The organism is Roseibium sp. AWQ4_254, assembly GCF_056161025.1.
On the sequence record NZ_JBSWYH010000036.1, the window covers coordinates 1 to 47,865 of the forward strand.

The 47,865-nt window shown below is 58.1% G+C and carries 43 protein-coding genes and 2 pseudogenes; 26 read left to right on the forward strand and 19 right to left on the reverse strand.

All coding sequences use genetic code 11. The features are described from left to right. Window positions 1-139: 139 nt before the first annotated feature. Window positions 140-301 (reverse strand): annotated as a pseudogene (locus tag ACXAIC_RS21595) (transposase domain-containing protein); the annotation flags it as partial. Between the two features lie 139 nt (window positions 302-440). Here ACXAIC_RS21595 and ACXAIC_RS21600 point away from each other — a divergent pair. Further along, on the forward strand, window positions 441-1,367 hold the full coding sequence (locus ACXAIC_RS21600; protein WP_475185423.1) for a type 2 periplasmic-binding domain-containing protein: 927 nt from the start codon (window positions 441-443) through the stop codon (window positions 1,365-1,367). Window positions 1,368-1,470: 103 nt separating this feature from the next. Here ACXAIC_RS21600 and recG read toward each other — a convergent pair whose 3' ends face one another. After that, a complete protein-coding gene (gene recG / locus ACXAIC_RS21605) occupies window positions 1,471-3,573 on the reverse strand; it encodes an ATP-dependent DNA helicase RecG (protein ID WP_475185427.1) in 2,103 nt (700 codons plus the stop codon). A gap of 249 nt (window positions 3,574-3,822) precedes the next feature. Here recG and ACXAIC_RS21610 point away from each other — a divergent pair, with 249 nt between their 5' ends. Next, window positions 3,823-4,140, forward strand: a complete 318-nt coding sequence (locus ACXAIC_RS21610) for an FAD assembly factor SdhE (protein WP_475185429.1) — start codon at window positions 3,823-3,825, stop codon at window positions 4,138-4,140. Between the two features lie 18 nt (window positions 4,141-4,158). After that, window positions 4,159-7,644 carry a transcription-repair coupling factor gene (mfd, locus tag ACXAIC_RS21615; protein WP_475185431.1) on the forward strand — a complete coding sequence of 1,162 codons (3,486 nt, stop codon included), beginning with the start codon at window positions 4,159-4,161 and terminating at the stop codon, window positions 7,642-7,644. 40 nt (window positions 7,645-7,684) lie between these two features. On the opposite strand, the gene ACXAIC_RS21620 is transcribed toward mfd, so the two are convergent. After that, a complete protein-coding gene (locus tag ACXAIC_RS21620) occupies window positions 7,685-8,365 on the reverse strand; it encodes a hypothetical protein (RefSeq protein WP_475185435.1) in 681 nt (226 codons plus the stop codon). 349 nt (window positions 8,366-8,714) lie between these two features. Between ACXAIC_RS21620 and ACXAIC_RS21625 the strand changes: the two genes are divergently transcribed. The 10 genes from ACXAIC_RS21625 to ACXAIC_RS21670 all read left to right on the forward strand — a co-directional run bounded on the left by ACXAIC_RS21625 (window position 8,715) and on the right by ACXAIC_RS21670 (window position 17,929). After that, window positions 8,715-9,062, forward strand: coding sequence for an FtsB family cell division protein (locus ACXAIC_RS21625; RefSeq protein ID WP_475185438.1), 348 nt, complete (start codon window positions 8,715-8,717; stop codon window positions 9,060-9,062). Between the two features lie 169 nt (window positions 9,063-9,231). Further along, entirely contained in the window at window positions 9,232-10,281 is a 1,050-nt protein-coding gene (gene pdhA / locus ACXAIC_RS21630; RefSeq protein WP_475185440.1) for a pyruvate dehydrogenase (acetyl-transferring) E1 component subunit alpha, read from the forward strand. 14 nt (window positions 10,282-10,295) lie between these two features. Further along, a complete protein-coding gene (locus ACXAIC_RS21635) occupies window positions 10,296-11,678 on the forward strand; it encodes a pyruvate dehydrogenase complex E1 component subunit beta (RefSeq protein WP_475185443.1) in 1,383 nt (460 codons plus the stop codon). A 16-nt stretch (window positions 11,679-11,694) separates the two neighbouring features. Next, window positions 11,695-13,029: a pyruvate dehydrogenase complex dihydrolipoamide acetyltransferase gene (locus ACXAIC_RS21640; RefSeq protein WP_475185446.1), complete on the forward strand. Its 1,335-nt coding sequence runs from the start codon at window positions 11,695-11,697 to the stop codon at window positions 13,027-13,029. Window positions 13,030-13,101: 72 nt separating this feature from the next. Then, window positions 13,102-14,550, forward strand: a complete 1,449-nt coding sequence (gene lpdA, locus ACXAIC_RS21645; RefSeq protein WP_475185448.1) for a dihydrolipoyl dehydrogenase — start codon at window positions 13,102-13,104, stop codon at window positions 14,548-14,550. 541 nt (window positions 14,551-15,091) lie between these two features. After that, entirely contained in the window at window positions 15,092-15,343 is a 252-nt protein-coding gene (locus tag ACXAIC_RS21650; protein ID WP_475185452.1) for a GlsB/YeaQ/YmgE family stress response membrane protein, read from the forward strand. A gap of 22 nt (window positions 15,344-15,365) precedes the next feature. After that, window positions 15,366-15,605 carry a GlsB/YeaQ/YmgE family stress response membrane protein gene (locus tag ACXAIC_RS21655; RefSeq protein ID WP_475185453.1) on the forward strand — a complete coding sequence of 80 codons (240 nt, stop codon included), beginning with the start codon at window positions 15,366-15,368 and terminating at the stop codon, window positions 15,603-15,605. Window positions 15,606-15,625: 20 nt separating this feature from the next. Continuing rightward, on the forward strand, window positions 15,626-16,414 hold the full coding sequence (locus ACXAIC_RS21660) for a thioesterase family protein (RefSeq protein WP_475185456.1): 789 nt from the start codon (window positions 15,626-15,628) through the stop codon (window positions 16,412-16,414). Between the two features lie 56 nt (window positions 16,415-16,470). After that, a complete protein-coding gene (gene lipA / locus ACXAIC_RS21665) occupies window positions 16,471-17,445 on the forward strand; it encodes a lipoyl synthase (protein WP_475185459.1) in 975 nt (324 codons plus the stop codon). A 31-nt stretch (window positions 17,446-17,476) separates the two neighbouring features. Next, window positions 17,477-17,929: a type II toxin-antitoxin system RatA family toxin gene (locus tag ACXAIC_RS21670; RefSeq protein ID WP_475185461.1), complete on the forward strand. Its 453-nt coding sequence runs from the start codon at window positions 17,477-17,479 to the stop codon at window positions 17,927-17,929. Between the two features lie 377 nt (window positions 17,930-18,306). Here ACXAIC_RS21670 and ACXAIC_RS21675 read toward each other — a convergent pair whose 3' ends face one another. The 5 genes from ACXAIC_RS21675 to ACXAIC_RS21695 form a co-directional block, all read right to left on the reverse strand. Next, a complete protein-coding gene (locus tag ACXAIC_RS21675; RefSeq protein ID WP_475185465.1) occupies window positions 18,307-18,741 on the reverse strand; it encodes a hypothetical protein in 435 nt (144 codons plus the stop codon). 110 nt (window positions 18,742-18,851) lie between these two features. Further along, window positions 18,852-19,337 carry a hypothetical protein gene (locus ACXAIC_RS21680; protein WP_475185470.1) on the reverse strand — a complete coding sequence of 162 codons (486 nt, stop codon included), beginning with the start codon at window positions 19,335-19,337 and terminating at the stop codon, window positions 18,852-18,854. Between the two features lie 183 nt (window positions 19,338-19,520). Further along, complete coding sequence (locus tag ACXAIC_RS21685; RefSeq protein WP_475185473.1) at window positions 19,521-19,994, reverse strand: hypothetical protein; 474 nt, start codon at window positions 19,992-19,994, stop codon at window positions 19,521-19,523. Window positions 19,995-20,081: 87 nt separating this feature from the next. Further along, the gene (locus ACXAIC_RS21690) at window positions 20,082-20,606 is read right to left on the reverse strand and encodes a CinA family protein (protein WP_475185476.1); all 525 of its coding nucleotides are present in this window, start codon (window positions 20,604-20,606) and stop codon (window positions 20,082-20,084) included. Beyond that, window positions 20,599-21,867 carry a bifunctional 2-C-methyl-D-erythritol 4-phosphate cytidylyltransferase/2-C-methyl-D-erythritol 2,4-cyclodiphosphate synthase gene (locus ACXAIC_RS21695; RefSeq protein WP_475185479.1) on the reverse strand — a complete coding sequence of 423 codons (1,269 nt, stop codon included), beginning with the start codon at window positions 21,865-21,867 and terminating at the stop codon, window positions 20,599-20,601. Before ACXAIC_RS21695 ends, ACXAIC_RS21690 begins: the two co-directional genes overlap by 8 nt. A gap of 136 nt (window positions 21,868-22,003) precedes the next feature. On the opposite strand from ACXAIC_RS21695, the gene dusB reads away from it, so the two are divergent. The 10 genes from dusB (at window position 22,004) to ACXAIC_RS21745 (ending at window position 35,299) form a co-directional block, all read left to right on the forward strand. Then, window positions 22,004-23,041 carry a tRNA dihydrouridine synthase DusB gene (gene dusB / locus ACXAIC_RS21700; protein WP_475185483.1) on the forward strand — a complete coding sequence of 346 codons (1,038 nt, stop codon included), beginning with the start codon at window positions 22,004-22,006 and terminating at the stop codon, window positions 23,039-23,041. An 8-nt stretch (window positions 23,042-23,049) separates the two neighbouring features. Then, window positions 23,050-24,189 carry a two-component system sensor histidine kinase NtrB gene (locus ACXAIC_RS21705; protein WP_475185533.1) on the forward strand — a complete coding sequence of 380 codons (1,140 nt, stop codon included), beginning with the start codon at window positions 23,050-23,052 and terminating at the stop codon, window positions 24,187-24,189. A 2-nt stretch (window positions 24,190-24,191) separates the two neighbouring features. Further along, window positions 24,192-25,631, forward strand: coding sequence for a nitrogen regulation protein NR(I) (ntrC, locus tag ACXAIC_RS21710; RefSeq protein ID WP_475185486.1), 1,440 nt, complete (start codon window positions 24,192-24,194; stop codon window positions 25,629-25,631). Window positions 25,632-25,981: 350 nt separating this feature from the next. Further along, entirely contained in the window at window positions 25,982-28,249 is a 2,268-nt protein-coding gene (locus tag ACXAIC_RS21715) for a sensor histidine kinase NtrY-like (protein ID WP_475185488.1), read from the forward strand. Further along, the gene (ntrX, locus tag ACXAIC_RS21720) at window positions 28,239-29,606 is read left to right on the forward strand and encodes a nitrogen assimilation response regulator NtrX (RefSeq protein ID WP_475185491.1); all 1,368 of its coding nucleotides are present in this window, start codon (window positions 28,239-28,241) and stop codon (window positions 29,604-29,606) included. Before ACXAIC_RS21715 ends, ntrX begins: the two co-directional genes overlap by 11 nt. A gap of 47 nt (window positions 29,607-29,653) precedes the next feature. Continuing rightward, window positions 29,654-31,030, forward strand: a complete 1,377-nt coding sequence (gene trkA, locus ACXAIC_RS21725; RefSeq protein WP_475185493.1) for a Trk system potassium transporter TrkA — start codon at window positions 29,654-29,656, stop codon at window positions 31,028-31,030. 103 nt (window positions 31,031-31,133) lie between these two features. After that, window positions 31,134-31,997: a D-amino-acid transaminase gene (locus ACXAIC_RS21730; RefSeq protein WP_475185495.1), complete on the forward strand. Its 864-nt coding sequence runs from the start codon at window positions 31,134-31,136 to the stop codon at window positions 31,995-31,997. A 190-nt stretch (window positions 31,998-32,187) separates the two neighbouring features. Then, window positions 32,188-32,442 carry an RNA chaperone Hfq gene (gene hfq / locus ACXAIC_RS21735; protein ID WP_006934516.1) on the forward strand — a complete coding sequence of 85 codons (255 nt, stop codon included), beginning with the start codon at window positions 32,188-32,190 and terminating at the stop codon, window positions 32,440-32,442. A 69-nt stretch (window positions 32,443-32,511) separates the two neighbouring features. Further along, on the forward strand, window positions 32,512-33,885 hold the full coding sequence (gene hflX, locus ACXAIC_RS21740; RefSeq protein WP_475185500.1) for a GTPase HflX: 1,374 nt from the start codon (window positions 32,512-32,514) through the stop codon (window positions 33,883-33,885). 256 nt (window positions 33,886-34,141) lie between these two features. Further along, window positions 34,142-35,299, forward strand: a complete 1,158-nt coding sequence (locus tag ACXAIC_RS21745) for an iron-containing alcohol dehydrogenase (RefSeq protein ID WP_475185502.1) — start codon at window positions 34,142-34,144, stop codon at window positions 35,297-35,299. A gap of 82 nt (window positions 35,300-35,381) precedes the next feature. On the opposite strand, the gene mazG is transcribed toward ACXAIC_RS21745, so the two are convergent. The 10 genes from mazG to aptA form a co-directional block, all read right to left on the reverse strand. Further along, on the reverse strand, window positions 35,382-36,206 hold the full coding sequence (mazG, locus tag ACXAIC_RS21750) for a nucleoside triphosphate pyrophosphohydrolase (RefSeq protein ID WP_475185505.1): 825 nt from the start codon (window positions 36,204-36,206) through the stop codon (window positions 35,382-35,384). 166 nt (window positions 36,207-36,372) lie between these two features. Then, window positions 36,373-37,518: an ABC transporter permease gene (locus tag ACXAIC_RS21755; RefSeq protein ID WP_475185509.1), complete on the reverse strand. Its 1,146-nt coding sequence runs from the start codon at window positions 37,516-37,518 to the stop codon at window positions 36,373-36,375. Beyond that, window positions 37,515-38,438, reverse strand: coding sequence for an ABC transporter permease (locus ACXAIC_RS21760; RefSeq protein WP_475185512.1), 924 nt, complete (start codon window positions 38,436-38,438; stop codon window positions 37,515-37,517). Before ACXAIC_RS21760 ends, ACXAIC_RS21755 begins: the two co-directional genes overlap by 4 nt. Then, on the reverse strand, window positions 38,435-38,914 hold the full coding sequence (locus tag ACXAIC_RS21765; protein ID WP_475185515.1) for a GNAT family N-acetyltransferase: 480 nt from the start codon (window positions 38,912-38,914) through the stop codon (window positions 38,435-38,437). The genes ACXAIC_RS21760 and ACXAIC_RS21765 overlap by 4 nt, the downstream gene beginning before the upstream one ends. Beyond that, window positions 38,904-39,695: an ABC transporter ATP-binding protein gene (locus ACXAIC_RS21770; protein ID WP_475185536.1), complete on the reverse strand. Its 792-nt coding sequence runs from the start codon at window positions 39,693-39,695 to the stop codon at window positions 38,904-38,906. Before ACXAIC_RS21770 ends, ACXAIC_RS21765 begins: the two co-directional genes overlap by 11 nt. Before the next feature lie 175 nt (window positions 39,696-39,870). Further along, window positions 39,871-41,328, reverse strand: a complete 1,458-nt coding sequence (hydA, locus tag ACXAIC_RS21775) for a dihydropyrimidinase (protein WP_475185517.1) — start codon at window positions 41,326-41,328, stop codon at window positions 39,871-39,873. A 186-nt stretch (window positions 41,329-41,514) separates the two neighbouring features. Next, window positions 41,515-41,751: a GIY-YIG nuclease family protein gene (locus tag ACXAIC_RS21780; RefSeq protein ID WP_475185539.1), complete on the reverse strand. Its 237-nt coding sequence runs from the start codon at window positions 41,749-41,751 to the stop codon at window positions 41,515-41,517. Window positions 41,752-41,946: 195 nt separating this feature from the next. Continuing rightward, entirely contained in the window at window positions 41,947-43,203 is a 1,257-nt protein-coding gene (locus tag ACXAIC_RS21785) for a Zn-dependent hydrolase (RefSeq protein ID WP_475185520.1), read from the reverse strand. A gap of 12 nt (window positions 43,204-43,215) precedes the next feature. Then, window positions 43,216-43,506, reverse strand: a complete 291-nt coding sequence (locus ACXAIC_RS21790) for a cupin domain-containing protein (protein ID WP_475185522.1) — start codon at window positions 43,504-43,506, stop codon at window positions 43,216-43,218. Between the two features lie 22 nt (window positions 43,507-43,528). Beyond that, window positions 43,529-44,857, reverse strand: a complete 1,329-nt coding sequence (aptA, locus tag ACXAIC_RS21795) for an omega-aminotransferase AptA (protein ID WP_475185523.1) — start codon at window positions 44,855-44,857, stop codon at window positions 43,529-43,531. Window positions 44,858-45,338: 481 nt separating this feature from the next. Between aptA and ACXAIC_RS21800 the strand changes: the two genes are divergently transcribed. From ACXAIC_RS21800 to ACXAIC_RS21810, 3 genes are all read left to right on the forward strand, one after another. Continuing rightward, window positions 45,339-46,022 carry a TetR family transcriptional regulator C-terminal domain-containing protein gene (locus tag ACXAIC_RS21800; RefSeq protein ID WP_475185525.1) on the forward strand — a complete coding sequence of 228 codons (684 nt, stop codon included), beginning with the start codon at window positions 45,339-45,341 and terminating at the stop codon, window positions 46,020-46,022. A 2-nt stretch (window positions 46,023-46,024) separates the two neighbouring features. Next, window positions 46,025-46,486: an alternative ribosome rescue aminoacyl-tRNA hydrolase ArfB gene (gene arfB, locus ACXAIC_RS21805; protein ID WP_475185528.1), complete on the forward strand. Its 462-nt coding sequence runs from the start codon at window positions 46,025-46,027 to the stop codon at window positions 46,484-46,486. Window positions 46,487-46,718: 232 nt separating this feature from the next. Then, a complete protein-coding gene (locus ACXAIC_RS21810; protein WP_475185530.1) occupies window positions 46,719-47,108 on the forward strand; it encodes a nuclear transport factor 2 family protein in 390 nt (129 codons plus the stop codon). Window positions 47,109-47,270: 162 nt separating this feature from the next. Here the strand turns inward: ACXAIC_RS21810 and ACXAIC_RS21815 are convergent. After that, a pseudogene (locus tag ACXAIC_RS21815) lies at window positions 47,271-47,414 on the reverse strand (chromate resistance protein ChrB domain-containing protein); the annotation flags it as partial. Window positions 47,415-47,865 lie beyond the last annotated feature (451 nt).

Here is a 47,865-nt window from a genome sequence, read left to right on the forward strand (position 1 = left end):
ACCGCTTGCGCGCAGATCTCCCGCTTCTCCTCATCAGACCAACTCCGCCGTTTCTTTCGTTTGCTCATCACGCGCCTTTAAGTGTCCATTTAATTAAGCGGACACTTAACGCACCAAATCGAAAAGCGGCAGGTCGGGTTCAACGGACGCTCACGCATGAGGCGTTGATGCGGTTGATCTTGTGGACGGCGATTTGCGCCAGAACCCAGGTCAGCCAGGCTTGCGGGTCGATGTTGTTAAGTTTTGCGGTTTCGATCAGGGTATAGGCGATAGCCGCAGATTTGCCGCCGCCTTCTGAGCCCATGATCATTGAATCACAACCTTTTGATTTCACTTAACCACTTTTAGATCCGGCTCAAAAGCGTTTTATAGTCTATTTACATCAATTGGAAGCAGCTTAGTCTTAATATGACGGACTTTCAGGGGGGGGAGGCCAGAAATTGTCAATTGAAGGTGTATCTGCCCTAGATTCCGGTCTTCAACATCCAAAGAATTTGGACTTTAAAATGAAATATTTGTTTTCATTTTTCATAACATTATCCTTCTTATTCTGTTTTTTTATAGATAATGAAGCCAATGCGTCTTCAGAACCGGACAACGGCTATATTGACGAATTGATAGACGTCATCTTGGCTAAGACTGATACTCCAGATGCCGCCAAACGCCGTGTCATTGAACGAACAGACGTGTCGCGTGGTAGAAAATTGGCGGCTTTGATTGAGGGCGAGCTTATTGAATACTCTGCGATGGCAACCAGCCCGAAATGGGAAGAAAATCTGATCACGATACGGATCCCACTAAGGAAGGGATTGCAGGGGTACCGTCTCTTTTTCATAAGGCAGCGTGATCAGGAGACCCTAAAAAAGATTAATTCAATTCAGGACTTTAAAAAACTTCCTACTGGGTCCGGGACACAATGGTCCACTCGATTGCCGATGGAGCAGGCGGAATTTATCGTCATAAATGGCGATAGCAAAGAAAATCTTTTCAAGATGCTTGAGGTGGGCCGGTTTACAACTTTTGGCCGCGGAATTGACGAGATTTTTTTCGAGCACGAACAGATTCGAAATGAATTCCCGGATGTCGTTATAGATACGCATATCGCCCTGTATATCCCAACACCGACCTACATATTCGTCTCGCCCAAACGTCCGGATCTGGCAAAAAGATTTGAAGATGGTCTGCGCAAAATGATGCAAGATGGTTCTTTTGACGAAATTTTCTACAAGTACTTTGCAGATGATCTGAAAAAAGCCGGTCTCCATAAACGGAAGATATTTCAAATACCAAATCCGGCTCTTACTCCAGATACGCCTTTGGAAACGCCAGAATACTGGCTAGACCCCGCAGCCCAGCCGCCGTCGTAAAGCGGAACCTTTATGCACTGAATCAAATGTGATGTGACATTGGATTTTGGGTTTGATTCAAGCTTTCCAGCAATGGAGGGTGATTTGTTGGGCCGGGCATTCGTCAGCCTGCCCGGAGCAATCGTATCGCGGCATCTCGCCCGAAGAGATAGAGCAGGCAGCGCAAGGCTTTACCCCGGTCTGTCTCAAGATCCGGGTCGGTTTCCAGGATCAGTCTGGCGTCGTCCCTGGCCACTTCCATAAGGTCGGCATGGTCCTCTGCCCGGGCGATGCGGAACCCGGGCGTTCCCGATTGGCGGGTGCCGAGGATTTCGCCGCCGCCGCGCAGTTTCAGATCTTCCTCGGCAATCAGAAAGCCGTCATTGGTTTCCCGCATGATGTTCAGCCGTGCGCCCGCCGTTTCTCCAAGCGGCCCCTTGTAAAGAAGGACACAGGAGGACGGTTTGTCCCCCCGGCCGACGCGGCCCCTGAGCTGGTGGAGCTGGGCGAGACCAAACCGTTCTGCATGTTCGATGACGATGATGGTAGCATCCGGAACGTCAACGCCCACTTCAATGACGGTGGTCGCGACCAGAACCTTCGTGTCTCCGCCTTTGAACGCGGCCATGGCCGCGTCTTTTTCCTCTGCGCTCATGCGTCCATGCACCAGGGAAATGCGCCGGCCCAGGGCATGTTCCAGAACCCGGTGCCGGTCTTCCACGGCGGCAAGGTCGATTTTTTCCGATTCCTCCACGAGTGGGCACACCCAATAGACTTTTTGCCCGTCCTGAATGGCGGCGCCCACCCGCGAGATGATTTCGTCCAGCCGGTCGAGGGACACGGAAACGGTTTTGACCGGTTTGCGTCCGGCCGGTTTTCCGGTCAGGCGCGAGACATCCATATCGCCGAAACAGGTGAGCACCAGTGTGCGCGGGATCGGGGTTGCCGTCATCACCAGCACGTCAACGCCTTCTCCCTTGCCGGACAAAGCGAGGCGCTGATGCACCCCGAATCTGTGCTGCTCGTCCACAACCACCAGCCCCAGGTCCTTGAAAGAGACAGAGCCTTGAAACAGGGCATGAGTGCCAACCACAAGATCGATCTCGCCCTGATCCAGTTTTTCCTGCAATAGCCGCCGCGTTTTCTGGCTGTCCTTGCCGGTCATGAGCGCCAGCCGGATCCCGGTCCGGCTGCAAATCGCTTCCATCGACGCAAAATGCTGGCGGGCCAGAATTTCAGTCGGGGCCATCAGAGCGCCTTGTGCGCCGGTTTCAATTACCTGGGCAAGGGCGGCGAGGGCGACCACGGTTTTCCCGGCGCCGACATCCCCCTGAAGCAGCCGCAACATGCGCGTCGGTTCGGCGAGATCCCCGTTGATCTCTTCAATCGCCTTGGATTGGCTGCCGGTGAGTTGAAAGGGCAGGGCGTTGATGACGGCCTGTTGCAGCTTGCCTTCGGGTGTGCGGGCGATGCCGCCGAGCGTGCGCATGTTGGCCCGCACAAGCGCAAGGGCAAGCTGACTGGCCAGCAATTCATCATAGGCAAGGCGCTGCAGATAGGGGGATTGCGGCTCGGTGTCCTGGCGGTCCTTGGGTTCGTGGAGCGTGCGCAGGGCGTCGTTGAAATCCGGCCAGCCGGTTTGGTGCAGATAGGCCTCGTTCAACCATTCGGGCAAAACGGGCACGCGGTCCAGCGCAGCGCGCATGGCCTTTTGCAGGGTTTTGGAGGCAAGGCCTGCCATCAGCGGATAGACCGGTTCGATGGCCGGCATGTCTGCCGCTTCTTCCGGTTTCAGGGAATAGTCCGGGTGGACCATCTGCGGCCGTTCATTGAACCACTCCACCTTGCCGGATACGATCCGCCGCTCCCCTTCCGGGAAGGTTTTTTCCAGCCAGTCCCGGCGTGGATGAAAGAAGACAAAAGTAATCTGGCCCGTATCGTCATGCGCGCTGATCCGGTAGGGCGCTTTTGAGTGGCGCGGCGGGGCATGATGCTGGCCGACTGTTACGTCCAGGGTGACGATGTCACCATTTTCCGAATAGGCGATACCCGGCCTGTGGCGCCGGTCGATCAGGCTGTGGGGCACATGAAACAAAAGATCGGCAACTGTTGCATCCCGGTCCGGCTGGCCGCCGACAAGGGCGGAGACCAGTTTGGCGATTTTCGGCCCGATGCCCGGAAGGGTCGAGACGGGGGCAAATAGCGGATCAAGAACGGGTGGGCGCATCTTGTATAACTGACAGGCTCTTTCAGGCGGCGCGGCTTCAGCGCCTCATCTCTGTTCTTGCATGAAGTGGAAGACGCACGCAATAAGGGGAACAATAAGTGAACAAATATCTGAACCAATTTTCGACAAGGCCCTGACAAGCCAGCTTGCTGGCGTTATATAACCGTCACGATTTTTCCGGACCGGTGGCCCTGTTAAGAGACTGTGCTCTCCAGATCCTTCCGGCGCATCTTTGAAAATAGGCTGACGATGTCCGATACGACCGGCAAACCAAGTGATGACCCGAGCAGCGCCCGGCCGCCCAGGGTAAAGAGGATCCTGTTCCGCTGCTGGCACCGGGGCATGAAAGAGATGGACCTTCTGCTGGGGGGCTTTGCAAACGCGCAGATCGATACTCTGACAGAAGAGGAGCTGCGCGAGCTGGAGCATCTGCTCACCGCCCATGACCAGGACCTTTATGCCTGGATGACAGGCCGCAAACCTTTGCCCGTGGAGTGGGACGGCCCGCTTTACCGCCGGATCATCGCTTATCACGAAACGGCCGGCCCCGCCGGGATAACGCAATAAGAATAAGGACTTATCTTGGTGTTTGACAGGCTGCTCAAGGACCTGGCCAATGTAACTGTGGCCGGGGTGCCCGATGGCGCTGAAAGCTATGCGCTGGCGCGGCTTCTGGCGGAAAGCAAGGCGGACGGGCTGGCGCTTGTTTTTGTGGCGCGCGATGCCACCCGCATGGCCATGATCAGCGAAGCGCTCGGTTTCTTTGAACCTGAGGCGAATATCCTTCAGCTGCCGGCCTGGGACTGTCTGCCCTATGACCGGGTGTCACCGAACCCGGCAATCAGCGCGCGGCGCCTGATGGCACTCGGCCAATTGGCACGCGGCGTGTCCGGCCCCGGCAAGACGGTTCTCTTGACCACGCTGAATGCTGCCGTGCAGCGCCTGCCGGAATGCAGTTTCATGGCCGAACAGACTTTCGCCATGGCGCCTGGCAATCAGATTGATATGACTGCGATTGCCAACTGGCTGGAAATGAACGGATTTTCCCGCACACCGACCGTGCGTGAGACCGGGGAGTTTGCGGTGCGCGGCGGCATTGTCGACCTGTTCGCGCCCGGAACTGAGGAGCCTGTCCGGCTGGATTTTTTTGGTGACACGCTGGAATCGATCCGCTCATTCAATGCCGAGACCCAGCGCACATCCAAACAGCTCAAGAGGCTGGATCTGGTGCCGATGAGCGAAGTGGTCCTCTCGGACGAGGCCATCTCGCGGTTCCGCCGGTCCTATCTGGCCGGTTTTGGCGCCGCCAGCCGGGAGGATGTGCTCTACCAGTCGATCAGCGACGGCCGCCGCTATGCGGGTATGGAACATTGGCTGCCCCTGTTTCATGACCGTCTGGAGACCCTGTTTGACTATATCGGGGACACTCCGATCGTGCTCGACACCAGCATGGCCGACGCGGTGCGCGAGCGGACCGAGCAGATCGGTGAACATTACAAGGCCCGTCAGGATGCCCGCGACATGGGCGCCAGTTCCGGAACGGTTCCCTATATGCCGATCGAACCGGATAGCCTCTATCTGACAGAGCGGGAATGGACCGGGATGATTGCCGATAGGGCAAGCGCTGCGCTCGATCCGTTTACGCCGCCACCAGGCTCGGGAAAGACAGTCGTCGAACTTGGCGGGCGCCAGGGACGGAGCTTTGCTGCGGAACGGGCCGCGGGAGACGTCAATATTTTCGATGCCTTGACCTCCCATGTGCGCGATCTGCAAGGGCAGGGCAAACGCACGGTCATCGCCTGCTGGTCAGAAGGCTCACGGGACCGGCTGGGACAGATACTGGGCGACCATGGACTTGGCTCCGTTCAGGAGGTTGCCACGCTCAAGGACGTGGAAGGCCTGTCTGCCAGAACCTCTGCGCTCTGTGTGCTCGGCATTGAGCACGGGTTCGAACTGAAGGATGTTGCGTTCATCGGCGAACAGGACATTCTGGGCGACCGGCTGGTGCGCAAGTCCCGGCGCAAGGCCAAGGGCGCGAATGTCATTACCGAGGCCACCGGTCTTTCTGAAGGCGATCTGGTTGTCCATGTGGATCACGGCATTGGCCGCTTTATCGGTCTGAAGACCATTGAGGCTGTGGGGGCACCGCATGATTGCCTTGAACTGCAATATGCGGGCAGCGACAAGCTGTATCTTCCTGTTGAAAACATTGAGCTTTTGTCGCGCTACGGCTCGGAAGACCAGGAGGCCCAGCTGGACAAGCTGGGCGGCGGTGCTTGGCAGGCGCGCAAGGCCAAACTCAAGAAGCGCATTCTGGAAATCGCCGACGGCCTTATCAAGACCGCAGCGGCCCGGGCGCTTAAAACCGCGCCGGTGGTGGAGACCCCGGACGGGGTCTATGACGAATTTGCAACCCGTTTTCCTTATGAGGAAACCGATGACCAGCTGACCGCGATTGATTCCGTCTTCGAGGATCTGTCTTCCGGGCGGCCCATGGACCGGCTGGTTTGCGGCGATGTTGGCTTTGGCAAGACGGAAGTGGCGCTGCGAGCGGCCTTCATTGCTGCCATGTCCGGACGGCAGGTGGCCGTTGTTGTGCCCACCACCTTGCTGGCCCGCCAGCATTTCAAGACCTTTTCGGAACGGTTTCACGGCCTGCCGATCAACGTGGCCCATGCGTCCCGGCTCGTGCCAGCAAAGCAGCTGACCCAGACCAAAAAAGGGGTTGCTGACGGGTCGGTCGACATTGTGGTCGGTACCCATGCGCTGCTGGGCAAATCGATCAGCTTCCGGGATCTGGGGCTTTTGATTATCGACGAGGAGCAGCATTTCGGGGTGAAACACAAGGAACGGCTGAAAGAGCTGAAGTCGGACGTTCATGTGCTGACCCTGTCGGCAACCCCCATTCCCCGCACGCTCCAGCTTGCCTTGACCGGCGTGCGGGAACTTTCGCTGATTGCCACGCCGCCGGTGGACCGGCTGGCGGTGCGCACATTCGTCTCGCCCTTTGATCCGCTGGTGGTGCGCGAAGCCTTGCTGCGGGAGCATTACCGGGGTGGGCAGAGCTTTTATGTCTGTCCGCGTCTGTCGGATCTGGCCGAGCGCCAGGCATTTCTGGAAGAGCAGGTGCCGGAACTCAAAGTGGCCGTTGCCCATGGTCAGATGCCTCCGGGTGAATTGGAGGACGTGATGAATGCCTTTTATGAGGGCAAGTACAACGTCCTTCTGTCCACCACCATTGTGGAATCCGGGCTGGACATTCCAACGGCCAACACGCTGATCGTGCACCGTGCAGATATGTTCGGCCTTGCACAGCTCTATCAGCTGCGCGGCCGGGTGGGCCGGTCCAAGACCCGTGCCTATGCACTCTTTACGGTTCCGGCCAACAAGACGCTGACCACCACGGCTGAACGGCGCTTGAAGGTGCTGCAATCCCTTGAAACACTCGGCGCCGGGTTCCAGCTGGCGAGTCATGATCTCGACATTCGCGGGGCCGGAAATCTGCTGGGCGAGGAACAGTCCGGCCATATCAAGGAGGTCGGATTCGAGCTTTATCAGCAGATGCTGGAAGAAGCGGTGGCCCAGTTGAAGGATGGCGGCGCCGAGACCGGCGAGGAGCAGTGGTCACCGCAAATCAATATCGGCACGCCGGTGCTGATCCCGGATGACTATGTCGCGGACCTGCAATTGCGGCTCCAGCTCTATCGGCGCCTCGGGGACGTGACGGAGGCCGAGGAGATTGATGCCTTTGGTGCAGAACTGATCGACCGGTTCGGTCCGCTGCCCGACGAGGTCCAGCATCTCTTGAAGATCGTCTACATCAAGGGGCTGTGCCGCAAGGCCAATGTGGAGAAGGTGGATGCGGGGCCGAAGGGCATGGTGATCAGCTTCCGCAACAGCGAGTTCTCCAACCCGGCCGGCCTTGTCGGTTATATCGCCGAGCAGGGTGTTCTGGCCAAGATCCGGCCGGACCAGAAGGTTGTGCTCAGCCGCGACTGGGAGCGGACCGAAGCCAGGCTGAAGGGCACGGCAACTGTTCTGACCAAACTGGTGCGGCTGGCGGCGGCTTAGGATCTTTGGTCCGTTCAGCGGGGGGCAGTGAACAGATTGTCTACGGTTTGGGGTTCCAGACGGGTGTCTGGTTCTCAAGGGTCAGTACCGGAGCCGCCGGGTCGATCCAGGGAGCGCGACCGTCTTCAAAGCTGACATCGGTGAAGATGATCAACGGGATCAAATCGAATGGGTTTCTTGCCGGGCTTGAAAGGGTCAGCCGGATTGCGTTGGTTTCCCTCTGGAACCCGTCTTGAAATGCTAGGACGGCAAAGACATGTCCCGACTGCTCGTAGCCCCTCATGAGATAGATACCTGAGTTGAAGGTGTATTTGCCGACGTCAACCCAGCCCCCCGCCTTTGCAGCCTTGTCGAGGTCTTCCATCAAGCCGCTCCTGCCAAGGTGCGGATAGCCGCCGATTGACTTTTCCGGCCGCCTCAGGGCAAACGTTACTGTTGCTTTGGGAAAATCCTCCCGCAGGAATGCAAGGAGCGGCGCCCAATATGACAGCAGTACTGTATTTTCTGCGTCAGATACCTGCCAGTCCTCCTGTAGGACGATCTGCGGCGGCAAAACGGGAACCTCGACAGAAGTGTCCGGGAACAGCCGGGAGAACACGTGTTTGTCGAGCACTGCCAGCGTGATCCCAGCTGAGACCACTGCCCCAAACACGATACCGGACAGGTGAGCAGCTAAACGCATGTTTTTCTTCCTTGAAAAGTTGTCAATGAAATCAATCAAGCGCAGCGAGGGGCTTTCAGCTTTCGAGGCGCATGTGCCTGAAAGACCGAAAGAAGGACATGAACCGGGTTCCTCAGCGTTGTTTGCCTAGAAACCGGCCCAGATTGTGGCGTTGGAGTCTTAGACCGGCAGATACCCTGCCTATGGCACCCCGGGCAGGATCTGCTCCTTTGAGCTCAAGTTTGCCCGGTCCGGTTTCCGATGGCGCTCCGGCAAAGGAGGCGGTCCCCGGTCTCCGGCTTCCCGCATTTTGGGTTGGATTTGAGTCGTCATCTCAAGACTCTATTAAACCTAACGGCGCATAGTGCTGGAACAAAGAGACCAGAGTATAGCGTTAAGGTCCGATAGAGTGCCCCGAGCTGCCACACGTCAGAGAAAACAGTCTTTTCTGCGCCGTCTTGTTACACCTGCAATTGCCATTGCAGCCCTTGGTTATTTCGGGTTCCACGCCATGAGCGGAGAGCTTGGCCTAGTCGGTCGGGCGATGATCGAAAGCCAAGTGTCAGAACTGGAATCAGAACTGGCTGTTCTTTCTGCTGAGCGCAAAGATCTCGTTGCCCGGGTCAGTCTTCTGCGCCCCGAAAGCCTGGATCCGGATATGCTGGATGAACGGGCCCGCCTCAATCTCAATCTGGTTCATACGGACGAGCTCGTGGTGCTTCGCCCTGGCCATCATTATAGTATGAACTTAAAGTAAGTTGATTTTCCAAATTTAACATAATTCAAGTTAAGTGTCTAAAAATCTCGTCTATTCAATAAGATAACTTGATCTCATCCGCCAAAAACGACAGATTGGATTGACAGGAGCAACAGGATAAGTTGCACCTACCTGTCTTAGGGGAAACGTCACGCCGAGATTGAGGGTTATGGCCACAGCATCAAAGACCAATGCCGCTAGCTCGAAGAGCACAAGCCGGACCCGCGGTTCCGCCAGTAAGGCGCAACCTGCGATCGCAGAGTTCGACAAGGATGAAGAACTTCACGCTTACCGCGAAATGCTTCTGATCCGCCGATTTGAGGAAAAAGCCGGGCAATTATACGGCATGGGCCTCATCGGCGGATTTTGTCATTTGTATATCGGGCAGGAAGCTGTCGTGGTCGGTATGCAGATGGCCAAGAAGGACGGCGATCAGATGATCACCGGCTACCGCGACCATGGTCACATGCTGGCAATGGATCTTGATCCGGGTGCTGTCATGGCCGAGTTGACCGGGCGCCGGGGCGGCCTGTCAAAGGGCAAGGGTGGCTCCATGCACATGTTCTCCAAGGAGAAGCATTTCTATGGTGGCCATGGCATCGTGGGGGCCCAGGTCTCGCTAGGAACCGGGCTGGGTTTCGCTAACAAGTATCGCGAAAACGGCAACGTTGCGATGGCGTTTTTCGGCGACGGTGCGTCCAACCAGGGCCAGGTCTATGAGAGCTTCAATATGGCGGAGCTATGGAAGCTGCCTGTTGTCTATGTGATCGAGAACAACAAATACGGCATGGGCACCAGCGTCAGCCGGGCGTCGGCTACGACGGATCTTTCCCAGCGCGGCGCGTCCTTCGGAATTCCGGGCGAGCAGGTGGACGGTATGGATGTGCGCGCCGTTAAGGCCGCCTCCGACAAGGCACTGTCCTGGTGCCGCGAAGGCAAGGGTCCTTACATTCTGGAGATGATCACCTACCGCTATCGCGGTCACTCCATGTCCGACCCGGCGAAATACCGGTCCAAGGACGAAGTGCAAAAGATGCGGACCGAGCACGACCCGATCGAGCAGGTGCGCTCCCGCCTGATTCACAACGGCTGGGCAAGTGAAGACGACCTCAAGTCCATCGACAAGGATGTGCGCGCGAAGGTCGCCGAAGCTGCGGAATTTGCTCAGAACGATCCGGAACCGGACGTTTCTGAACTCTATACCGACATCTTGCTGTAACGCCGGGGGAAAATATGCCTGTAGATATTTTGATGCCGGCGCTGTCGCCGACAATGGAAGAAGGGAAGCTTGCGAAGTGGTTGAAAGCCGAAGGCGATACCGTTTCCGCAGGTGATGTGATTGCCGAGATCGAAACCGACAAGGCCACGATGGAAGTGGAAGCGGTTGACGAGGGCACGCTTGGCAAGATCCTGGTCCCCGAGGGAACAGACAACGTCAAGGTCAACGAGAAAATCGCCGTCCTTCTGGGCGAAGGCGAAGACGCCAGCGCCATGGATACGGCCGCAGCAGCTCCGGCCGCCGCGCCCGCACCGGCAAGTCCGGCGGCTGCAGCTCCTTCAGCCGCACCTGCTGCCCCCGCACCGGTCACCTCTGAGCCCGCGTCTGACCCGGAAGTTCCGGAAGGAACGGCGATGAAGAGCTCAACGGTCCGTGAAGCCCTGCGTGATGCCATGGCCGAGGAAATGCGCCGGGACGCGGATGTCTTCGTCATGGGCGAGGAAGTGGCCGAGTATCAGGGCGCCTACAAGATCACCCAGGGGCTTCTGGATGAATTCAGTGCCAAGCGCGTCATTGATACGCCGATTACCGAACACGGCTTTGCCGGTCTAGGTGTCGGGGCGGCTATGGCAGGCCTGAAACCCATTGTAGAGTTCATGACCTTCAACTTCGCCATGCAGGCGATTGACCAGATCATCAACTCCGCTGCCAAGACGCTCTATATGTCCGGTGGCCAGATGGGCGCGCCAATTGTTTTCCGCGGCCCGAACGGGGCAGCGGCCCGTGTCGGCGCGCAGCATTCCCAGGACTATGCGTCCTGGTATGCCCATGTGCCGGGTCTGAAAGTGGTCCAGCCTTATTCCGCAGCGGATGCCAAGGGCCTGTTGAAGGCAGCGATCCGGGATCCGAACCCGGTGATCTTCCTGGAAAACGAGATCCTCTACGGCCACTCCTTTGACATTCCGGATATGGAAGACTTTGTCCTGCCGATCGGCAAGGCCAAGGTGGAACGGGGCGGCACGGATGTCACGCTGGTCTCCTGGGGCATCGGCATGACCTATACGCTGCAGGCAGCTGAGGAACTGGCGGCCATGGGCATTTCCGCAGAGGTGATCAACCTGCGCACCATCCGCCCTCTCGACATAGACACTGTTCTGGCCTCCGTTCGCAAGACGGGGCGGATTGTCACCATCGAGGAAGCCTACCCGATGTGTTCGGTGTCTTCCGAAATCGCCTATCAGGTTCAGGAAAAAGCCTTCGATTATCTCGATGCGCCGATCCTTCGGGTGACCGGTAAGGACGTTCCGATGCCCTATGCCGCAAATCTTGAAAAGCTCGCGCTGCCGAGCGTTCCGGAAGTCATCGATGCGGTCAAGGCCGTGACCTACACAGCCTGAGGCGAGGGAGACGGACATGCCAATCAATATCACCATGCCGGCCCTTTCCCCGACCATGGAAGAGGGCAATCTGGCCAAATGGCTGGTCAAGGAAGGCGATCAGGTTGCTGCGGGCGATGTGATCGCCGAGATTGAAACCGACAAGGCCACGATGGAAGTCGAAGCAGTGGATGAAGGCACGGTCGGAAAGATCGTCGTGCCCGAAGGCTCTGCGGGCGTGAAGGTCAACGCGCTGATTGCCGTTCTGCTTGAGGACGGCGAGGAGGCCAGTGCCATCGATACGTCCGGTGGCGCGGCTCCGGCGCCTGCTGCAGCGTCTGCAACAGCCCCGGCAACTGCCGCTGCATCGGCTCCGTCTGCTGCTCCGGCGGCAGCGCCCGCCGGACCGGCTCCTGTAGCCGCAGACGGCGTGCGTCTGTTTGCCTCGCCTTTGGCCCGGCGTCTCGCCAAGCTGAACAGCCTGGATCTAAACGCCCTGTCTGGCACCGGGCCCCATGGCCGTATCGTCAAGCGCGACATTGAGGCGGCGATTGCCACTGGAACCGGCAAGGCAGCTCAGGTGGCAGAAGCGCCCAAGGTGGCTGCTGCCGCTCCGGCGCCTGTCTCCGGCCCGTCTGCGGATCAGGTGCTCAAGCTCTTTGACGAAGGCTCTTATGAGCTCGTGCCCCATGACGGCATGCGCAAGACCATTGCCAAGCGCTTGACGGAATCCAAGCAGACCATTCCGCATTTCTATGTGTCGGTGGACTGCGAACTGGATGCGCTTCTGGCCCTGCGGGCGCAGCTCAACGGCTCTGCTGCCACCGACAAGGATGGAAAACCGGCCTACAAGCTGTCGGTGAATGACATGATCATCAAGGCGCTTGCGCTTGCCCTGCGCGATGTTCCTGATGCAAACGTGTCCTGGACGGATGACAACATGGTTATGCACAAACATGCCGATGTGGGGGTCGCTGTGTCCATTCCGGGCGGTCTGATCACCCCGATCATCCGCCGGGCGGAAGAAAAGCCGCTTTCGGTCATTTCCAACGAAATGAAGGATCTCGGCAAGCGGGCCAAGGAACGCAAGCTGAAGCCCGAAGAGTATCAGGGCGGAACGACTGCGGTCTCCAACATGGGCATGATGGGCGTGAAGGATTTCTCGGCCGTCGTGAACCCGCCCCATGCCACCATTCTGGCGGTCGGTGCTGGTGAAAAACGCCCGGTGGTCAAGGACAACGCGCTTGCCGTGGCAACGGTTATGACCGTGACATTGTCCACCGACCACCGCTGCGTGGACGGGGCGCTCGGGGCGGAGTTGCTTGCCGCTTTCAAGGGCTACATCGAAAATCCGATGAGCATGCTGGTTTGACCCATGCTCTCCGGCGCGGCGGTAACGCCGCGCCGTTTTTGAACGATGATTTCTTTCGCCGGGGAAAACACCATGGCTGACACCAATTACGATGTGATCATCATCGGCTCCGGGCCGGGCGGGTATGTGACTGCGATCCGGTCCGCCCAGCTGGGCTTCAAGACCGCCATTGTCGAGCGCGAGCATCTTGGCGGCATCTGCCTCAACTGGGGTTGTATTCCGACCAAGGCACTGCTGCGGTCCGCTGAAATTTTCGACCATGCCAACCACGCCAAAAGCTTCGGCCTCACGCTGGAAGGCACCATGAAGGCTGACGTCAAGGACGTGGTGGCCCGCTCGCGCGGCGTGTCTGCGCGGCTGAATGGTGGCGTCGGCTTCCTGATGAAGAAGAACAAAATCGACGTGATCTGGGGTGAAGCCAAGCTCACCAAGCCGGGCGAGATTGTTGTCGGTAAGTCAACCAAGCCGGTGGTCGAGCCGCAGCACCCGGTGCCCAAGGGCGTGAAAGGCGAGGGCACCTATACGGCCAAGCACATTATTGTTGCGACTGGTGCCCGTCCGCGTGCTTTGCCGGGGATTGAGCCGGACGGCAAGCTGATCTGGACCTATTTCGAGGCCATGAAACCGGCCAAGATGCCGAAGTCTCTGGTGGTGATGGGCTCCGGTGCCATCGGCATCGAATTCGCATCCTTCTACCGCTCCATGGGTGTGGATGTGACTGTGGTCGAGCTGATGGCCAACGTGATGCCGGTGGAAGACGCGGAAATTTCGAAATTCGCCCGCAAGGCGCTGGAAAAGCGGGGTCTGAAGATCATCACGGAAGCCAAGGTGACCAAGGTCGACAAGGCGGCCAATTCCATAACAGCCCATGTGGAGACCAAGGACGGCAAGGTGAGCCAGATCACGGCGGACCATCTGATTTCCGCCGTCGGGGTTCAGGGCAATATCGAGAATATCGGTCTGGAAGCCCTTGGGGTGAAAACCGACCGGGGCTGTGTCGTCATTGACGGGTATGGGCGCACGAATGTTTCAGGTCTTTATGCCATAGGCGATGTGGCCGGACCGCCCATGCTGGCGCATAAGGCCGAGCATGAAGGTGTGATCTGCATCGAAAAGATCGCCGGTGTGCCGGATGTGCATCCGATGGACCACCGCAAGATCCCGGGCTGCACCTATTGCAATCCGCAGGTCGCCTCTGTTGGCTTCACCGAAGCCAAAGCCAAGGAGCAAGGCCGCGAGATCCGCGTCGGCCGCTACATGTTCAATGCCAACGGCAAGGCCATTGCCCTTGGTGAAGACAACGGCATGATCAAGGTGATCTTTGATAAGAAAAGCGGCGAGTTGCTGGGGGCGCATATGTGCGGCGCCGAAGTGACCGAACTGATCCAGGGCTTCGTGGTGGCCATGAACCTTGAGACCACCGAAGAAGAGTTGATGCACACGATTTTCCCGCATCCGACCCTGTCGGAGATGATGAAGGAATCTGTACTCGACGCATACGGAAAGGTTTTGAACGCCTGATTTACGAAGGCTTCGGCAAGGATCTGCCGGAGCCGTTTTCCTGCAGTTATGGAGACAGGTCTTGCTTGCTTCTATCGGCGACGCAGTGAGAGTTCTGTGTCGATGGGAAAGCTGAACGCTCAAGCCTCGTGAGGAGGTGACGTTGACTGCTTCGTTGAATGTGCTGCTTGTTTACGTTGCGAACATGGCCCGAAGACTGCTGAAACAGCAGTTTTTCACTGGGTGGCAGTCGTCCAGGGCGTCGTACCTGTTTCCGATGCCGCATTGCCGGTTCCTTGGCTCTTCCGGGTGCATTTGGAGAGGGGGAGCATGTAACCGCTACCAGCCTGCAAAGAGAAGCGCGCAAGCTCACGTCCAAGTGTATTTGGCATGCAGGAGTGGTTTTTGGACTTGGCCTTCCATAGCCTGCCAGTTTTTTGCCAATCGGCGCGTCAACGCCCTGTCTGTGAGTTGTGCTGACACATCCTTTAGCTACAGTGCTTCTATCGAAAGAGCGGAGCATGGTTCACGCGCTTAGTTGTTGGGGAAAAGGGAAAGCGAAATGGATGCAAAAGCAATTTTGATCTGGGTGGTCATCGGAGTTGTGGCCGGGTGGCTGGCAAGCTTGTTTGTCGGCGGCAGTGGGGGGCTCCTCAAATACCTTTTGACCGGTGTCATCGGAGCTTTTGTCGGCGGGTTTCTCGTCAAGGCGACCGGGATAAATATCAATCTCGGCAATGCTCTTGTGAACGAGATTATTGTGGCCGCCATCGGTGCGATTATTGTTGTTCTGATTGCCCGGGTACTGGTTTGAACAGAGAAAAGGACTATCCGCGATGGGCTTGATTGTCGCAGTTTTCATCGGCCTTGTCGCGGGCGCGGTTGCTCACCGGGTGCTTAACAGCCGGGGAGGGGGCCTCGGCAGCCTGGTGGTTGGGTTGATCGGTGCCTTGATCGGTGGAAAACTGGCGGAAATTTTCCGTCTGCAGGTTACTGGTGGCATTCTGGATCAACTGATCCTGGCCACCATTGGCGCCATTTTGTTCCTGTTTTTGTGGCGTAAGCTGCGGGGGTAATCGGAAGGACGGGAGCCTAAATGGATCAATTGTCTTCACGTGCCGCCACCCGGCTGGCTACTTATGGAACTCTTGCGCCCGGACGGGCCAATCACCATCAGCTGGCCGATATCAAGGGGCGCTGGCGCAGGGGCACGGTGCGTGGGCGGCTGGTTCAGACCGGCTGGGGAGCCGCGCTCGGGTTTCCCGGACTGGTTCTGGATTCGGAAGGCCAGACGATTGAAGTCTTTCTTTTCGAGGCCGACAGCCTTGCCGAACTTTGGGGGCGGTTGGACGCCTTTGAGGGGGATGGCTATCAACGCGTGGAAACGCTGGTTTTGACCGATGAGGGCGATGTGCCAGCCTCGATCTATGTGGTGCGAGAAGAGGATGCGCCGGGTCCTCTGGACGAGCCCGGTCTGGAGGCGTTTCCCTTAAGAACATCCGACAAGCTGCGCTATGCGGATACGGACCGGCAGGGCCACGTGAACAATGCGGTCTTCAACACGTTTCTGGAGACAGGCCGGGTCGAGCTTCTGATCGGCGGTCAATTGATGGATGAAGGTGCCGCCTTTGTGATTGCCCGGCTGGAACTTGATTTTCTGGCCGAAGTGACCTGGCCTGGCCAGGTGGAGATCGGCACTGCGGTCAAGGAGATCGGGCGCAGCTCCTTCAAACTGTTTCAGCAGGTGTTCCAGGATGGCCGGCCGGTGGCCGAAGCGGTCACCGTGATCGTCCAGATAAACGAGGTCAGCCGCAAGGCGCATGCCTTGACGGAGAAGGCCCGGCAAAGGCTGGCAACACTGGTCAGACCTGCGCTCAGCACATAGCTGGCTCACCACCATTTTGGCTTGACCTTTCAGAGAAATAACGACACTTAAGGCCCATGGTTACGATTGTCGACACGCTTAATCGCCCGAGACCGAAATCCGATGCCCGCCCGCGTCATCCGGAGAAGGAACATCGTCCGGACAATCCGGTGCAGCGCAAGCCGAAATGGATCCGTGTCAAGGCGCCGACCTCGCCGGTTTACCGGGAAACCCAGGATGTGGTGCGTCAGAACAATCTGGTAACCGTCTGTGAGGAAGCCGGCTGCCCCAATATCGGAGAATGCTGGTCCAAGAAACACGCCAGTTTCATGATCCTGGGCGACACCTGTACACGGGCCTGCGCCTTCTGCAATGTGCGCACCGGCATGCCGGGAGCCGTCGACCAGAATGAACCTCAGGGGGTGGCCGATGCGGTGGCGACCATGGGGCTGGAACATGTTGTGATCACGTCGGTTGACCGGGATGATCTGGATGACGGCGGTGCCCGCCATTTTGCCGATGTCATCCAGGCCATCCGCAAGACTGCACCGAAGACGACGGTCGAAGTGCTGACACCGGATTTTTTGCGCAAGGACGGGGCGCTGGAAATTGTGGTTGAGGCAAAGCCCGATGTGTTCAACCACAATCTTGAAACGGTTCCGTCAAAGTATCTGACCGTGCGGCCCGGTGCGCGCTATTTCCATTCCATACGCATTTTGCAGAAGGTGAAGGAACTCGATCCGGAAATGTTCACCAAATCCGGCATCATGGTCGGCCTTGGAGAAGTCCGCAACGAGGTGCTTCAGCTGATGGATGACCTCAGAGCCGCCGATGTGGATTTCCTGACTGTTGGCCAGTATCTCCAGCCGTCCAAGAAACACCACCCGGTGCTGTCCTTCGTGACGCCGGAGGAATTCAAAGGGTATGAACGGATTGCCTATGCCAAGGGCTTTTTGAAAGTCTCTGCAAGTCCGCTGACCCGCTCGTCCCACCATGCGGGGGAAGACTTCGCCGACCTTCGCGCTGCGCGCAAGGCCAAGCTCGGTCACTGAAACACGCGTCCCAAAGGCCCGGACAGTCTGCATGCCCAGTTTTTCATCCTCACATAATGTCAAGCATCCGGCGGACAAAATGTTCCGTCTTGTGGCGGATGTGGAGCAATACCCGGAATTCGTGCCTCTGTGCCAGGACCTGCATGTGCGCGGCCGCAAGGAGCTGGAGGATGGCCGCAGCGTGCTGGTGGCCGATATGACGGTGGCCTACAAGCTGTTTCGGGAAACCTTTACCAGCCGGGTGGAATTGCGCCCGGCTGAGCGCACGATTTTGGTGGAATATCTGGACGGCCCGTTCAAGCATCTTGAAAACAAATGGACCTTTGAAGAGGCTGGAGAGGGCAGCTGCACGGTCGGCTTCTATATTGCCTATGAGTTCAAGAGCCGCACGCTTGGATCCCTTATGGGCGTGATGTTCGACAAGGCCTTCCGGAAATTTTCCAGCGCTTTTGAGGCCCGGGCCGATCAGGTCTACGGCGCCTGACCTGCCTCAGAACGTCTCCTCATACCCGTTTTTGTGGTTGGCTTGCCCGCTGAAAGTGGCGGGCCGGGTGTGTCAACCAACCTCAAAAAAATAAGATCCAATGTGGCCGTCACATGTTGTGCCGCGCCGGAGCTGGCGGTGCAAGATGCCGGGGCCTGCCCGGTCAACGAGATGCTTGCCCGTCGGTTCATAAGACGCAATCGGGTGACACCGGTCCGTCCCGTCTTGCTGAGCGCCAATGAAGGCTATTTTCTGTCCGTGAACCGCCAGTCACGGGAAACGAGCCTGTTTGTGGACTGGATCAGCAGGATCGCCTCAAAAAATCCTGTCCGGTTCTCTGTGTGACCCTGCGCGTATCCTAAAGAAGGATTCTGTCTTCATTTGAATTGTTTGAAGGCGTCCCGGATCGTACGCAGGCGGCTTGATCTCATGTTCAGCGGCGCATTTTCCGCCCGCAATTTGGCAATCTCCCGCTCGGACAATCCCAGTTCTTCCAGGGTTGCGAAGGCGGTTTTATCCGAGCAGACGACGGTGCGGGTCTGACCCGTGACTTCTTCAAGAACGAGCGAATTGCCGGCTTCCGACTGTTCTTCTGTCCAAAGAACCGTCCCGGAGGACACCCAAAAAGTCCGGTCGCAATAGCGCGCCTGATAGTAGCCGGCCTTTGGCTTGGTCAGGATCTCGTGAAAGCCGGTGAATTTGCCGTTGGAGAATTGGGAACGGATGTAGAAGTCACTTTGCGCAATCGCAGTGCTCGACAGGCAAATGCAGCCTAGCACTGTTGTGGTAATCCAAGAGACAGAGTGTTTCATCCCCGATGTCCTTATGTGAGCCCATATGTGCCCCACTTGATCGAGAATAAAATCTTTAGATTACTTATTTGTTAACTTTTGCCTCGGGCTGGCTACTCGGTAGGCTCGTGTTATTCGCCCCGGAGCGATTGCGCGGCTTCATCAAGATTTTGAGGATTGAACGCCTCGCGTATGGAGGCAAAACGGTCCTCCCGTTTCTTGCTCGCGCCGTTATCATACAATTCATGCATCACGAGCCGGGGATCGTCTTCGATGCCGAGACCTTTCAGGGTCACCTGTTCTTCGGGGTGCTCGCAAATGGGCCGCCAGCCTTTCCCCCAGTTATGTTCCACCCGCACCTCGAAATTCTGCTCCACCTCAAGTTCGGTCCAGGCCACCGTCGCATACCGGACCCAGTAGGTGCGGTTGCAATAGCTGACTTCAACGAGGCCCTCGGACTTCCTTTTATAGATCTTGTGGGACCCCCGGAATGTCTGATGGCCATCTCGGGAAATGAGATAGATGTCTCCTATCTTGGGTACGTCGCTCTGGGCCATGGCGCCGCTGGCAGACAGAAGGCAAAACCCGCCTAGAAGCGTGAGAATTTTCAAGCGCATGAGATTGGTCCCCTGCAGCGGGTCTTGGGTGCCCCGAGAGGTTTTTGTTGTGACGTCCGTAGCGGCAACATAGAAGAGGTTCTTATAGAACATGTTGATTGCCGACGGTGCGTTTTACTAAAAGTTGATATAATTCGCTGGTGCTAAATTTCAGGCGGAGGGGGTGAAAGGTGCGGCGGCACATCAGCGCTCGTGGTAGCTGCCTTCGGCTTCCGCTTCTTCAGGCTCATCCGTGCCGAAAAATGATTTAATCGAGGCCAGAAGGTTCTTTTGTTTTGGGTTTTCTTCCAGACTGTTGAGATAGTCTTGGGGGCTGAGTTTGACGCCGATATCCTTCAGGGTCACCTGCTGTTCGGGGCTGGCGCAAATAGGGCGCCACCCGCGTCCTGAATTGTATTCGAGGCGGATGATATGGCCCCGTCTGGCCTCAATCTGGGACCAGGCGATCGTGCTGCCGCGTACATAATAGGAATAGGCGCAGTATTGAACCTTTCTGGTGCCGACAGAGAGCTTGGTGAAGACTTTGTGGCTGCCAACAAACGAGCCGGACGTGTTGCGGGCGATCAGAAAGTAGTCTCCCGCAAGCGGCGGGGTCTCCGCAATTGCAGATCCGCTCATACTTGCCATGACGACCAGAAGTGCCAGAAACCGCTTCATGCCTGCACGATATGTGGTTCACGCTACGGTACGTCAAGTAGTTTTTACAATGTAAAAACCTGCGTTGCAGCAAAAATTCCAGTATCGTTAACGAGTCTTTTCTGTGGTCAGGGTGTTCAAGGCAGTCCTAAGAGCGGTTTGAACTGTCTCCAGGCGGATTGACTGCCTGCCTCGGTCTGCAAACCGGCAATGCATATGATGGGTCGGCTGACCGTATCTGGCGACGGCCAGATGCACGGTGCCGACTGGTTTTTCCTCAGACCCGCCGCCCGGGCCTGCAATTCCGGTCACGGAAACAGCAATGCCGGCCTTGGAGCGGGACAGGGCTCCTTCGGCCATTGCAAGAGCGACCTCCTTGCTGACCGCGCCTTCGCGGGCGATCAGTTCGGCGGGGACGCCCAGCATCTCCGTCTTGGCCTCGTTTGAATAGGTGACGAAACCCCGGTCCACAGCGGCCGAGGACCCTGCAATGTCTGTCAGCGTGCCGCAGATGAGTCCACCGGTGCAGGATTCGGCGGTGGCAATCATGATGTCCCGGTCCTTCAAGGCGTCCAGCAGCGTTTCAGCCAGGGGGATCAGGGCACTTAAACTGGTCAAAGGGGCGTCAGTCATAGTCCGATGTCTCGTTCTCATCAAAGGGCAAGCGTACGGTGACGCTTGCAAGGGCCGCGATTCCTTCCTTGCGGCCTGTGAATCCGAGCCGTTCCGACGTGGTCGCCTTGATGGAGACCCGGGAGACCGGCAGGCCGCAAATACGTGCAACGGTTTCGCGGATCTGCGGCCGGTGCGGACCGATCTTGGGCTCTTCACATACGATGGTGACATCGATATGAGCCAGGCGGCCCCCGAGCGCTGCGACCCGCCGGATGGCATCGTCCTGAAACTGGTCTGATGCGGCGCCTTTCCAGGCTGGATCACTTGGCGGGAAATGGCTGCCGATGTCACCATCTCCAATGGCGCCGAGAGTGGCGTCGGTGATGGCATGCAGTACCACATCCGCGTCCGAGTGGCCTTTCAGCTTCCTTGTGTGGGCAATCGTGACGCCGCCGAGGATCACGGCTTCGCCGTCTTCAAAGGCATGAACGTCATAGCCGATCCCTGTGCGGACATCCTGCAGGGCGTCGAGAGAGGGGGGCTGGGAGCGGGGTTTGGTTGGGTCTGTCATGGAAGCCTGGCGGTCTGCGCGTGTAAGATCGGCGAGGGTGGTGATTTTGAAATTGTCCGGTGAGCCTTCGCACAGCTGGACGGTCAATCCGGCCCATTCGGCAAGGCCTGTATCGTCGGTAAATCCGGTTTCATGCTCATGGTCCGCTTTCAGGTGGGCGTTCAAAATGAGCTCAAACGGGAAGGCTTGCGGTGTCTGGGCAGCCCACAGGTTTGTTCTGTCGACTGTTTCCAGGCGCCCGCCGGATGTGTTTGACCGTTTCAGCGTATCTGCAACGGCAAGTGCGGCCAGGGCGCCATCTGCGCCCGTGTCCAGTGTGGTCAGAATGTCGTCCAATACCCTCAAAGGGACAAACGGGCGGGCCGCATCATGGATCAGGACAAAGTCGCAAGCTTCTGGTCTGAGCGCCTTGAGCCCTTCCAGCACGGAGGCCTGGCGGGTGGGGCCGCCAAAGGCGGCATTCAGGAGCTTGGCGCGGGTGGTGGGCGCTGTGGCTGCGGCTGCGGCGTCGAACAGGTCTTGGTCATCTGCGTGGATGACAGTCAGAATTTTTCCGATCCGAGGATGATTCGCCAAGGCTTCCAGTGTATGAGACAGCACCGGTCGGCCGCAGAGGCGTCTGTATTGCTTCGGCTGTGTGTCGCCGGGCGCCGCCAGACGGGTGCCGCGCCCCGCCGCAACAATCAGGGCGGCTGCGGTTTTGGCCATTGACGGTCTCCTTGCGGGCTGGTCCTGCATAAAACTTTGACGGTCTTTAACGAAGATCATACGTCTTTCGCAAATTTAGACTTGTTGCGTTGCATAAATTGTCTACAATATAGGCAGAAAGAAATTTGCACAGGTAATGAGCAAAAGAGAGAGCCTGGTGTCCGCACCCGTGAAATCCCTCGCTATTGGATCGACCATTTTACCGAACTCGGCCGTTCTGGCGCCGATGTCCGGGGTCACAGATCTGCCCTTTCGGCGTCTGGCTGCGCGTTTCGGCGCGGGCATGGTTGTCAGCGAAATGGTGGCCAGCGAATCCTTCATAAAAGGGGATGCGGAAACCCAGATGCGGGCCGAGGCCCAGGACGGTGGGCTGCATGTTGTCCAGCTGGCCGGCCGGGAAGCGCGCTGGATGGGTGAGGCGGCCAAGGTTATTGCGGATCTGGGTGCCGACGTCATTGACATTAACATGGGGTGTCCTGCGAAAAAGGTCACATCGGGCTATTCCGGGTCCGCCTTGATGCGGGACCTTGATCATGCGCTGTCCTTGATTGAGGCAACGGTTGGAGCGGTCGATCTTCCGGTCACCGTGAAGATGCGGCTTGGCTGGGACGATACCTCGTTGAATGCCGCTGAGCTTGCCTGCCGCGCGGAGGCAGCCGGGGTGCAGCTGATCACCGTGCACGGGCGCACCAGGTGCCAATTCTACAAGGGCAAGGCCGATTGGAAGGCGATTGGCCGTGTCAAAGCGGCAACACGGCTACCCGTAATCGCGAACGGCGACTGCAAAAGCCCGGAAGATGCACATGCTATGCTTGAGGCGTCCGGTGCGGATGGGGTGATGATTGGACGGGGGGCCTATGGCCGTCCCTGGCTGCCCGGTCATGTGGGCCGGTATCTTCTAACGGGTTCCTTGCCTGCTGCCCCGAGCGGAGCGGATCTGGCGGAGCTTGTGGCGGAGCATTACCAGGCGATCTTGAGCCACTATGGCCAGTTTCAGGGCGTGCGCATCGCCCGCAAGCATCTGGGCTGGTATCTGGACGAGGCGCTTGCCCAGGGCAGCGCTCCCTTGCCCGGCCCTGTTCGCAAAACCCTGATGACGTCCAGCCAGCCGGAAGAGGTGCTCCGGTTGGCTCTGGACTGGTTCTCCAATTCAAACGAACGGACGGCTGCGTGAGCAAAAAAATGACCGAAGAGGGCCGTGTGGCCATGCTCGCCAGCGACGGCCCGACTATTCTCGACGCTCTGCCGCATCCGGTTCTTCTTGTTGCGCCGGACGGTGTGATTGAATCGGCCAATATGGCGGCTGAAATTTTCATGCGCTCCAGCGCGGCCGTGCTCCGGCGGCATCCGATCAGTGACTTTGTTCCCTTTGGCAGCCCCTTGCTGACCTTGCTTGAACAGGTGCGCGAACGGGCTGCGCCAGTCAACGAATACAAGGTGGATATCGGTTCGCCTCGCATCGGTGCGCCCAAGATCGTCGACATCAATGCAGCGCCGGTGGCCGACCGGCCGGGCGCCGTGGTGCTGATGTTCCAGGAACGAACCATGGCGGAAAAAATCGACCGGCAGCTGACTTCCCGCGGTGCGGCCCGGACGGTGACCGGGCTTGCCGCGATGCTGGCCCACGAGATCAAGAACCCCTTGTCCGGCATCCGGGGCGCCGCCCAGCTGCTGGAACAATCGGTTGCCGATGACGACCGCTCCCTGACGCGGCTGATCATGGACGAGACCGACCGGATCGTGAAACTGGTCGACCGGATGGAGGTCTTTTCCGACGAGCGGCCGATCGAGCGTGAGCCGGTTAATATTCATGTTGTGCTCGACCGGGTCAAAAGCCTGTCCGACAATGGGTTTGCGCGCGGCAAGCGTATCGTGGAGACCTACGACCCCTCCCTGCCAGCGGTCTATGCCAATAAGGATCAGCTGATTCAGGTGTTCCTCAATCTTGTGAAGAATGCCAGTGAAGCCATTGGCGATGACCCGGATGGTGAAATCCGCATTTCGACTGCTTTCAGGCCTGGCGTGCGGCTGTCCGTTCCTGGAACAGATCAGCGGGTCAGTCTGCCGCTCGAGTTCTGCGTGCAGGACAATGGCCCGGGCGTGCCGGATGATCTCCTGCCGCATTTGTTTGAACCTTTCATCACCACAAAAACCAACGGATCCGGGCTTGGGCTCGCGCTTGTTGCCAAAATCATTGGCGACCATGGCGGTGTCATAGAATGTGACAGTCAGCGTGAAAGAACTACGTTCCGTATCCTCATGCCTGCCTATACCGGCGGAGGCCTGGCATCCCCAGGTCAGACGAGCCAAGGAACCGAATAACAATGCCGACAGGTACGATCCTTGTTGCAGATGACGATGCTGCGATCCGCACAGTTCTCAATCAGGCTCTGTCCAGGGCCGGCTATACGGTCCGGCTGACCTCAAACGCATCGACGCTTTGGCGGTGGGTGTCATCAGGAGACGGGGATCTGGTGATCACGGATGTGGTCATGCCGGACGAGAATATCTTCGATGTGCTGCCGCGCATGAAGAAGATGCGTCCGGAATTGCCGGTTCTTGTCATGAGCGCGCAAAACACCTTCATGACCGCTATCAAGGCGTCGGAAAAGGGCGCCTATGAATACCTGCCAAAGCCGTTTGATCTCAAAGAGCTGACGAATATTGTCCAACGGGCGCTTGAAGAGCCAAAAAAGCGGCCGACGCTGGACATTGACGATGCCGGGGAAGGCATGCCCCTGGTCGGCAGATCTCCGGCGATGCAGGAAATCTACCGTATTCTGGCCCGGCTGATGCAGACCGATCTGACGGTGATGATCAACGGGGAGTCGGGAACCGGCAAGGAGCTGGTTGCCCGTGCGCTGCACGACTATGGCAAGCGCCGCAACGGCCCGTTCGTAGCGATCAATATGGCCGCGATCCCGCGCGACCTGATCGAGGCGGAGCTGTTCGGCCATGAGAAAGGCGCCTTTACCGGGGCACAGAACCGGAGTTCCGGCCGTTTTGAACAGGCCGATGGCGGCACGCTGTTTCTCGATGAAATCGGTGATATGCCCATGGAAGCCCAGACGCGGCTTTTGCGGGTACTGCAGCAGGGGGAATATACCACGGTTGGGGGGCGTACGCCGATCAAGACGGATGTGCGCATTGTTGCGGCCACCAACAAGGATCTGCGCCATCTGATTAATCAGGGACTGTTCCGGGAGGATCTGTATTTCCGGCTGAACGTCGTACCGATCCGGTTGCCACCCCTGCGTGAGCGGGTGGAGGATATTCCGGATCTGGTGCGCCATTTCTTTTCCATCGTGGAAAAGGAAGGTCTTCAGGCCAAGCAGATTGACCAGGGTGCGCTGAACATGCTGCGCCGCTACAGATGGCCGGGCAATGTGCGCGAGCTTGAGAATCTGGTGCGACGGTTGGCTGCGCTTTACCCGCAGGATGTCATCAGTGAAAGCCTGCTGGATCAGGAACTGAGCCAGCCAAGTGTCACTTCGGCCGAAGAAGATGTTTCAGAAACCATCAATCTCGGCGGCTCGGTGGAAAAATACCTGAACGGCTATTTTGATACGTTTGGAGAAGCTCTGCCTCCCCCGGGCCTTTATCACCGCATCTTGCGGGAGGTGGAATATCCGCTCATCAGTGCGGCGCTTGCCGCCACACGGGGCAACCAGATCAAAGCGGCCGAGCTTTTGGGAGTAAACCGGAACACCCTGCGCAAGAAAATCCGGGACCTGGATATTCAGGTCATGCGGTCGGCGCGCTAACAAAGGCGCGTTTGGTGTCTTGTCGTGTTTACTGTGATCAGCCGGAATGAGGTCGCATGAAGCTTGCCTCATTCCGCAGAAGGCTGTCTCCCTGGGATAGGTAGGTCTGACAAGGGAATTTGCCTCATTTCGGCCTGTTTCTGACCTGCGCCGGAGAAAGATTAGCAGCGAATGAATTTTAAAAAAATCTATTGAAATCAAATTCTTGACCAGGTGCTCTGGATCTTCCACTGAGAAATTTACTCCTGTGGCGGGCTCTGTCGCAATTTCGCAACATTGTGTGATAACTTTGCAGCATTCGATGATGCGCACCGGAATTTCTACCGGAGCCAGGGGGATTTAGAGGCTGCATGATTCTGGGAACGGTTCAGCAATCCGTCTTGCAATCGAGTGCCGCAGGCAAGGTGTGGCGCCGGGCGGGTCTTGGGGTCATGGTGTTCGCGCTTGTATCCATCACGGTCACGTTTGTGATATTGATGGGCTTGACCTCCATTGATCCGACCCGGAATGTGATCCTGACTGCCATGGCCATCAATGGCGTTCTGGCAGCGGTGCTGCTCGGGGTTATTTCCGTTGAAATCCTGAAGCTCTGGCAGGCGCGCCGGCGCGGGCGCGCCGCAGCTCGGCTTCATGTGCGGGTGGTGGCCCTGTTCAGCCTCGTGGCTGCTGTTCCAGCTGTGCTGATGGCGATCTTGGGCGCTGTTACCCTCGACAGGGGGCTGGACCGGTGGTTTGAGGATCGCACGCGCCAGATCATCGACAATGCCCTGACTGTTGCCCAGGCCTATCTGCAGGAACACGCCCGTGTTTTGCGTGGTGACCTGATCGCCATGAGCAACGATATCGACCGGGCCAAGGCAATCTATGAGTTTGAGCCGACCCGGTTCGACCAGTTTTTCTCCACCCAGGTGTCCCTGCGCGGCATTCTCGCCGCGATGATCCTGAATGAAAACGGGGAAGTGGTGACCCGGGTGGTCCTGGACCCGAATGCAAAGATCCCGTTGCCGCCCTCGGAAAGTTTCTTCCGCGCAAAATCCGGCGACCCGACCCTGATTGCGCCGGGCAAGTCCAATCTTGTGGGTGGGATCATGAAACTGTCGGCCTATGACAATTTCTATCTTTATGCGGTGCGGGCAATTGATCCAAGGGTGGTGGAGTATCTGCGTCTGGCGGAGACCGGCGCCTCCCAGTACCAGCAGATGGAAAATTCCCGCTTTGGGGTCCAGGTTGCCTTTGCGCTTGTCTATCTGGGGGTGGCGCTGGTGCTGCTCCTTTCGGCAATCTGGATCGGTTTCGGCTTTGCCAACCGGCTGGTGTCCCCGATCCGGGCGCTTATTTCGGCAGCAGATGAAGTCACCAAGGGGAATTTGGCCGTCAAGGTGGCAACCGAAAAGTCCGGCGGAGATCTGACCAATCTGGGACAGACTTTCAACAAGATGACCGGCCAGCTTCTGGGCCAGCGGGATGCGCTGCTGGCAGCCAACGAGCAGATCGATCGGCGCCGCCGTTTTAATGAAGCCGTCTTGTCCGGTGTGTCGACCGGCGTCATCGGCGTGGATGACGAGGCTTCGATCATGTTGATCAACCGGTCCGCTTTGGAACTGCTGCAGTTGGATGAAGTGCAGATCCTGAACAAGCCACTCAATGAAGTTGTGCCGGAACTTTCCGAGTGTGTCGGCAGCCTTCTCACCGGAGATGTGGACCGGTTGCCTGAGACCCAGATTGAAGTCACCAGGGGGGGGCGGTTGCGCACCATCAATGTGCGGATCACAAGCGAACAGTCGACCCGCCGCGAGCATGGTTACGTCATCACGCTGGATGACATCACCGATCTCGTCTCCGCCCAGCGCAACTCGGCCTGGGCCGATGTGGCCCGGCGCATAGCCCATGAAATCAAGAACCCGCTGACACCCATTCAGCTCAGCGCAGAGCGGATACGGCGGCGCTATGGCAAGCGGATCGAGGAAGACCGGGAGGTGTTCGATCAATGCATCGATACGATTGTCCGGCAGGTCGGTGATATCGGCCAGATGGTCGATGAATTCTCGTCCTTTGCCAGAATGCGCAAGCCCAAGAAACTGTCCGGGGACCTGCGCGAAGCAGTCCGGGATGCGGCGTTCATGCAATCGGTCGCCAATCCGGACATCTCCGTGACAGCCGATCTGCCCGACACACCGGTGACAGCGGTTTATGATCCGCGGCTTGTTGGCCAGGCCCTGACCAATGTGGTCAAGAACGCGACCGAAGCTGTCGGTGCCAGGGAGGGCGAGGACCTGCCCAAGGGGCTCGTGAACGTGCGTCTCTATACGGAGGGGCTGGGGCCAAAGGAAATGGTGGTTGTCGATGTAATCGACAATGGAATCGGGCTGCCGGAAGAAAACCGCAGCCGCTTATTGGAGCCCTATATGACGACGCGGGAAAAGGGGACGGGGCTCGGGCTCGCCATCGTCCGCAAAATTTTGGAAGACCATGGCGGCGGCGTCGAATTGCTCGATGCGCCCAAAACGTCGCCTGATTCAACAGGCACTCTGGTCCGTCTCACTCTGGCAGCGCATGCCGAGATCGACCTGGAGAGCGAAAACCAAGATCAAGAAACAGTGGCAGCTCATGGCACATGATATTCTCGTCGTAGACGACGAAACTGATATTCGGGAAATGATTGCCGGAATTCTCGATGATGACGGATATGGCACCCGCACGGCCCATGGATCGGACAGCGCCCTGGCTGCGGTCAAGGAACGAAAACCGTCCCTGGTCATTCTGGACATCTGGCTACAAGGCAGCCGGCTCGATGGTCTGGCCCTTTTGGATGTCCTGAAGGAAACAGATCCAGACCTGCCGGTCGTGATCATTTCCGGCCACGGCAATATCGAGACGGCCGTATCCGCGATCAAGCGCGGCGCTTATGACTATATCGAAAAGCCGTTCAAGGCCGACCGGCTGATCCATATCGTTGAACGCGCCCTGGAAGCCTCCAGCCTGAAGCGCGAAATCCGGGATCTCAAGCAGCGGAGCGGTGAAACCAGCGACATTGTCGGCGGATCGTCGGCTGCCCAGACCCTGCGCACGACAATCCAGAAGATCTCCGGCACCAACAGCCGTATCCTCATTGTTGGTCCGTCCGGGGCCGGGAAGGAGCGGGCGGCGCGCATGATCCATGATCAGTCACCGCGCCAGAAAAGTCCCTTTGTGGTGCTGAATGCGGCGACTATCACGCCCCCGCGCATGGAAGAGGAACTTTTCGGGATTGAGGATGAACAGGGAAAGCTGCGCAAGATCGGCGCTCTGGAAGAAGCCCATGGCGGCACGCTCTACCTTGATGAAGTTGCCGATATGCCTGCCGAGACACAGGGCAAGATCCTGCGGGTTCTGGTCGAGCAGAGCTTCACCCGTGTCGGGGGCAGCCAGAAGGTGCAGGTGGATATCCGGATCCTGTCTTCCACTTCAAAGAACCTGGAAGAGCATATAGCGTCCGGCCTGTTCCGGCAGGACCTCTATCACCGGCTCAGCGTGGTTCCGTTGCGCGTGCCGGGGCTTGCCGAACGGCGGGAGGATATCCCCGTTCTCGTGCACCATTTCATGGAACAGATTTCAGCTGCGTCCGGCATTCCGCTCCGCCCGATCGGGGATGACGCCATGGCCGTTCTCCAGACTCATGACTGGCCGGGCAATGTGCGTCAGCTGCGCAACAATGTGGAGCGGTTGATGATTTTGAGCCGAGGCGAACCGGACAGCACGATCACCGCCGATCTGTTGCCTGCCGAGATTGGTGAAACCTTGCCGAGCCTGCCCACCTCCGGCACCGGGGAGCATTTGATGTCTGTCCCGCTGAGGGAGGCCCGGGAGATCTTTGAACGGGAGTATCTGCAGGCGCAGATCAAAAGATTTGACGGTAATATCTCGCGGACTGCCGAATTTGTCGGTATGGAACGATCAGCACTGCACCGCAAATTGAAAACACTCGGCATGACCTGATGGGCAGTGGGCGCAGGTCAACTGTTTAGCGGGAAAGGGATCTCCCCATGAAAATCGTCATTTGCGGCGCCGGTCAGGTCGGATATGGAATTGCCGAACGCCTCGCTGCGGAACAGAACGATGTTTCGGTGATAGATTCCTCGCCGCAGTTGATCAACGCCATTGGCGATCAGCTGGACGTGCGCGGTTTTGTCGGTCACGGAGCCCATCCGGACATTCTGGCCCAGGCCGGGGCCGAAGAAGCGGACATGATCGTGGCCGTTACGCTCTACGACGAGGTGAACATGGTCGCCTGCCAGGTGGCCCATTCCCTCTTCAATGTGCCCACCAAGGTCGCCCGGATTCGTGCGCAGTCCTATCTTCAGGGGCGCTGGCGCAATCTGTTCTCCCGGGACAACATGCCGATCGATGTGATCATTTCCCCTGAAATCGAGGTGGGCGAGATGGTGCTGCGGCGGCTGGCCTTGCCCGGTGCCGTGGAAACCGTCCGCTTTGCCGACGATCAGGTGGTGGTTGTCGGGATCATGTGTGAAGAAGACTGCCCGGTCGTCGATACGCCGCTGCGCCAGTTGACCGAATTGTTCCCGGATCTGGGGGCTGTGGTTGTCGGTCTGTTCCGCAACAATCGCCTGTTTGTGCCCAAGAGCACCGATTCCATTCTGACCGGCGATCTGGCCTATGTGGTGGCCCGGCGCGATCAGGTTCGGCGGACCTTGAGCATTTTTGGCCATGAGGAGCCCGAAGCGGCCAAGGTGATCATCGCCGGGGGCGGCAATATCGGGCTTTATGTCGCTAAGGCGCTGGAACAACGCCAAAGCGGCACCAAGATCAAGCTGATTGAAGCCTCGCGCGAGCGGGCCATGTCCGTGGCCGACGATCTCAAGCGGTCCGTCATCCTTCATGGCAGTGCCTTGGACCAGATCATTCTGAATGAGGCCGATGCCGGGGACGCCGATACGATGATCGCGCTGACCAACGAGGACGAGGTGAATATCCTGTCTTCGGTCATGGCGAAAAAGCTGGGCTGCCGCCGCTCCCTGTCGCTGCTCAACAATCCAAGCTACCCGGCCTTTGCCAATGCGCTGGGAATTGACGCCTTCATCAACCCGCGCGCTGTGACGATTTCAAGAATCCTGCAGCATGTGCGCCGGGGACGAATCAGGGGCGTGCATTCTCTTCAAAACGGCGCGGCTGAAATTGTTGAGGCGGAAGCGCTGGACACTTCACCGCTGGTGGGTAAGCCCTTGCGGGAAATTGATCTGCCATCCGGTATCCGCGTGGGGGCGGTTTTCCGCAATGGCGATGTGCTGACCCCCAATGGCGACCTTCAAATTCAGGCCCAGGACCGTATTGTCATTTTTGCCGTGGCCAACCGGGTCCGGCAGGTTGAACAGATGTTCCGGGTCAGCCTTGACTTCTTTTAGGTCATTTTGTCCGATTTCTGATCTTGCAATCGCCTGAACGACCAGTCACAACTGGCGGTAAGGTCCGATTGACCAACACATTTTTGCCTATCCAGGAGGGATTATGAGCCGCATTGCCTATGTAAATGGCCAGTATGTGCGACACGCAGAGGCCGCGGTGCATGTTGAAGATCGCGGGTATCAGTTTGCCGACGGCGTTTATGAGGTGTGCGAGGTCTGGAACGGCAAGATCGTGGACATGCCCCGGCATCTTGACCGTCTGGACCGGTCGCTCTCCGAATTGCGGATTGACTGGCCCATGGTGCGCGGTGCTGTGGAGTTCGTTCTCAAGCAGGTGATCCGCCGCAACCGCGTCCATAATGGCCTGGTCTATATCCAGGTGACACGGGGTGTTGCGAAACGGGACCACTTCTTTCCCTCGGACGACGTGGCGCCGTCCATTGTCGTGACTGCGAAGTCCACCAGCCCGGTTGCGGCGGAAGCTGCTGCGGAAAAGGGGATTTCTGTGGTCAGCTATCCGGAAAACCGCTGGCCGCGCGTTGACATCAAGACCGTTGCTCTTTTGCCGAATGTGCTTGCAAAGCAGCACGCCAAGGAAAATGGCGGCAAGGAAGCCTGGTATGTGGATACGGACGGTCATGTGACCGAAGGCGGCTCCACAAATGCCTGGATCGTGACCAAGGACGGCGTTCTGGTGACCCGTCCGGCCGAAAGCGGAATTCTGCGCGGCATTACCCGCACGGTGGTGCTGGATCTTGTCGAGAGAGAGGGGCTGTCTTTTGAAGAACGCCCATTCACTCTTGAAGAAGCCTTTGATGCAAAAGAAGCTTTTGTAACCGCCGCGTCAACGCTGGTGATGCCGGTGACACGCATTGACGGAAAAATAATCGGAAACGGTCATCCGGGTTCGGTTTCAACCCGATTGCGTGATTCGTTCCATACTGCTACTGATTTGCAGACGGCATGATTCGGAAGGCTAAAAAGGCCTTGTGAATGAGACCCGAAGGAGTTGAGGCAGACGGCTCCCGCAGGTGGGCAACATGAAGAGCGGGCAGGGCGTCAAACCTTGGCGTTTGATTTTGAACAGCTTTTTGCAATAAGCTGCCGATACGCCGGATGCTCGGCCGCATCCGGGAAAAAACAGGATAAAAAGACTTATGGCTGAGCGCGCACAAAATCTCCAGGACACCTTTCTTAATCACGTTCGTAAACAAAAAACGCCTCTTACAATTTTCCTCATCAATGGTGTGAAATTGCAGGGTGTGGTGACCTGGTTCGATAACTTCTGTGTTTTGCTGCGACGGGACGGGCATTCGCAGCTTGTTTACAAACACGCGATTTCCACAATTATGCCAAACGGACCTGTTCAACTGTTCGATCAGGCTGAGGAAAACGCTGAAAAGGCTAGCTGATTGAAACCGAAGTCTCGCGCGGACGATTTTTCAAAATCTAACGGTGCCGAAGAACCGGGTCAAAAATCGATGAAAATGAAAGAGGCCGGGGTGGATCGTCTGCCCCAGCCCTTTCGTGCGATGATCATCGAGCCGGTGCTTCAACTGCGCGGCGAGGGTGCTCAAACAGACTTGAGAGGCAATCGCAGCCCGGAGGCGCGCCTTGACGAGGCCATCGGTCTGAGCGCGGCCATCAATCTCAACATGGTGCATTCCGGCGTGGTCCGTGTGAACAATCCGAAACCTGGAACTCTGTTCGGAGACGGCAAAGTGTCTGAACTTGCCGGAATTGTCGCAAGTGAAGATCTTGATCTTGTGGTGATTGACCATCCCCTGAGCCCTGTTCAGCAACGGAACCTGGAGCGGCGCCTGAAAACCAAGGTCATCGACCGCACAGGTCTCATCCTGGAAATTTTCGGCGACCGGGCCCGAACCAAGGAAGGCCGCCTGCAGGTCGATCTGGCCCATCTAACCTGGCAAAGGAGCCGTCTGGTGCGATCCTGGACTCACCTGGAACGGCAGCGCGGCGGTGCGGGCTTCATGGGCGGTCCGGGGGAAACCCAGATTGAGGCCGACCGGCGTCAGATTCAGGACCGCATTATTGCGCTTCAAAAACAGCTGGAAAGCGTGCGCCGCACCCGGGATCTTCACCGCAAGAAACGCAAGAAAATCCCCCAGCCGGTGGTGGCGCTTGTCGGTTATACCAACGCTGGCAAGTCAACGCTCTTCAATCGGCTGACGGAATCGGATGTCTTCGCCAAGGATCTGCTCTTCGCGACCCTTGATCCCACTTTGCGCAAGGTGACGCTGCCTCATGGCAAGGACATTATCCTGTCCGACACGGTGGGGTTCATCTCGGATCTGCCAACCCATTTGGTAGCTGCCTTCCGGGCCACGCTGGAAGAGGTGCTGGAGGCGGATCTGATCCTGCATGTGCGGGACATTTCCCATCCCGATACGGAAGCCCAGGCCGAGGATGTGAAAAAGACCCTGGATGACCTTGGTGTCGATGCCCAGACGGGGGCTCCGGTCATTGAAGTCTGGAACAAGATCGATTGTCTGGACGAGATCTACCGGGACAAGCTTCTGGATGAGGCCGGAGACGACGGCCCGATTGCTCTGTCTGCCTTGACCGGCGCCGGGCTGGACCATCTGGCCAGCCGGATCGATGCTTTTATCGCCCAGCATGACGACATTTTATGCGTGCAGGTGCCGGTGACCGATGGCGCTTTGCTGGCGAAGCTTTATCAGGTCTCTGAAGTGCTCACGCGCGACGACACGGAAGATTTCGTCACGGCGGAAGTCCGCGTGTCCGACAAGCAGCGCGGCCCGTTCCGGGAGCTGTTCGCGGCCTATATCCTGGAGGAAGCGGCGGACCCGGCCTCAGATGAGACGTTTCACTAGTCACCCTGTTCTGAAGTTCGTCTGATTTTCCAGTGTGGTTTTCGGAACTGAAATACGCCACGGCGCGCACTGCACCCAGCATGCGTATTTCAATTTTACCACTCTGGCGCGTTTTACAATCCAGGACGCCGCCTCGGTTTTGCGCGGTGCTCTGAAATCATCTGGCATCTGGTCTATAGCCTCAGATGGCTTTCTTCCGCAGGTGCTTGTGGCTTAAGGTTCGGGTGGAAGAAACGCCCGCCACAAGGACATCAAAATGAACCCCTTCATTTTCAACACACCAAAATCGGTTCAGTTCGGAACCGGGGCAATGTCGCGCATCGGCGGCCTGGTCAAAGGGCAGGTCGGTGGCCGTGTGCTGCTGGTGACTGACCCGGGCATGATGGAAACCGGCATTGTCGAGCGGGCTGTTGATCTTCTAAAGGCTTCTGATGTCGAGGTTGAGCTGTTTGCTGAGGTTCAGGCCGACCCACCCGAAGCGGTTGTGCTGCAAGCAGCCTCACAGGCGCGGGACAGCGGCGTTGACGGGGTGATCGGTCTGGGGGGCGGATCGTCGCTGGACGTGGCCAAGCTGGTGGCGCTGCTTGCCGCAGGCATGGAGCGTTTGCAGGATGTCTATGGGGTTGGCAAGGCGGCAGGGCCGCGTTTGCCGTTGATCCTTGTGCCGACAACCTCCGGCACCGGATCGGAAGTCACGCCGATTTCCATTGTCACAACCGGCACCAATGAGAAAATGGGCGTGGTTTCGCCAGTATTGTTGCCGGATGTTGCGCTGCTTGATCCGCAACTGACCTATGGCCTGCCACCGCATATCACGGCGGCGACGGGCATTGACGCCATGGTGCATGCGATTGAGGCCTATGCATCGGCAAGCCCGAACAACAATCCCGTGTCCCGGGTTCTGGCCACCGAGGCGCTGACGCTCATGGGGCGCTCTCTACTGACGGCGGTACGGGACGGGGCCAACGAGGCAGCCCGTTCCGACATGCTGCTCGGTTCCATGCTGGCCGGGCAGGCTTTTGCCAATTCACCGGTCGCGGCCGTTCACGCTCTCGCCTATCCCCTGGGTGGCCATTTTCACATTCCCCATGGGCTCTCCAATGCGCTGGTGCTGCCCCATGTCTTGCGGTTCAACGTGGTGACGTCGCCCCAGCCTTATGCGGAACTTGCGCCCTTCGTCTTTCCTGATCTGGCGCGGCTGGAAGGGCAGGAGCGGGCGGCTGCGTTCTGCGACAGGCTGGCGGCGCTTTCGGCAGACTGTGGTCTTCAGGCCAATCTGCGGGCGATGGATATTAGGGAATATGACCTGCCGCGGCTCGCATCCGACGCCATGAACCAGACCCGCCTTCTGGTCAACAATCCCCGGCCTGTGGCGGAAGCTGATGCTCTGGCGATCTACCGCGCGGCGTATTAACCGGAGAAATCATCCCCATCTTAGCTGAGAGAACCGGTCAGATGAGCCTCTATCGATTGAGACCGGTCCAAGGCAAGGGCGCTTAAGGCGCCTTTTTGGCCTTTTGCCACTCGTTTTCCATCTCTTCCAAAGACATTGCCTCCAGGCTGGTGCCGGTCTGTAAGGCGTGGTCTTCAATGGCCGCAAAGCGGCGGCGGAATTTCCGGTTTGTGCGGCGCAGGGCCTCTTCCGGATCAATATCCAGATGCCGGGCCAGATTGGCGAGTGCGAACAGGGTGTCGCCCAGTTCGTCTGTGATCCGGTCCCGGTCCGGCTCTGTGCTGGCCAATTCCGTATCAAGCTCAAAGGTTTCTTCGCGGATCTTCTCCAGAACAAGCCGGGCGTCGTTCCAGTCAAAGCCGACCCTTGATGCGCGGCGCTGCAGCTTTTCTGCTTCCTGAAGTGCGGGAAAGGCGGTGGGAACATCGTCGAGCAAGCCCGTGGCAGTTTCCATCATTCCCTGTTTTTCACGCTCGGCCCGTTTTTCCGCCCGTTCCTCGGCCTTAATGCGCTCCCAGATGCCTTTAACAAGGGCTGGTCTGTCCCCATTCTCATCGCCGAAGACATGGGGGTGGCGGCGGATCATCTTTCTGGTGATGCTTTCCACCACATCACCGAAGTCGAAGACCTTGTCCTCTTCGGCCATGCGCGCGTGGTAGACGACCTGCAGCAGAAGGTCGCCCAATTCGTCGCGCAGATCCACCATGTCCTTCTTTGCAATTGCGTCGGCGACCTCATAGGCCTCTTCCAGCGTATAGGGGGCGATGGACTCGAACGTTTGTTCCAGATCCCAGGGACAGCCGGTGACCGGCGTTCTGAGCGCTTCCATGATCTCTAGGAGGCGGGAAATGTCGCGGCTTGGGGTCATGGCAGTGGCCCTGATATGTCATGGCTGGATCTTTCCGCCGCCGGAATGCGGATCGCCGGAAAACGGATCAATGGAGACCCAAGCTTTACGACAGATTTGCCTTTCGGGAAACTGTCCTGTCCGGTGTGGCGTGATGCTTTGCGCCGGACAGGCTCAGAAAGTTCAGTTATCCACGGATGGACGGGTGCCAGAAGGTGACCGCTCGTTCGAGCACGGCGATGGCGCCGTAAAACAGCGATCCGGCCAGTGCCGCCATAGCAATTTCCGCCCAGACCATGTCCACATTCATCCGGCCGACTTCCGTTGAAATGCGAAAGCCCATGCCGACAATCGGTGTGCCGAAAAATTCCGCAACAATGGCCCCGATCAGCGCCAGGGTGGAATTGATCTTCAAGGCGTTGAAGATGAACGGCATGGCCATCGGCAGGCGCAGTTTGATCAGGGTCTGGACATAGCTCGCCGCATAGGTGCGCATCAGGTCCCGCTGCATGGCTTCTGAAGCCGCCAGCCCGGACACCGTGTTCACCAGCATGGGGAAGAAGGTCATGATGACCACAACAGCGGCCTTGGAGGGCCAGTCAAAGCCGAACCACATGACCATGATCGGGGCAACGCCAATAATGGGCAGGGCCGACACCAGATTGCCGATGGGCAAAAGCCCCCGGCGCAGGAAGGGCACACGGTCCACCAGAATGGCCACCAGAAAGGCCGAGCCGCAGCCGATCACATAGCCTGCCAGAACGGCCTTCAGGAAGGTCTGCTGGAAATCCGCCCACAAGGTCGGCAGGGACGTGGTCAGGCGCAGCCAGATTTCCGAGGGCGCAGGCAGCAGTACCTTGGGAACCCCGGCTCCGGTCACCACAAGCTGCCAGATGACCAAGAGGGAGATCCCGAAAAGAGCGGGTATGGCGAGGTTCACGAGGCGCTGCGCGGCGGCTGAACGCGTTTTCCAGACCGCCAGCCGCTCAACAAACAGCCAGGCGGCGGCCCAGGTGGCGGCGGTCAGCGCCCAGAACCCAAGGGCAGCACCGCCCGGGTGATTGGAGACGGTTGCAATCAGCAGCCAAGCCGCAATGGCTGTTACGAGGCCAAGGGCCAGATCACCAACCGGATTGCGCAGGAACCCGAGCTCATAGCGCACACCGGCAATGGCCAGAAGGCCCAAACAGATGGAGAGCCTTGGTACGTCCATCACGCCGAGATCGGGTTCGAAGATCCGGCTGAACAGGCCCACAAGGACCATCAGCACGATGAACCAGGCCAGAAGGGCAGGAATGCCGAAACGCTTTGCAGAGGCGGATTGAGCTGTCATTGGGCCATTCCCATGCGTTTCAGGACGATTTTTTGCAGAACCCCGATGAGCGCAACCAGAGTGCCGGCCAGAAAGGCGGCGACGATCAGGGCTGACCAGATCTGAATGGTCTGGCCATAATACGAGCCAGCCAGCAGTCTGGCGCCGAGACCTGCAACGGCTCCGGTCGGCAGTTCCCCGACGATGGCGCCAACAAGAGAGGCGGCCATACCGATCTTCATGGAGGTGAACAGGAAGGGCACAGCATAGGGCAGGCGCAGTTTCCAGAAGGCCTGGACCCGCGTCGCCGAATAGGTGTGCATCAGATCCATATGGATGACTTCCGGCGAGCGCAGACCCTTTACCATACCCACGGTAACCGGAAAGAAGGACAGGTAGGTGGAAATCATGGCCTTGGGCAGCAGGCCGGAAATGCCAATTGCATTCAGAACCACGATGATCATCGGGGCAATCGCCAGGATCGGAATGGTCTGGGAGGAGATTACCCAGGGCATCAGAGACTTGTCGAGCACCTTGGAATGCACGATGCCGACGGCCAGAAGGATGCCAAGGGTCGTTCCGATCAGAAAGCCGAGCAGGGTGGAGGAGAGGGTGATGCTGCTGTGATAAACCAGTGACCGTTTCGATGTGATTTTCTTTTCGGCCGTTGTTTTCCAGATTTCGGCAACAACCTGGTGCGGGGCCGGCAGAACGGGCCGTTCCTGGGCCCAGGTATCGGCAATCAGTTGGGTGACCGGCACATCCGTCTGGCCGGCCCGTTCATAGAGCTCTTGTTGGAAAGGCGTGTTGAGCGCCGCTGCCGCGATGTACCAGATGGCAAAGATGGCGAGCACGACAACGGTAACCGGGCCGAGTGTCCCGGACATGAGCCCGGCAAAGGGGTTGGTCGATTTGGGAGAGGATAGAGCTGCGTCCGTCATGCCACTTCGTCCTTGGCTTGCCAGGCAAACAGAATGTCCGGCAAGTTCTCCTCGTTCTCGCCTTCTGTCCGGCGGATCTCTTTGAACTTCTCTCTTTCGTAAAACGTCCGGGCACCAGAGTTGGCGACAAAGGTCCACAGGTTCAGGCCACCAGGAGAGCGGTCTTTGATGTGGTTCAGGATCATTTTGCCCAGGCCCTTCCGTCGTGCGTGCCGGTCAAGGTAAAAGCCTGTGATAAAGCCATCGGAGCTCTTGGCCGCATATCCCTGAACGGAGGCCTGCGGCCCCTCTACGACCGTGACCGTCCGGTTCGTAAAGACAAAGTCCCGGTGATGACGGATGACGTGGTCATGGGAATGCAGGCGAGGCATCCACGGGGTTTCATCAATCCAGTCATTGAGGATCTGTCCGCAGGCTGTCATGTCTTTGTAGGAGGCTGCACGGATTTTAGCGGCTGCAGTGGATTCAGTCCTCATAGGAATGCCCCGCTCTGAGCCCGTCCCGGACCCGGTGGGCGATTTTCAGGAATTCCGGCGTTTCGCGGATGTCCAGGGTCCGGTCGCGCGGCAGGTCGCTTTCAATCACATCGTAAATCCGGCCCGGCCGCGGGCACAGAACCACGATCTTGGTGGACAGGAATACGGCCTCCGGAATGGAGTGAGTGACAAAGACCACCGTCTTGTTTGTCTTGGCCCAAAGTTGCAGGAGCTGTTCATTGAGGTGATCGCGGACGATTTCATCCAGGGCGCCAAAGGGCTCGTCCATCAAGAGCAGATCAGGTTCGACAGCCAGCGCGCGGGCGATTGAGGCCCGCTGCTGCATGCCGCCGGACAGCTGCCATGGGAATTTCTTTTCAAACCCAGCCAGGTTAACCAGCTCCATATTGCGGGCGATGCGCTGCTGCTGTTCCTGGCCGGACAGACCCATGATCTCAAGGGGGAGGGCAATGTTCTTTGCGATGGTCCGCCATGGATAAAGGGCTGCTGCCTGAAACACATAGCCATAGGCGCGGTTGAGCCGGGCCTCCTGAGGCGACACGCCGTTGACGGCAATGGACCCGCCGGTCGGCTGTTCCAGATCCGCGATCACGCGGAGCAATGTGGTCTTGCCGCAGCCGGACGGGCCGATGAAGGAGACAAAATCGCCTTCCTCGATCTTGAGGTCAATCTCGGACAGGGCATGGACAGGGCCATCATTTGTCTGGAAGGTTAGCGACAGGTTTTCAATGTCGATGACATGTTTTTCCTGATCCTTCATGGCGTCTTCAATTCCGTCTTCGATTTCAGCGGCTGTCAGCATGTCATATTCCGTTGGTTGTCTTGTCACCCGGCGCTGCAAGCTGATGGCAGCTGCAGCCGGTGAGGTTGCCGGGTGAACGCGGACCGGTTTGGGCGTTGGCCAACCGCTCCGCCGTCTTCAGACGTTTTTCAGCTCAGACGCCGCTGGCCGGAATGCCGGTGCGTTCCACCTTGCGCGGCGCGGTCAGCTCTTTCCAGGTGCTGAGAGCCGTGTTGACCGCCTGGAAGGGCTTGCGGGCGACAAATTCTCCATGGCCCTGTTTCGGGTTGACCGTGCCGTCTTCCACCGCGACCCGGCCACGGGTAAGCGTGAAGCGCGGCAGGCCCTTGACCGCCTTGCCTTCAAAAACGTTGTAGTCGATGGCCGATTGCTGGCTGGAGGCGGAAATGGTCTTTTCCAAAGCCGGGTCCCAGACCACCAGATCCGCGTCTGCTCCAACCAGAATTGCACCCTTTTTCGGATAGATATTGAGGATTTTTGCAATATTGGTTGAAGTAACTGCGACAAATTCGTTCGGGGTCAGACGGCCAGTATTCACTCCGTAGGTCCACAGCATGGGCAGGCGATCTTCCAGGCCGCCGGTGCCATTCGGGATCTTGGTGAAGTCACCGACGCCGGTGCGTTTCTGCTCTGTTGAGAAGGCGCAATGGTCGGTGGCGACCACCTGCAAGGAGCCCGCTGCCAGACCGGCCCAGAGCGAGTCCTGGTGTTTTTTGTCCCGGAAGGGGGGAGACATGACCCGGCGGGCCGCATGGTCCCAGTCGGCATGTTTGTATTCGCTGTCATCCAGGGTCAGGTGCTGGATCAGCGGCTCGCCATAGGCCCTGATGCCGTTCTGGCGGGCCCGGCGGATGGCCTCGTGGGCCTGTTCTGAAGAGGTATGCACGATATAGACCGGTACACCGGCCATATCGGCGATCATGATGGCCCGGTTGGTTGCCTCTCCCTCCACTTCCGGCGGGCGGGAGTAGGCATGCGCTTCCGGGCCATTATTGCCCTCGGCCAGCAGTTTCTGCTGCAGGGAGGCGACCACATCGCCGTTTTCCGCATGGACCAGGGGCAGGGCGCCCAACTCGGCGCAGCGCTGGAACGAGGCATACATCTCGTCGTCATTCACCATCAAAGCGCCTTTATAGGCCATGAAATGCTTGAACGTGTTGATGCCCTTTTTCTGAACGACTTCCTGCATGTCGTTGAAGACCTGCTCCCCCCACCAGGTGATCGCCATATGGAAGGAATAGTCGCAATGCGCCATGGTGGACTTGTTGTCCCACATTTGCAGGGCTTCCAGCAGGGACTGGCCGGGCGAGGGCAGGGCGAAGTCAACCACCATCGTGGTGCCGCCGGCCAAGGCTGCGCGCGTCCCACTGTCAAAATTGTCCGAGGAAAAGGTGCCCATGAAGGGCATTTCCAGATGGGTATGGGGGTCAATGCCGCCCGGCATAATATAACACCCGGTCGCATCAAGCGTTTCGTCGCCGGACAGGTTCGGCCCGATCTCAACGATCTTGCCACCCTCGATCTTCACATCCGCTTCATAGGAAAGATCAGCGGTAACGACCGTGCCGCCCTTGATCACTTTGCTTGCCATTTGTGTTCCCCTTTGTCTGGTGTCCGCGTTTTCGCGGATTTGTCTTGAACCGGTCTCCTCAAGTCCCGAATGCGCTTCGGAACCTTGAAGGGGTCTTGGTACACTTGTCTTTGCTGCACGGTTGCCTCATCCGAAAGGCACAGCGCCGTCCCGGACCTGATCCGGGACCATCAGTCTCAAGATCCTCTAAAAGGGGATCTGGTCACTCACGTCTTTCCGGTCTGGATTGGCTTCTTCAATCAATTGATCCTTCCAGGCCCGTCTCCACCTTTTCAATCTCCGCTCCTGATGAACCGCGTCAATTGCCTCCTCAAAGACCTCGAAATACACAAGTGTTTTGATGTTGTATTTCAGTGTGTGGCTGCCACGTATTCCCGCTTTGTGTTGTTCAATCCGGCTTCTCAAGTTGCGCGCTGAGCATATATATAGATCGGCCCTCTTGGCCTGTTTGCCAGAATGTAGACGAAATAGGTCACCGAGGCTGCGGCTCTATTTTGGTCCCGGCTCAGGGCCGGGACGGCGGAGAGAGCAGGGGCAGACAGGTTTCATGTCGACTCTTGGGTCCCTTAGTTATTTGAAGCCCTGTCCCGGACTTGATTTGGGTCTCCAGACCGATTGTTACTCCACGATTACCGCCGTTTCGACCACCGCATGGAACAGAACATCGGCGCCCGCCTTTGCCCAGTCCTTTGAGATTTCCTCCGCCTCGTTGTGGGACAGGCCATCGACGCAGGGGCACATGATCATGGCAGTGGGCGCAACCTTGTTGATCCAGCAGGCGTCATGGCCCGCACCGGAGATGATGTTGCGGTGGCTGTAGCCGAGCCGTTCGGCCGCGCTGCGGACTGCTTCGACGCAGGTCTTGTCAAACTCGACCGGATCGAAACCGCCGACTTTTTCAAAGGCAACGTCGAGCCCCATCTCATCGCAGATCTTTTTGCCGCCGATCTTCAGCCGGTCTTCCATATCCTTGATCACGGCCAGATCCGGGGAGCGGAAGTCGACCGTGAAGACCGTCTTGCCCGGGATCACATTGCGGGAATTGGGATAGACATCAATGTGGCCGGCGGCACCCACCGCATGGGGGGCGTGGGACCAGGCGATCTCGTCGACCAGCTCCAGAATGCGGGCCATGGCAAGACCTGCATTCTTGCGCATGGGCATCGGGGTTGAGCCCGTGTGGCTGTCTTTGCCGGTGACTGTCACTTGGGTCCAGGACAGCCCCTGGCCATGGGTGACGACGCCGATATCCTTGCCTTCCGCTTCCAGGATCGGTCCCTGTTCGATGTGAAGCTCGAACATGGCGTGCATCTTGTCCTTACGGGCGCCCACCTCTTCCTCGCCGACCCAGCCGACCCGTTTCAACTCGTCACCGAAGGCCTTGCCTTCCGCATCTTCCCGGTCATAGGCCCATTCCTGGGTGTGAACACCGGTAAACACCCCGGAGGCCAGCATGGCCGGGGCAAAGCGTGTGCCTTCTTCGTTGGTCCAGTTGGTGACCACGATGGGATGTTTGGTCTTCACCCCAAGATCATTGAGGCTGCGGATCAGTTCCAGCCCGCCGAGAACCCCCAGAACACCGTCATATTTGCCGCCGGTCGGCTGGGTATCGAGATGGGAGCCGACATAAACGGGCAGGGCGTCCGGATCGGTGCCGGGCCGGGTCATGAACATGTTGCCCATGGTGTCGACTGCCATGGTCATTCCAGCGTCTTCGCACCATTTCTGGAACAGTTTGCGGCCTTCGGAATCTTCGTCTGTCAGGGTCTGACGGTTGTTGCCCCCGGCAACGCCCGGGCCGATCTTGGCCATTTCCATCAGGCTTTCCCAAAGCCTGTCCGCATTGATCCTGAAATTTTCGCCCGGAGCAGCCATTGTTCGTGTCTCCTATTTCAATTCCGTTTCGACAAAGGACATGGGCGCGTCCCCGCCATTGATCACATTGTGTTCCACGCCTTCATCGCGCCGGTAGACAGTGCCGGGCGGCATGGTGACTTCCCGTGTGCCGCCGCCGGGCTCTTCCAGCAGCATCACACACTCCGTAAGGGTTGTGATGACGTAATCCATGGAATGCCGGTGCCAGCTGGTTTCCGCCCCCGGTTCGAAATCGAACCGGGTGACACGCACCTTGGTATCGTCAATCAACTGGGTCGCAATTGCCTGGGGCCGGTCGGTCATCTTAACACCCTGCCTTTCCGGGTCAGTCGATTGTTGTCAGTACGTGCCGCAAGGTGGCGAAGAGCTCGTCGATCTGCGCCTTGGAGATGATCAGAGGTGGGGAGAGGGCGATGATGTCGCCGGTGGTGCGGATCAGCAAGCCCTCCTCATAGGCTTTCAGGAACGCGGAGAAGGCCCGCTTGGTCGGCTCGCCCGCGATCGGAGACAGCTCTATGGCGCCGATCAGGCCAAGATTGCGGATGTCGATGACATTCGGGCAGTCCTTGAGCGCATGGAGGCCGTCTTCCCAGTACTGCGCCAGATCGGCTGCGCGGGTCAGAAGGCCTTCCTCCTCATAGGTGTCCAGGGTGGCCAGCGCCGCAGCGCAGGCCAGCGGGTGGGCGGAATAGGTATAGCCGTGGAAAAGCTCGATCATGTGGTCAGGGCCGGTCATGAAAGCTTCGTAGATGTCGGAGCTGCAGAAGACTGCGCCCATGGGCACCACCCCTGACGTCAGGCCCTTGGCCGTGGTGACCAGATCCGGGGTGACCCCGAAAAAGTCCGTGGCAAAGGGCGAGCCCAGGCGGCCGAAGCCGGTGATGACCTCGTCAAAGATCAGGAGAATGCCATGCTGGGTGCAGATCTCGCGCAGGCGTTCCAGATACCCTTTGGGCGGGATCAGAACGCCAGTCGACCCGGCCACCGGCTCCACAATCACCGCCGCGATGGTGGAAGGATCATGCAGCTGGATGATACGGATCAGCTCTTCGGCATAGTCAGCCCCGTTTTCCGGCATACCCCGGGAGAACGCATTGCGCTCCGGGTCGTGGGTGTGGCGCATGTGATCGACGCCGGTGAGCATGGTGCCGAAGGTTTTGCGGTTGGCCACGATGCCGCCAACCGAAATGCCGCCGAAGCCGACGCCATGATAGCCGCGTTCGCGGCCGATCAGACGGGTGCGGGTGCCCTGACCGATGGAGCGCTGATAGGCGAGGGCAATTTTCAAAGCCGTGTCGACGCTTTCAGAACCGGAATTGGTGAAGAAGACATGATCAAGCGGCGAGGGCATCATGGCCGCAAGGCGGGCTGCCAGTTCAAACGCCTTGGGATGGCCTATCTGGAAGGCTGGGGCATAGTCCAGCTCGGCGATCTGCCTTTGCACCGCTTCCACCACTTTCGGGCGGGAATGGCCGGCGTTGCAGCACCAAAGGCCCGCTGTGCCATCCAGCACCTGGCGGCCGTCTGCGGTGGTGTAATGCATGTCCTTGGCGGAGACGAACATGCGCGGGTTCTGTTTGAATTGCCGGTTGGCTGTAAACGGCATCCAGAAGGCTTCAAGATTGTTGGTTGCAGCCTGGCTCGGTGCTGACATGCGTCCTCCTTCGCGGCCCTGATTGTGAACAGGGGCGGGTGCTATTCGATTCAGGGAAGGACATACGGGCCACCGGCCGGCCCGGCGGGTCGGCGGAAACGGCGGTTCGGGTCCTCTCCCCATGCTGTTCCCGGATCCTGGCCTGCGCTTCTGCGCCCGTCAGGGTCCGTTCGATCTCTGGTGGGCCGTTCGGCCCGGCACGGCTTTGCCGGTTCGTTATGATGATCAGAAGCGCTGCCTGCTTCAAGACTTCCCCGTTGCGGGGTGCCCATTGATCGACTAGCCTTCTGACCGATTGGTCAATTTAACCTAGGGGGGATTTGACCAAACGGTCAAGATGCAAATTCCTTTGGCGTGACCAATTTATGGTCAATTGCGGGCAGGAGGCGCAGCGGCCGGACAGACCGCCGCCGGATGGGGCGGGAACAGACAGGGCAGGACCTTTTCGGGGCGGCCGTTTTGGCCGGGAATGGACTATTCGATGGCAGATTTAGACGGCCGGTTCGCAGAGACCGCAAGAAGCGGTTTGAGCCGTATTCAGGAGCGCAACAGATCCCTCATTCTGGAGGCGGCTCTGGGTGAATTTTCAAAAAAGGGATTTTCCGGAGCCACTGTGGAGCGGATTGCCGCAGACGCGGGCATGTCGAAATCGAATCTTCTCTATTATTTTGCCTCCAAGGAGGCGATCTACAAAGCCACTCTGGCGCATATTCTTGAAGTCTGGCTGGCGCCGCTCAAAACCCTCAATCCAGCCGGTGAACCGGCCCTGGAACTTGCTGCCTATATCCGGCAGAAGATTGATATGTCGGCAAAGTTTCCCGAGGCCTCTCGCCTGTTCGCCAATGAGGTGATTCAGGGCGCGCCGCAGATCCTGCCCATTCTGGAAGGGGATCTGAAGCGGCTGGTCAGCGAAAAATGCCAGGTCATTGAGGACTGGATCGCGGCGGGAAAAATGCGCCGGATCGATCCGGCGCATCTGATTTTCATGATCTGGGCCACAACCCAGCACTATGCCGATTTTTCCATTCAGGTGAAGGCGCTGACCGGACGGGACCTGAGCGACCCCGCCTTTCTTCGTGAAACAGAGACAGAGATCACCCGGCTGATTCTGACCGGCCTTGGCCTGGCGCCGGCCGAACGCGGTCCTGAAAGCCTTGCAGACTGACCATGGCTGAGGACCAGGCTGACCTTACGGAAACAAGGCGTATTGCCGTTACGGCTCGGTTGTTTATTTCCAGAGATGATTTGAGCGAAGACTTTATTCGTGCGTCTGGCCCGGGCGGTCAGAATGTCAACAAAGTGTCGACGGCGGTGCAGCTGCGCTTCAATCTGGCAGCCAACCGCAGCCTGCCGGAAGACGTCAAGTCCCGTGCCGCCCGTCTTGCCGGCAGCCGGCTGACGTTGAACGGGGAGATCGTGTTGCAGGCCGATCGGTTCCGCACACGGGAACGCAACCGGGAGGATGCGCTGGAGCGCTTGCTGGATCTCCTGCGCAGAGCCACGGAAAAGCCCAAACCCCGCAAAGCGACCAAACCGACGCTTGGTTCCAAGAGACGGCGTCTGGATGCAAAAAAACAGCGAAGTCAGATCAAGAAACTGCGCGGCCGGAAAGTGCGCGGGGATGACTGAAATCTGACAGGCTGTTTAGAGGCGCGACATCCCGGGCCCGATTGAAATGCGACAGTCAGCCGTGGCCGCTTGCCGCAGCAGTCAGCGCCCGATCCGCCCGGCCGGGCCGAGTTGCAAGGGAGGTGAGGGGGCGGGTGATAGTGCACTCAATGCAAGGTGGCACCAGTAGACGTTGATCTATCGATGGCTCCAGCTAAGATCGCGACATTGATTCATCGCTTTGAGAATGAAAATGTCACACGAAAACTTGGATGAAGAATTGTTCCAGTCCTTGGAGCAACAACTCCATCGACCCGAATTCAGAACTTCCCGCCAGACAGTCAGTGCCTTGCTTGCCGAGGACTTCATTGAGTTTGGCAGTTCTGGACGCGTCTACGACAAGTCGATTACGGTAGAGGCTTTGGCTGAGGAAGCAGTTGCAGACACTTCACCAGTTCCAGAAGTTTATGATTTTACGGTGAAACCTATCTCTTCTGACGCTGTCCTCGTCACTTATCGAAGCCACCGTCAGCCCACAGCAACGTCAGAGGGGAGGCAGACGCTCAGAAGCTCGATTTGGAAGAAGATCGACGGACGGTGGCAAATGCTCTTCCATCAGGGGACTGTTATACCTTCAGAATAGCAGAGATGGGGTTTTAGTTATGTTGCGGTGTCCATGAAATTGAGCGGTCGTTTGTTGCTTGGTGCGTAGACTGGCAAGATGCGGACATAGCGAAAATTCGCTGCGATTGCGCCAAAGGCCGGTCTGTGCCAGCGATACTCATATCCGAGTCAGAAAGCCAATCGAAGAATTGAAGCGCTCGGCGATATTGTTGACTTGCGCAGCGGAGACAAGCAGGAATTGCGCGTAGGGTCGATAAACCGGCGTATCAGCCACGGGCAGGTAATATGGTCGATTTTTGGGTCTATGCCGGGTCACCCACAGCGTGGGCGTCTAATTCTCACGCCCTACAATTTTCAAGCGTTCACCGCTCTCTATTTTCAGTTCTTCTTTGATTTTGATCATTATTGCATAGAGATGCGCCGCTTGAGTGTTAGCTTCATATGAAGAGTTTGAAGACGTTATTGAGTTTTGAGCGGATGCGGAGGTTGAAAGCACACATAACAGTAAGGTCAGAAAACGTCTCATCAATGCTGCCTAAATAGGTAAGAGCGATACACATTCCGCGAATTGGCAGGATAACTTTGCAGCTTGAATGTGTCGCATAGTGGGCTCATCACCATTCAATTCGAACTATTCAGCAGCTTCAATTCCCTTCCGCGCTTTCGGCCGTTTTGCAAAATAATCTGGACCTGTCACGGTTTGATTCCGCCCCGAGTTCTCATTTAAGCGGCCCTGGCTTCGAATGCCAATGGGCTTTTCCATGCCAAAGCCGAGT

Bases quoted from the DNA above. Each gene is read 5' to 3' on its own strand.
- recG (WP_475185427.1), bottom strand. From the start codon at position 3,573: ATGCGCCCACCCGTTCTTGATCCGCTATTTGCCCCCGTCTCGACCCTT.
- ACXAIC_RS21610 (WP_475185429.1), top strand. From the start codon at position 3,823: ATGTCCGATACGACCGGCAAACCAAGTGATGACCCGAGCAGCGCCCGG.
- pdhA (WP_475185440.1), top strand. From the start codon at position 9,232: ATGGCCACAGCATCAAAGACCAATGCCGCTAGCTCGAAGAGCACAAGC.
- ACXAIC_RS21635 (WP_475185443.1), top strand. From the start codon at position 10,296: ATGCCTGTAGATATTTTGATGCCGGCGCTGTCGCCGACAATGGAAGAA.
- ACXAIC_RS21640 (WP_475185446.1), top strand. From the start codon at position 11,695: ATGCCAATCAATATCACCATGCCGGCCCTTTCCCCGACCATGGAAGAG.
- lpdA (WP_475185448.1), top strand. From the start codon at position 13,102: ATGGCTGACACCAATTACGATGTGATCATCATCGGCTCCGGGCCGGGC.
- ACXAIC_RS21650 (WP_475185452.1), top strand. From the start codon at position 15,092: ATGGATGCAAAAGCAATTTTGATCTGGGTGGTCATCGGAGTTGTGGCC.
- ACXAIC_RS21655 (WP_475185453.1), top strand. From the start codon at position 15,366: ATGGGCTTGATTGTCGCAGTTTTCATCGGCCTTGTCGCGGGCGCGGTT.
- ACXAIC_RS21660 (WP_475185456.1), top strand. From the start codon at position 15,626: ATGGATCAATTGTCTTCACGTGCCGCCACCCGGCTGGCTACTTATGGA.
- lipA (WP_475185459.1), top strand. From the start codon at position 16,471: ATGGTTACGATTGTCGACACGCTTAATCGCCCGAGACCGAAATCCGAT.
- ACXAIC_RS21670 (WP_475185461.1), top strand. From the start codon at position 17,477: ATGCCCAGTTTTTCATCCTCACATAATGTCAAGCATCCGGCGGACAAA.
- ACXAIC_RS21675 (WP_475185465.1), bottom strand. From the start codon at position 18,741: ATGAAACACTCTGTCTCTTGGATTACCACAACAGTGCTAGGCTGCATT.
- ACXAIC_RS21680 (WP_475185470.1), bottom strand. From the start codon at position 19,337: ATGCGCTTGAAAATTCTCACGCTTCTAGGCGGGTTTTGCCTTCTGTCT.
- ACXAIC_RS21685 (WP_475185473.1), bottom strand. From the start codon at position 19,994: ATGAAGCGGTTTCTGGCACTTCTGGTCGTCATGGCAAGTATGAGCGGA.
- ACXAIC_RS21690 (WP_475185476.1), bottom strand. From the start codon at position 20,606: ATGACTGACGCCCCTTTGACCAGTTTAAGTGCCCTGATCCCCCTGGCT.
- ACXAIC_RS21695 (WP_475185479.1), bottom strand. From the start codon at position 21,867: ATGGCCAAAACCGCAGCCGCCCTGATTGTTGCGGCGGGGCGCGGCACC.
- dusB (WP_475185483.1), top strand. From the start codon at position 22,004: ATGAGCAAAAGAGAGAGCCTGGTGTCCGCACCCGTGAAATCCCTCGCT.
- ACXAIC_RS21705 (WP_475185533.1), top strand. From the start codon at position 23,050: ATGACCGAAGAGGGCCGTGTGGCCATGCTCGCCAGCGACGGCCCGACT.
- ntrC (WP_475185486.1), top strand. From the start codon at position 24,192: ATGCCGACAGGTACGATCCTTGTTGCAGATGACGATGCTGCGATCCGC.
- ACXAIC_RS21715 (WP_475185488.1), top strand. From the start codon at position 25,982: ATGATTCTGGGAACGGTTCAGCAATCCGTCTTGCAATCGAGTGCCGCA.
- ntrX (WP_475185491.1), top strand. From the start codon at position 28,239: ATGGCACATGATATTCTCGTCGTAGACGACGAAACTGATATTCGGGAA.
- trkA (WP_475185493.1), top strand. From the start codon at position 29,654: ATGAAAATCGTCATTTGCGGCGCCGGTCAGGTCGGATATGGAATTGCC.
- ACXAIC_RS21730 (WP_475185495.1), top strand. From the start codon at position 31,134: ATGAGCCGCATTGCCTATGTAAATGGCCAGTATGTGCGACACGCAGAG.
- hfq (WP_006934516.1), top strand. From the start codon at position 32,188: ATGGCTGAGCGCGCACAAAATCTCCAGGACACCTTTCTTAATCACGTT.
- hflX (WP_475185500.1), top strand. From the start codon at position 32,512: ATGAAAATGAAAGAGGCCGGGGTGGATCGTCTGCCCCAGCCCTTTCGT.
- ACXAIC_RS21745 (WP_475185502.1), top strand. From the start codon at position 34,142: ATGAACCCCTTCATTTTCAACACACCAAAATCGGTTCAGTTCGGAACC.
- mazG (WP_475185505.1), bottom strand. From the start codon at position 36,206: ATGACCCCAAGCCGCGACATTTCCCGCCTCCTAGAGATCATGGAAGCG.
- ACXAIC_RS21755 (WP_475185509.1), bottom strand. From the start codon at position 37,518: ATGACAGCTCAATCCGCCTCTGCAAAGCGTTTCGGCATTCCTGCCCTT.
- ACXAIC_RS21760 (WP_475185512.1), bottom strand. From the start codon at position 38,438: ATGACGGACGCAGCTCTATCCTCTCCCAAATCGACCAACCCCTTTGCC.
- ACXAIC_RS21765 (WP_475185515.1), bottom strand. From the start codon at position 38,914: ATGAGGACTGAATCCACTGCAGCCGCTAAAATCCGTGCAGCCTCCTAC.
- ACXAIC_RS21770 (WP_475185536.1), bottom strand. From the start codon at position 39,695: ATGAAGGATCAGGAAAAACATGTCATCGACATTGAAAACCTGTCGCTA.
- hydA (WP_475185517.1), bottom strand. From the start codon at position 41,328: ATGGCAAGCAAAGTGATCAAGGGCGGCACGGTCGTTACCGCTGATCTT.
- ACXAIC_RS21785 (WP_475185520.1), bottom strand. From the start codon at position 43,203: ATGGCTGCTCCGGGCGAAAATTTCAGGATCAATGCGGACAGGCTTTGG.
- ACXAIC_RS21790 (WP_475185522.1), bottom strand. From the start codon at position 43,506: ATGACCGACCGGCCCCAGGCAATTGCGACCCAGTTGATTGACGATACC.
- aptA (WP_475185523.1), bottom strand. From the start codon at position 44,857: ATGTCAGCACCGAGCCAGGCTGCAACCAACAATCTTGAAGCCTTCTGG.
- ACXAIC_RS21800 (WP_475185525.1), top strand. From the start codon at position 45,339: ATGGCAGATTTAGACGGCCGGTTCGCAGAGACCGCAAGAAGCGGTTTG.
- arfB (WP_475185528.1), top strand. From the start codon at position 46,025: ATGGCTGAGGACCAGGCTGACCTTACGGAAACAAGGCGTATTGCCGTT.
- ACXAIC_RS21810 (WP_475185530.1), top strand. From the start codon at position 46,719: ATGTCACACGAAAACTTGGATGAAGAATTGTTCCAGTCCTTGGAGCAA.